Here is a 57,671-nt window from a genome sequence, read left to right on the forward strand (position 1 = left end):
GGTTGGCGATGATCTAACGGCCCAGGTGCTACCCGGCCATCCAACAACCAGGCAGCACCAGGATCACCCAATGAGCAACGGTCGCGCCCCCGACGGACCCGGGACCGCATCTTGACCTTGGCCTTGATCTTGACCTTGGCCTTGATCTTTGTTTTGGTTATCAGCTCTGACTTGCCCTGGTTGCCGGGCGAACTGGGCGGAGGATGTTTTCTGGGCTCATCGAGCCGAGGAGTTTTTCCAGGGCGTATTCGACGTCGGACTTCCACGAGAGCGCGGTCCGCAGTTCGAGGCGTAGGCGCGGGTAGCGCGGATGCGGACGAACGGTCTTAAAGCCGACGGACAGGAAGAAATCAACTGGAGCTAGGCAACCCGGCTCCTCTGGGGCGTCGCCGAACTTCGCGTCGCCGAACGCCTCGATCGCTTTCACGCCGCGTTTTACCAGGTCGCGGGCCACTCCCTGGACGAGCATGCGGCCCAGGCCGCCGCCGGCGAACGCAGCGACCACGTGGGCGTTCATCAGCAGGGCGGCGTCGGCGGAGACCGGGGAGGTCGGGAACGCCATCGAGCGGGGCACGTAGGCCGGCGGGGCGAACATGACGAAGCCGGCCGGCATGCCGTCTACGTAGATCAGCTTGCCGCAGGAGCCCCATTCGAGGAGGGTCTGCGAGACCCAGGCCTCCTTCTCCAGGCCGGGGTCACCGGCGGCGCAGGCGCGCTCGGCGGAGACGGGGTCCAACTCCCAGTAGACGCATTGCCGGCATGGGCGCGGCAGGTCTTCCAGGGTGTCCAGAGTCAGGCTGACCAGACGACGTGACATTGCGGAACCTCGAACCGCTCGCTTGCCAGATCACGGCTTTCGGAGCACGGTGGATGTCGCGTGCGGCCCGCCTTGCCCCCAACCAGCGATCGTACGCCGGAACCGGGCGGTAGGGGAGAGGTCGGACATCGCGCGTCCGGGGGTCTGACCTGCTGGGGGCCTCGGGTTCCGCGATATGGACTGCCCTGCGGTAACCCGAAGGTGCCTCGTCGGTGCGCGGTCTACCATCAACCAACCAGCGCAGCGCCCGAAAGTGAGGTAGGGCATGACCGGGACGACGCTCGACGACTATACCGACCGCTATGCGCGGCGGGTTCGCGGCATGACGGCATCGGAGATCCGAGCTCTGTTCGCCGTCGCCAGCCGTCCCGAGGTCGTCTCGCTCGCTGGTGGCGCTCCCTACATCGCCGCACTGCCGCTCGACGCGGTCGGCGAGATGCTCGGCAGCCTGGCTGCTGATCATGGCACCAGCACCCTGCAGTACGGGATCGGGCAGGGCACCCTCGAGCTTCGCGAGAAGATCTGCGAGGTGATGGCGCTCTCCGGCATCGACGCCTCCTCCGGCGCTTCGCCGGACGATGTCGTCGTCACCGTCGGGGGCCAGCAGGCCCTCGATCTCGTGTCCCGGCTCTTTCTCGACCCCGGCGACGTGGTTTTGGCCGAGGGCCCGACCTATGTCGGTGCGCTCGGGGCGTTCCAGTCGGCGCAGGCCCAGGTTGTGCACGTCGCCATGGACGACGACGGGCTGATTCCCTCCGCTCTGGAGGCGGCGATCGCCGAGGTCGCGCGGTCCGGGCGGCGGGCGAAGTTCCTCTACACGATCCCGACCTATCAGAACCCGGCCGGCGTGACGCTGACCGATTCGCGGCGCGACCAGGTGTTGGACATCTGCGAGCGGGCCGGGCTGCTGGTGGTCGAGGACGACCCCTATGGGCAGCTCTCCTTCGACGGCGAGGCGCCCTTGCCGTTGCGGGCCCGGCGGCGCGAGGGGGTTTTCTACCTTTCGACGTTCTCCAAGACGTTCGCGCCCGGGCTGCGGGTCGGCTGGATCCTGGCTCCGCACGCGGTGCGCGAGAAGCTGGTGATCGCGTCCGAGTCGCAGATCCTGTGCCCCAGCGCGTACGCGCAGGCGGCGGTGACCACGTACCTGTCGACGATGCCGTGGCGTGAGCAGATCAAGACGTACCGCGAGGTCTACCGGGAGCGGCGGGATGCGCTGCTGGAGGCTTTGACGGATCTGATGCCCGAGGGTACGACCTGGACGCGGCCCAGCGGTGGCCTGTTCGTCTGGGCGACGCTGCCGCCGGGGCTCGACTCGAAGGCGATGATGCCGCGGGCCATAGCCGCGCGGGTGGCCTACGTGCCTGGCACGGGCTTCTACGCCGACGGCACGGGCGGGGGCAACATGCGGCTCAACTTCTCGTTCCCGTCGCCGGAGCGGATTCGTGAGGGCGTACGCCGGCTGGCTGGCGTGATGGAGCAGGACCTAACGATGCGGCAGGTGTTCGGCGCGATCAGCGCGGTCGCCAATCGCCGCCGTGGGCAGGCCGGATCCGACGTTCCCGGCCCAGACTTGGCATGATCTGACCCATGGGTACGACCGATCTGCGCGTCCTCGTCCTGGCTGGCGGGCTGTCCTACGAGCGGGATGTCTCGCTCAAGTCCGGCCGGCGGGTGCTCGACGCCCTCCGGGCCGCCGGGATCGACGCGCAGCAGCGCGATGCTGATGTTGCACTGTTGCCGGCGCTGCGGTCGGATCCGCCGGACGCGGTGGTGATCGCGCTGCACGGTGCGACCGGTGAGGACGGGTCGCTGCGAGGGGTGCTCGACCTGTTCGACGTGCCCTATGTGGGTTGCGACGCGCTGGCCTCCCGGTTGGCGTGGGACAAGCCGTCAGCGAAGGCAGTGCTGCGGGAAGCTGGTATCCCCACCCCTGATTGGGTGGCGCTGCCGCACGACCGGTTCTCGGAGCTCGGGGCGGTCGCGGTGCTGGAGCGGATCGCGTCGCGGTTGCAGCTGCCGTTGATGGTCAAGCCAGCCCAGGGCGGCTCTGGCCTGGGGGCGGCGGTGGTGCGTGACGAGAGCGCGCTGCCCGCGGCGATGGTCGGGTGTTTCGCCTATGACTCGACCGCGCTCGTGGAGCGCTATGTGACCGGGATGGACGTCGCGGTCACGGTGATCGACCTGGGCGACGGTCCGCAGGCGCTGCCGGCCGTGGAGATCGTTCCGCGTAACGGGGTCTATGACTACGCGGCGCGTTATACGGCTGGGCTGACTACGTGGCACGCGCCGGCGCGGCTTTCCCCGTCGGTGGCGTCGGAGGTGGCGTCGGTCGCGGTCGCCGCGCACAGCGCTCTGGGGCTGCGTGATCTGTCGCGGGTCGACCTGATCGTCGACGAGTCCGGGGCGCCACACGTGCTCGAGGTCAACGTGGCGCCGGGCATGACGGAGACATCGCTGCTTCCGATGGCGATCCAGGCTGCCGGGTTGGACTTCGGGAAGGTCCTCGCGACGATGGTTTCGCGGGCGGCCGGGCGTTCGGCTCTCAGCTGATCGTCGCTCGGCGCATGCCTACTCGGGGCCAGCGATCGAGGCCGTGGTCGGCTTCTTGCTGGCGCTTGGCTGCTAGCCCTGGTGTGAGCTCGTCGTCCGGGATGATGTGGAAGCCGCAGCGCTCGTAGTACGGCGCGTTCCAGGGGACGTCTCGGAACGTGGTGAGGGTCAGGGCCGGCATGCCGTTTGTTCTTGCTTCGGTGGCTGCGTGCTCGATGAGTTGGCGCCCGAGGCGTTTTCCGGCGTGGGTCGGGTGGACCGAGACCTGCTCGATGTGCAGGTTGCCGTCGATCGGCTCTGCGATGAGGTAGGCAGCCACCTCGTCGTCGACGGTCATGACCCAGGCTGTGCCGGCGTCCAAGTAGGCCGTTAGCTCCTCGACGGTTGGCGGTTCGTCGTCTGCGACCTCTGGCATGCCGAGTTCGCGGAACGCTTCGCCGGCTGCACGCTCGATGTCCTGCAGGTTGGTCAGATCGTCCCGTCGTGCCTGTCGAATCTGCACCCAGCCATTCTGTGGGTGGTTTGGTTTCACGTGAAACATCTTTCTCGCTCGGTGGGGTTGGTTTGCCGCGTGGGGGTGGTGGGGGCAGGGACGCTCGGGTCGTGCGGACAGTTCGCTGGTGTCCGGGGTCCGCTGAGCGTCCGCGGGTGGTGTGCGATCGGCGGGTCGGGGTCATCCCGCTCGCGGTGGTCTACCTGTTCACCCGCTCCAGCGGCGACGTCGACGGGGTGAGTCGGCGCGGCTGGGCATCCGGTCAGAGGTGCGGTCAGGCGTTGCGGGGCCGTGCGAACGGAGCTTGTCGCGCTGGCTCCTGGTGCCGGCCGGAGGCAATGCCCGCCTGATCGTGGTTTCGGCGCTACCGCCGTCCTCGTGCGTTTGCCGTTGGGCCCCAACGAACTTGCGAGCTGACGGGCCGCATAACTAGCTCTCCGATGACGCTCCCAGCGCCGCATGAGCACCGAACCCACCCAGGATCGTGTGGCTACCTGGTGCCACGGGGGCGTTCAGCTCGAACCACGGCCGCGACGCCCCTTCCCGACCTGCAGCGCAGTCACCGCGTTTTGCACGAAACGCCCCTCCCGGGGCTTGAGAGTGGGCGCGATGCTCCGCCGCGGGTGTCCATGGCAGCCGCAGCCGAACCTCGGCAGGCACGCGATGGGCGGCCGGCCGTCGACGGCGAGCGAGCGACGCGGGAGCTAGAGGCGGTAGCGGGCAGCCGTCCACCACGGACGCCCGGTAACCACGCCACGGGCGGCAGGCCGACGACGGAGCGATGCGGTGCTGGAGACCGCAGCAGGCAAACACAGCTCACCACCACGGACGCCCGGCACCCCCCGACAAGCGGCAGCCCGACGACGGCGAACGAGTGACGCGGGGGCTAGAGGCCGCAGCAGGCCACACAGCCCTCCACCACGGACGCCCGGCAGCCGCACCACGGGCGGCAGGCCGACGACGGCGAGCGACCGACGCGGCGCTAGATGTTCTGTCCACGGACGTTGGTGACATGAAAGAGATCTTGAAAGGGTGAGGACCTCCGGGTGGAGTGGAGCTTGCGACAGTTCCCGCCCACCTTGGAGGTCCTCGTGGTCCACGCTAACGCACCGTTGACCGAACGCGGCCGGCTGCGGCTGGCCCAGTGTGTCGTGGATGACGGCTGGGCGTTGCGGCGAGCCGCGGAACGGTTCCAGGTCACGGTCACGACCGCGAAACGGTGGGCCGACCGGTACCGCGAGCTCGGCCCAGCGGGCATGGCCGACCGGTCCAGCCGCCCCCACCACAGCCCGGCCCGGACCTCGGCACCCACCTAACGCAAGGTCCTGCACCTACGCCTGACCCGCCGGTGGGGACCAGCCCGGATCGCCGGCCGCCTCGGCCTGCCCACCTCGACAACCCACAAGATCCTGGCCCGCGCCGGCGTGCCACGCCTGGCCCACCTGGACCGCGGCACCCGTCAACCGGTCCGCCGCTACGAACACCCGAACCCCGGTGACCTGATCCACGTCGACGTCAAGAAACTCACCGACGAATGGGCCTACAGGCAAGGCCTACACCTCCGAGGCCGCCCGCCGAGCAGCACTACCGACCTGGCTCCACTTCTACAATCACCACCGAGCCCACACCGCCCTGGCCGGCAACCCACCCGCCAGCCGCGTCCCCAACCTCAATGGGCAGAACAGCTAGAGGCCGCAGCCGGCAGCCCCTCCACCACGGACGCCCGGCAGCCGCACCCCGGGCGGCAGGCCGACCACGGCGAACGACCGACGCGGCGCTAGAGGCCGCAGCCGGCAGCCCCTCCACCACGGACGCCCGGCAGCCGCACCCCGGCGGCAGGCCGACCACGGCGAACGACCGACGCGGTGCTAGAGGCCGCAGCCGGCAGCCCCTCCACCACGAGGCCCGGCGACCTTCTACTGCCGCAACGTCGGCGCACCCGACAAGTTTCACGGGAAACCTGAGAGGCCTGCGCGGGGGATGCAGCGGGCCGGGTCCTGACCCATGCACAGGTCCCAGCGGGAGAGTGGCAGCCGATATTGGGGAGCGCTGGAGTGCGCCAGGCCGCGCGAACCAGGGATCGTCGCGGCCCAGTTGGAGCATGTCTCGTCCCGGGTCGACGTCTTGTCGCACGCTTACCGCCGGTCTGCATCGCCGAAAGAAGCCCCCTTGGTCAGTCCGAGCTACAGCGGCGGACGTGAACCACCTCAATCTTGGTGAAGCGGGTCAGGTGTCACGGAAACGAAGCATTGCGAGGGAACGCGGTGGCTCGGCCCGTGGCCTGGTCCGCAATTCGCGTCGCGACAAGCGATCCGCTCAGCCGGGTGCCTGCCTCTTCGAACGCTTCCTGGATCTGCGCATCGTGGGGAGGAGTGGTCTCACAGGCGTCCGACCCCCTTGCCACTGCTCGCCCCCGTGCGGGCGGTGCAGGCGGCGCTGACCGCTGCACGGCGTGAGTGGTTAGGCCGGCACGTGCTGGGTGTGCTGGGCGCGGCTGTCGGTTGGACGGTGTGGGCGGTTGGGGGGTCGCCCGTGGCGGCGGGACGGGGCGTTGACGGCGGTGCCGGGCTGCGCGGGCTTGGGCCGCCAGCCGGCGCAGGCCTGACCATCTGACGCTTTAGGGCCTTCCCGTGCTCGGCGTTGGACGGGATCGGCGACGGGCAGCGCTGCGTAACTGGGCGGGCGGCTGCACCGTCCTAGCAGCGGCGAGAACGCCCGCGTCGTGCTCGCAGGTGACCCGTCGCCGGCCGGGTCGCCGCCCGGCTTGCGGGCTAGGTCGTAGTGCGCCTGCTGCCGGGCTGAGCCTTGCGCTGGTTCGGTACTTGGCGGACATTGGCCCGCGGCGGCCCGAGACGTGGTGGGCCGTGCTGGACGGGTCGGCTGCGAGGGCGCGGTGGGATTGACGGCGGATTAAGCCTGTAGTCCGCAGTCGTAACCCGCTCGGGCTTCCAAGCCATCCGCCGGTGGTCAACGGGGGCCAACGGTGGCGACAGGAGGTGGGCAAGGTCGAGGGGGCGTCAGCGGGTAAAGCCCCGTTGGCGTTATGGCTCTTCGCCACGAGGCGCCAACGGCGTTGTGCTAGTTCGATCTTTGGGTTTCCCGTGAAACATGCCGGCGTCGCGTAGAGCGTTGTTCGGACTCCGGTCGTTGCATCTAGGCCTCGGCGCGCCATCGTGGGCTGCCTCCGCTGATGGCCCGCCAGTCCCTGGCCGGACTTGGGGCGCCGCAGTCGCTCGGGTTCAAGGACGACACAGGGGTACGCCGACCTCGGTGCCACAGCGCCGACCGGCTCGGCTTCGATGGGGCCTGCAGACGGGCCTACCCCCGCTGGGCTCCGAGTCGGCTTCGTGGTGCTCCCGGTCCGTGCCACCTCGGCAGCTTCGCTTTGGTCCCGACTCACGCTTCGACGGCTTCGGGAGCTCCCGGCCCTGCGGTGAGCGCTTCGCGTTTGGTTCCCCACGAACCAACGCCTTGGGATGGGCATCAGTTCAACTGCGGGGTGGCCACATTCGTCGCGTCGAAGGGCCTCGGCTTCGAGGGCCAGGACGGACCCTCCGGGTCAACGCTGGATTCCTGCGCGCTCGACCGGCGGCAAAGTCAGGTACTGCGGCGGGATCCGCGGCTTTGGCGTTCACGGAGGTGGTTGTTCCTCTGGCCGCGAACTGGCGCTGACCACTCTGGCGGCCGAGGGTTTCCCGTGAAACGCACTGCGGCTAGAGCGGCAGACTCGAAATGGCGACCGTGCCTCGCGTGGTTCTACGGATCCGATCCAGGTGTTTCACGCGAAACCACGAACCAAGAGCCACCAGTGGCGGTCTGGCGCCAGTGATCGCTCGGCGGGCGGAACATGGGCCCACGCGTTCAGGTCTTCCGCCATCGACGGCTCAGGCCGGCAGCAGCCGCTACCGGCACTAAGGGTGCGGTCGGCCAGCCATCAGTGGCGTTCGGTGCTGTCACGTCGACAAACGCCTCGGTCTTGACGTCTAGGGTTGGGCGCCGGTTTCGTCGTCGTGGTCAGACCTCACCCGTGGCCAATGTTTCACGGGAAACCAGAAGATCACGATGAGCGGGTGCCGGGGTTCGGTGCCGCATCGAGCTTCACTCACCGGCGACGAGCGCGAGGCATGCGCGGACAGCGCTGCGGCCGCGTCACGGCATGGGTTGGCGGTGAGGCGGTCAGGCTACGAGTGGTGGGCCACTGGTGGCGCGCCACGCCCACCCCGCCGGCACGAGCTGCCCGCCTGACGCGCGGACATCCACCACCGCTCACACGCCAACGCCATACGCGCCACCTGACCGGACGCGGTTGCAGCAGCCGACCGTCGCGCGACCCTCAACACGGCGGAAGTCGGGGCCGCTGCGTCCCAGCGAATACCAACAGCGCCAGGTCGCCACGATGCTGGCGCTCCCCGACGCACACCTCGCGAAATCGCCGTCCTTCACACATTGCTGTCGCCCCGTCCCGACGCGGGCGCGGCCACCAGGTCCGGCGAATTGCGCCCGCTGCGACGTTCGAACCCTCGGCCGGCAGCATGACGCGGGTGCACGACCGGACTCAGGGTCGCGTCAGGGTCCACGGCCGCCGTGCGCTCGCCGTCGCCGGGCTCGACGACAGTCTCGGGCTCAGACGCAGCGGAGTCCGCGTAGGAGATCCCCCGTGATACGGGTCGTCCGGGCCACTCTCCTCCGGGTTCCTGGACACCCGTTCGCCAGGCTGCTGGCGCTCGCCGACGAACGTCTCGCGGAATCGCCGTCCTTCACCCCTGCTGTCGCCCGTTCCGAGCACGGGCGCGGCCACCAGGTCGGGGGAACGCGCCCGCCACATGTTCGAACCCGCGGCCAGGTCGGATATGTGGCCCATCCAGCGAACGCCCATCAGTGACATAGGCACTGCCGCTCTCCGGAGGGCAGGCCCGATGTTTCACGGAAACAATGAGCGCACTGGGTCGTGAGGACCCAGTGCGCTCAGGTGTTCGTGTTGCGGGAAGCTACGGCTTCGTGGGCTTCGTCGCGCCGGCTACGACCACCGGGGCCGGTTTCCGCTCGGCCGTCTCGGCCACCGCGACCGCCTCACCACCACCGGCCAATGTGCTCTTCGCGTCGCCGACAAGCGCAGGGCGGGCCGTCCCAGCGGGAGCCCCCTGAGCGTCCGCGGGCGATCCGGCGGCGGGCGCCGACTGGGGCGCGACCGGAGCAGCGGGGGCAGCGGCAGCCTTAGCGCGGTCGAACGACGGGGCGACCTTCGGAGCGTCGGGAGCCGGCGCCACCCCGGCCGTCCCCTCCGGCGCCTCGGCGATCGCGACCGACAGCGGCTCCACGACCGTTTCAGCGGCCGCAGCGACCGCGGTCGGGGTCGTCGCCTGTGGGGTCAGGCTGGACGGCGCCTGCCACTCGATGTGGGGCGGCTCGGCGATCGCGGTGCCGCCGAACTCGGCGAGCCAGGCTGCCACCAGCGCCAGGTTCTCGCGCCATACCGACTCCGCGATGGGCGGCAGGATGTCGTCCCACAGCGAGAGGAACGTCCCGCGGAGCTGAAGCTGCCCGTACGGCCGCGCCAGGAACCACATGTGCAGGTGGGCTGAGCCGTCGCCCCAGCGGTTCACGTGCACCCGGGCCACGCCGTCGAGCGATCGGACCGCGCGCTCGAGGCGGACCGTCATCACTCCGAGCTCGGCCGCGAGAAGGTTCGGGAGGTCGCCGAGGTCGAGGTGGGATCGGGCTTCCAGGATGAGCACCATGGGCAGGCCGGTCGGCCGCTCCATCGCGCGTACCCGCCAGCGTTCACTCACCCAGATGTAGGCGTCGTCCGGGGTGTTGCAGGCGACGCAGTCGGCTGCGTCTTCGCCCTTTCGCCGGGGCTCGGCGTCGACGGGGTCGGCAAGGCTCTTGACGCGCAGATCGCCCTCGAACGGGAATGAAGGCCACTTGGTGTATGCGGGGACCGAGTCGGCGGAGTGAGGCACGAGGGTGACCCTATCGGAGGATGCGGGCCGCCGTCCTTCCCCATTTCGGGCGGTCGAGGCCTTCACTCCACTTGTTCATCCACAGGCCCACAACCCCTCCGACACGGGGTTTCGCTCTTTCGGAGGGGTGCCTGTGGACAACGCCTGTGTAAAACTTCTGGCCCCGCGAATCGGGGTTTCACGTGAAACGGCCGCGAACCCGAGTGGGGTTCGCGGCCGTCGCGCCGAGTGGCGGCTACTCCTCCGAGGGAGGCTCCTCGGTCATGCCAATGATCCCGACGATGCGCTCCAGGTCGTCGACCGTGGCGAACTCGATCGAGATCTTGCCCTTGTTGCGGCCCAGCTCGACCTTGACGCGCGTGTCGAAGCGATCCGACAGCCGGTCAGCCAGATCGGTGAGCGCGGGCGCAACCGCCCGCACGCGCCGCTTCGCCGGCGAAGCCGACTTGGCCGGGCCGTCGGCGAGCGCAAGAGTCACCAGCTCCTCGGTGGCCCGCACCGACAGCCCCTCCGCCACGACACGGTGCGCGAGCTGTTCCTGGGCGTCGGCGTCGTCGAGACCGAGCAACGCACGCGCGTGCCCGGCCGAGAGAACACCGGCAGCAACCCGACGTTGTACGACCGCCGGCAGGTTGAGCAACCGAATCGTGTTCGAGATCTGGGGGCGGCTCCGGCCGATCCGCCGCGCCAGTTCCTCATGCGTCGCGCCGAACTCGTCGAGCAGTTGCTGGTACGCGGCCGCCTCTTCGAGCGGGTTCAGGTTGGCCCGGTGGATGTTCTCCAGCAGGGCGTCCCGCAACATGGCGTCATCCCGCGTGTCGCGCACGATCGCGGGAATGGTCGTACGCCCGACAGCCTGGGCGGCCCGCCACCGGCGCTCGCCCATGACGAGCTCGTACCGGCCGCTCTCGTCCGTCTCGCGCACCACGATCGGCTGCAGGAAGCCGACCTCCTGGATCGAGATCTTGAGCTCGTCGAGCGCCTCGTCGTCGAAAACCGACCGCGGCTGACGCGCGTTGGGCACGATCGCGTCGACGGGCAGTTCGGCGAACCGCGCGCCAGGGACCGGAGCGAGCTCCGACTCGGGATCGGTCTCGGACGGCACCGAAACGACGGCCTCGGCGACCGGCGCGGCCTCAGGAACCTCAGCGGGTACGGGCGCCGCAGGCTCGTCGGCCGGGGGAGCGGACACCTGCGCGGGCGCTGGCGGCGAACTGACGACGGGCGGCGCAGGCGATGCCGCCGGTGCCTCGGGCGCCGCCGGGGGTGGGGCGACCGCCACCGACGACGCCGGTGCCGGCGCGGTGGGGATCAGGGCGCCCAACCCCCGTCCAAGACCGCCCCGCGGACGGTTCTTCATGCCTTGCCTCCCTTGACGCCATGCTCAGCGATCTCCTGGGCCGCCTCGAAATAGCTGGTGGCGCCTCGCGACCCCGGATCGTAGGTCATGACCGACTGGCCATAGCTCGGCGCCTCGGAGACCCGGACGTTGCGGGGGATGACCGCGCGCAGGACCTTGTCGCCGAAGTGGTTACGCACGTCCTGTTCGACGGCGTCGGCGAGACGGGTACGGCGGTCGTACATGGTCAGCAGGATGGTCGAGACGTCGAGCGTCGGGTTGAGGTGCTGGCGTACCAGGTTGATGTTGTTGATCAGCTGGTTGAGCCCTTCCAGCGCGTAGTACTCGCACTGAATCGGGATCAGCACCTCCTGGGCCGCGACGAGCGCATTGACCGTCAACAGGCCGAGGGACGGCGGGCAGTCGATGAAGACGTAGTCGAAGGTGTCCGGGTGCGCGGCGATCGCCCGCGACAGGCGGGACTCACGCGCGACCACTGAGACAAGCTCGATCTCGGCACCGGCAAGATCAATGGTCGCGGGTACGCACCAGAGGTTCGGGATGCCCTCGACCGCCTGGGCGACGTCCGAGAGTGGCACGTTGTCGATCAGGCAGTCGTACACGTCTGGAATGCCCGCGTGGTGCGGCACGTTCAGGCCGGTTGACGCGTTGCCCTGCGGGTCGAGGTCGACGACCAGGACGCGGTTGCCGTGCAGCGCGAGCGCGACGGCGAGGTTGACGGTGGTCGTGGTCTTACCCACGCCACCCTTCTGGTTGGCGACGCACATGATCCTGGTGTGATCCGGGCGCGGCATGGTGACCACGCCGCTCGGGTTCAGGATCTGCACGGCGCGCAGTGCCTCCATGGCCAACGGTGGGTCGTCCTCTTCGCGCGTCGGGGTTTCACGTGAAACGTACGCGTCGGTCACCGCTTCCTCCGGGGTCGCCTCGGGTGCCACGGTGGGTGCGTCCGTCCGAGGCTGGGCAGGCCGGGGCGGGGCAACATCGACCCGATCCGTGCTAGGTGTCGGCTGCGGGCGGGGGGCCGGAGCCGGGTAGCGCTCAGCCACGTCGGGCCGACCTGGAAGCGCGGCGTTGCCACCACTCTCCGGGCTAGAGAATGGTACGGCGAGAGGGACTCGCGTTGCAGACCCGGACCCGTCCGTTGCGCTGGCGACCGGTTCTGACTGTCCATTCGCGACTCGGGGGTCGGGGACCGGGGCCCGCCTACCTACGGCCCAACCATCGGGCCCGGTTTCACGTGAAACATGAGGCGCCGTCGCGCCGGGGTCGTGGTTGCCGTTGTCATGCACGGTGTCGTCCCTGTCCGCTCGGGGTGTATCGGCTTCGCCGAAGCTCGAGGTGATCGCGTATGGCGGCGACATCGCTCCGGCCGGCCCAGACGAGGCACTGTGTTCCTGGTCGGCCGGCGCAGGGGAGTGGGGTCCCTCCACGCGTTCCGCACTATTGCCGCGCGGCCAGCCTACGGCCGAACTCCGCTCGGGGCCACGGCTGTTCGGCCCGTCGATGGTTTCGGTACCCGAGTGTGGAGGGACAAACACCAGGAACCCGTCAACGAGTCGCAGGTAGCCACCCCGACGTGGCGTGGCAACCGGCGGCCAGCCTGTGCCACCTACCGGGACGCGACGGGAACCTGACACGCCACCGCGCCGATTGGTGGTCTTTCCGGCCTCCTCCGGGCCTTCCGCGTCGAGGTCCTTTGCCTCGTCAACGTCCGCATTCGGGGCCGGACGCGGAACCTTGGTGTTTGGCCTGGGCGAGCGACCGCCGAGCTCGCCTGGTGGCTGATTCCTGGGCTTTCTACGCATGTCCGGCGCGGCCGGTTGGTCCCCTCGCGTACCGGGTTGCATAGCTGTCGGCGCCGCATTGGCTCGCCGACCCGTCAGCTCTTCCTGGTTTGCCTCGTTAGCCCGATCCACGTATTCAGCCGCCTTACGACCAGCCCCGCCCGATGTGTGCCGGTAGTCGTTCCGCCCCGGCTCACCGCCCCGCATAACCGAACCAGACACCGCAGAACCTCGACTCGACTCGCGCGATCCTCTGCCCTTACTCGATCCCCTCAGCTCGCCTGCCTCAGGACGAGCCGAGACGCTGTCGGCGCTCGACCGCTCGGCGCGTGCGCCACGCCGCTTGGTGTCGGACGGGGTCGGTTCGCCCGTGTTCACCTCAGTGCGGTCCGCGCGATCTTCGGTCGCGCCCCTTCGACCCTTGCCGCGCCCGGTGGTGCCTGCCGGGCGCCGCGTCGTGCGGGTTGGTTTGCCCTGGCCGGCATCACCCTCGGCCCGAGCGCCCGCGGCCGAACTGTCGCGTTCGGGGTGATCAGCCTCGCCATCGCTGTTGGTAGCGGCGGTCGTGTGGTCATCCGGCGCTGGGGCAGGTGCGGCCTGCGCCAGCGTGGCGGGTGTCGAGGTGGTGCCCTTGCGGCGGGCGCGTGGGACGACGGCTGCTGGAGTTCCAGACCGTTCGGGCGCCTTGCGTACGCGGGGGAGAGGCCCGCGCGCGGCGTCGGAGGTTGACGTGGGCTCCTGCGTCTCTGAACCGCCAGGAGCAGGAAGGTCCAGCGGGAGTTGCGGGTCCATTTGCACCGCCGTTGGCCGGCGGCGCGCCGCGGGCGTTGACTGTGTGGTGGCCTTCGAGCGCGACCGGCTCCGCCCGGTGCCACCCGGGCCGGGGTCGGCGGCCGGAGCTACCGAGACCGCAAGTGGCTCCTGGGTCGCCTTCGAGACCCCGGAAAGACCAGGATTCGAGCGCGCACCGACCGGTCGCGCGGCTCCGGACCGCGCGGGCGTCGATTTCGTCGCCGCCGACTGTGCATCCGCTGATTTGGCCACTTCCGACCTCGCAGCGATCGGTTCCGCCGCCACCGACACTCCAGCCACCGGTTCCGCAGCCACCGACACCCCAGCTAACGGTCCCGCAGCCATGGGTTCCGCGGCCAAGGGTTCCGCAGCCCTTGACTGCGCAACTCCCGATCCTGCAGCCCTCGATCCCGCAGACGGAGACGCGGCGGTTCCCGACCTTACGGCCGCCGGCCGCCTGGGTGCCGGCTGGCCAGCCGTGGAGAGGGCGGTTTCCGACGTCGCAGCCACCGACCGCCGACGACCAGGCGCCGACGGGCCCGGAGCGGCAGGGACTGGCTCGTGAAGGTCCGCTTGCTGCCTCGGCGACGGCGTCGAGGAACGAGGCACCGCCGTGGTTCGCTTCGCTCTGGGAGCCGGGGGCTCGATGCCAGGTGCCGGCGAGCCTGTGCGACGAGTCGCGGCGGCACCAGGACGCGCCTGGGTCTTTGATGTCGCCCGGCCGGTGCTACCCGCCAGGGGCTCCGCGCGACCCGGCAACGCCGACTTGCCCGCCGGCTTGGTGCGGCCATGCACGGTTCCGGCTTCCAACGCGGTTCCAGGACCAACGGGCTTGGCCGAAGCCGGCTTACGACGGCGACCTACCGGCACAGTTGTGGGCGCCGACTCAGCTGGGGTGCGCGAGTTGGGCGCCGCCCCAGACTCGACACCAGGCGCACCAGACTGCCGCTCTGATTCAGCCACGATGCCCGAACCTGAAGGCGGCAAAGACTCCTCAGCCTGCGAGCCGGACGCCGGCGCGGCTTCGCCGCTACGCGAGCTCGACCGCGTCGCTGCCTTGCCAGCGCGCGAACCCGACCGCGGAGCGGCCTCACCCCCACGCGCACTCGACCGCGACGAAGGCGCTGCCGGACCGCGTGAACTCGGCTGGGCCGCCGGCTCAGCCGCGCTACCCGAACTCGACCGGGACACAGCCTTGGCGCCGCGCGAACTCGACCGCGGCGCGGGTTCGGTATCACGCGAACCGGACCGCAGGTCACGCGCAGCAGCGCGCGAGGCCGACCTTGGCGCAAGCTCAGCCGCACCGCGCGCACTCGACCGCGGCACAGACTCACCACCACGCGAACTCGACCGCGGCGCGGGTTCGGTATCACGCGAACCGGACCGCAGGTCACGCTCAACGGGGCGCGAGGCCGACCGCGACGAAGGCTCAGCCGCGCCGCGTGGACTTAACCCGGATGGGGCCTCGGAACCGCGCGCGCTCGACGGCGGCACGGACGAACCGCCGCGCGGACTTAAACGCGGCGTAATTTCGGCACCGGGTGAACCTGAGCGGGGTGCTTTCTCGGCATTCGCCGCGTCGACGACCGCGGCACGCGCACCGCGCGCAGCCCGCACACCCGACCGGGGCGCGCCCTCGGCATCGGCCGCGTCAACGACCACCGCACGCGCACCGCGCGCAGCCCGCACACCCGAGCGGGGCACGGCCTCGGCATCGGCCGCCCTTTTTGCAGCCACGCGCCCACCGCGCGCAGGCGCAACGGAAGGCTTGCTCGAGACCGAAGCGGCCCGACGCCCCCGAACAGACGCGGGCTCCGAAGCCGCAGCGGTCAACTCGTCTCCGCCACTACCGGGCGTCGAGGCGCCACCGCGTCGACGAACCTTCTGCGCCGACGGACCCGATTCAGCCGCGGCGGTCGGGGGCACGCTACGCACGCGACCGGACGACCCAGCAGCGGCCTCCGCCGAACCCCTGCTCACAGACTTACCGCGGCGTGCACGACCCTCCGCCGGCGAGCCCGCGATCGGGGCAGCAGACGCGGACTTACGAGGACGGCCAAGGGGCACCACGGACGCCGGATCGCCTGTTGATGACGGGGAGGCTGACCCCGACCCACGACGGCGGCCAGGCGACGACGCGGTGCGGCCATCGTCCGAAGGCGGCGGGGAAACCGACGCTGAGCCGCGCCGACGAACCGGTGCCGACGCAGCAGGCGAATCGTCCGCAGAACCCGAGGAGACCGACGCCGGCCCGCGACGGCGGGTGGGCGGTGGTGCGGTGGGTGGGTCGGCCGTAGGCGGCGGGGTAGAGGTCTCGAACCCAGGTGCTGGTCCCCGCCGGCCCATCTAACCCCTCCGCGTTCTCCCGCGCCCACCGCCGTCCGGAGCGGAGCGGCGGCGACCCCGGTCCGCCGACGCCGACCGGGGGCGTGCTGGCTCGACTACGCGCTCGCGGACGATTTCCACGACGGTCGTCGGCGGGTCGACCAGGCCGACCCCGCAGTGCCGGACGACCGGCGTGGAACCACCCAGTCGACCGATCGCGGTCTGGTGTTCCGCGATCTCGTCGGAGGCCGACGCGCCCTTGAGGGCGAGCAGCCGTCCGCCGGGTGCGGTGAGGGGGAGACACCAGCCGGCGAGCCGGTCGAGCGGCGCGACCGCCCGAGCGGTGACCACGTCGGCGGGGACAACCGCGTCCCGCGCCTCCTCGGCCCGGCCTCGGACGACTGTCACGGTGTCGTCCAGGCCGAGTTCAGCCACCACCTCCGCCAGGAAAGCGGTCCGTCGTGCCAATGGCTCGACCAGGACCATGGTCAGGTCCGGCCGCGCCACCGCAAGCACGATACCGGGCAAACCCGCCCCAGACCCCACGTCAATCACCGAAGCGCCGGACGGGATCAATTCGGTCATCGTGGCGCAGTTGAGCAGGTGGCGGTCCCAGATCCGGGGGGCCTCGCGCGGGCCGATCAGGCCGCGCACCACGCCGTCGGTCGCCAACAGGTCCGCATAACGCACAGCCAACGGGAGCCGCGAGCCGAAGAGGGCCACGGCCGGCTCATGAAACGGCCCGGGTGGCATACCACCCGGGCCGGAAGAGACATCAACCATCAGGGAGCCGGGCGTACGACGATCCGGCGGTGCGGCTCGACGCCCTCGGACTCGCTCTCCACACCGGCGAGAGCGTTGACGACATCGTGTACGCACTTGCGCTCGAACGCCGACATCGGCTCGAGGCGCACGGACTCGCCATACTCCTTGACCTTCTCGACCGCGTTCTTCGCCACCGCGGCGAGCTCCTTGCGCCGGTTGGCCCGGTAGCCGCCCACGTCGAGCAGCAGTCGGCTCGGCGAGCCCGTCTCGCGGAAGACCGCCAGGCGGGTCAGCTCCTGCAGCGCCTCCAGCGTGGCGCCGCGCTGGCCGACCAGCGGCTGCAGCCGGCCGCCGACGACCTCGACCATCGGGCGACCGCCGGAAACGAGCTCGTCGATGTCGCCGTCGTAGTCGAGGATGTCGAGCAGGCCCTCGACGTAGTCCGCGGCGATCTCGCTCTGCCGGAACAGGTCGCTGTCGCTGGTCTCCTTGGTCTCGGCGACAACCGCACCGGCCTCGTCGGCCGAGTCGTCGTCAGCGTCGTCGGCCTCGTCAGCCTCCGCGGGCGAGTCGGTCAGCTCCGCCTCGTCGGTCACGTCAGCCTCGTCCGCACGCGCAGCAGCCTCGTCGTTCTCCTCGTCGAACGGCTTGTCGGTGCGGGGGATGCTGGTCTCGGTCACGGTGTCATCTCCGTATGTCTCGCGCTGGACCCCTGGGTCCGCTGGTCAGCCCGGGCGGGTGAGCGAGTCACCCGGCCGGGCACGTCTGTGTCGCGAGGCGCGGCCGGTGGAGGAGTCACCGGCCGCAGCGCTCACTTGCGTTTAGCCGGGCGGCGGCCGCCGGCCTTCTTCGGGTTCACCGGTTTAGCGCCCGGCTTGGGCGCCAGGGCCTTTCCATCGGTGGCGGGCTTGGCGTCCGCGGACTGCGCAGCGCCGTTGGACTTGGCGCGCGCGGCCGGCTTGCCGTTGGCCGCACCCTTGCCGACCGCCTTGGGGGTCGCGCCGGGCTGCGGGGCAGCGGCGGACTTGGCCGCGTCGGTGATGCGGCTGAGCAGGCCACCGGACTTCGGCTGCGACTGGGTCTCGCGGGCCGCGGCGGCGGCCCGGGCCTTCTCGCCGGCTTCCGAGTAGCGGTTGACCGTGTTGCTCTTGCTGACCGGCGGCGGCGGGAACTTGCGCAGGACCCACTGCTGCTGAGCGAGCGTGAAGAGGTTGTTCGTGACCCAGTAGATGATCACGCCGATCGGGAAGATCGCACCGGAGATCAGCAGCGAGGCCGGGATGCCGTACAGCATGATCCGCTGAAGCATGCGCTGCTGCGGGTCCTCGGCCCAGCCGGTCTTGAGGATCATCTGGCGGCTGGTCAGGTAGGTCGTCGTGATCATGATGGCGACCAGGATGGCCGCGATGACCTTCACGGTGACGACGCTGGCGTCCAGGGCGGCGAGCTCGGTCGCGCTGGAGCCGAACCGGCCGGAGATGGGTGCGGTGAACAGGGTCGCGTGCGACGCGCTGTCGAACTGCGCGGCCGTCCAGCCGTACAGCTCCTTTGCCTGGTTGTTCGGGTTTACCCGTTTCAGGACGTGGAAGAGGCCCAGGAAGACCGGAATCTGCAGGAACATCGGAAGGCAGCCCATGAGCGGGTTGGCCTTCTCCGTCCGGTACAGCTCCATGATCTCTTTCTGGAGCGTTTCCCGGTCACCCTTGTGTTTCTCCTGCAGCTCCTTGACCTTGGGCTGCAGGGCTTGCATAGCGCGCTGCGACTTGATCTGTTTGACGAAGATCGGGAACAGGATGACGCGGACGGTGACGACCAGGAAGAAGATCGCCAGGATCCACGACCAGGTGGTGCCGAGCACCGCCTTGTCGGGCACGCCGATGGCATCCCACACCCCGTGCCAGCGCAGCAGGATCCACGAAATCGCGTAGTAGATCCAGTCGAGACTGATGTGCACCAAGGGCTCCCGTCACTCGGCCAGGGGTTCCGCCGTGTTGGCGGGGCGACGACGACGCGGTTCCGGCACCGGGTCGTAGCCACCGGGGTGGAAGGGGTGGCAGCGCAGCAGCCGCCAGATCGCCAGGCCGGTTCCACGGATCGCGCCATGCCGCGACACCGCCTCGAGGGCGTAGGCGCTACATGACGGATAGAACCGACAGCGAGCCGGCAGTGCCGGGCTTATCCAACGACGGTACGCGATGATGCAAAAAGCCAGTACGCGGGCGGGGAGACTGATGTTTTTGGGTGTCGAGTTGCTGATGGTTTCCTGAGAACTCACGACCGCTCCCGACCCTTTCGCCGGGGGTCGCGGGCCAACGCGATCGCGTTGTCAAGATCGACACCCAGTCGCTGGTACGAGCGGTCGGCCGCCCTGGGCAGCGCTCGGACCACCAAGGTCGTGCCCGCCGGCAGGCTGTCGAGCCGCTCGCGGGCGAGGTGCCGCAACCGGCGCTTGACCTGGTTGCGGACGACGGCACCGCCCACCGCCTTGGACACGACGAAGCCGACGCGCGCCGGCGGTGTGGCGTTGGCCGCACCAGGGGCGGACGTCGGCTCGTCGAGGTCGTGCGGGTGAGACTCGAGGTCAGGCTGGGACGGGAGGGTCAGATGGACGACCACCGCACCGCGACCGGCGCTGCGGCCGGTGCGGACTGCGGTGGAGAACTCGCTGCGGCGCCGAAGTCGCTGCGCTGCGGCCAGCATCGCTGCCCTACTTCCATCCCGGTGCCGGACTGAGGTCAGGCCGACAGCTCCTTGCGGCCCTTCGACCGGCGGGCGGAGAGGATCGCGCGGCCGGCGCGGGTGCGCATGCGCAGCCGGAAGCCGTGGGTCTTGGCACGCCGGCGGTTGTTCGGCTGGAAGGTGCGCTTGCTCACGTCAGGCTCTCCGTCGTCGGGCGGCCCATGAGGAGGCGGGCCGGGTCGTGTGGTGGTCGATGCGCGAGGCGACAAATGTGCGAGCGCATCAGCCGGCATGCGCGAGAGGCGTTCACACACCTACGCAGCAAACATCCGCCACCCTACCAGAGGGCGACGGAGCGGCCGCTCAAGCCTACGCACGGACGCAATGACCGTCAAACACCGGCAAACAGCGCGTCGCCGCAGGCCGCGGCGGGTACGACGCACCGCACCCCTGCCCTCTTTCGCGTATGCCGGGGAGGCAGTTCTGTGGACAACGGTTGTAGGGGTGTGGACAACGCTGTTAGCGTGCCGGGTTGCTGGTCGGCGATCTGGGGGGCTCACGACTGCCATACGGGGCAAAACCGGGCGAGGTGGTCAATCGTTCGGCACGGTGTAGCCACACCGATGCCGGATCGGCTGAGTCCGGGTCGTCAGTTCGTATGAGTAACGGCACCACGATCGGTCAGCACACAGGCTGTGGACAACTTGTGGACAGCGGTCAGGCCAGCCGCCCGTACGCGGGGGTTATGCCAGGTCAAGGCGGGTCTGGACAGAGCCCACCGTGGCCGAGCACGTGAAGCGAGGGGGGTGGCAACGGGGTGTCCGAGACGATCGATCTCGCCGGCGTCTGGATGGCGGCGACGGACGAGCTCGCGGATGAGATCGTCTCCGCCCAGCAGCGTGCCTACCTCCGCCTGACCCGGCTCCGCGCCATCGTCGAAGACACCGCGCTGCTCTCCGTGCCTGACGCGTTCACCCGCGACGTCATCGAGTCCCGCCTGCGCCCGGCGATCACCGAGGCGCTGTCGCGCCGGATGGGCCGCGCGATCCAGGTGGCCGTCACGGTCCGCCCGCCCGAGGACGGCCAGGGCCGCCCCGCCGGCACCGTCTATACCGGCGCACCGGAGACCCCCGGCGACTTCGCCGGGCCACCCTTCCCACCGCAACAGCGCACGACGGCACCGGACGAGACGTCGACGCCGGACCGGCCGCACCTGGCGCCGGCACCGACGCTGGGCCAGCTCGACTTCCCGCAGCCCCAGAGCCCGGCCGCGCCGCCGGCACCCCGCCCGGCCCTCGCCGCCCAGCCGGCGCCGCAGCCTCCCGCGCAGCGGCCGAGCCCGACGCCGCCGGCCAACAAGACCGAGAGCGCGCCCGAGGAGTCGGTCAGCGCGCTGAACGCACCGACCGCCCTGCACAGCGTCATCCAGCCCAAGCCCAACCCGCCGATCGACCCGGCACCGAACAGCCCGGCAGCCCCGGCCTCGGCACCGGCCCCCGCGCAGGCCCGTCCGGCGGGCACCGGAGCCGTCGGCACGGCGCGCCCGCCGGTCCCGTCGGCCAACCCGCAGCCGCGGGACTCCGACCGCGACCGCCAGGACGCGCTCTTCGCCACCCCGTACCCGCCGGCCCCGCCCTCGGCCTCTGCCGGCTACCAGTCGGGCGGAACGACCTACGGCACGCCGACCCCGTACTCACCGCGCCCGCAGACGCCGGCCACCGACCGCGGTGACAGCCGGCCGGGCGGCGACAACCGCGGTGTCCTGCCCTACGACGAGCCACCGACCCAGCCGTTGCGCCGCGACAGCGGTTCCGACAGCGGGCCCGGTCGTTCGGGCGATCCGCGCCGCGACGACCGCCGGGCCGGTGCCGACGGCGGCGGCAACCGGTTGAACCCGAAGTACATGTTCGAGACGTTCGTCATCGGCTCGTCCAACCGGTTCGCGCACGCCGCGTCGGTCGCGGTCTCCGAGTCGCCGGCGAAGGCCTACAACCCGCTGTTCATCTACGGCAGCTCCGGGTTGGGCAAGACGCACCTGCTGCACGCGATCGGCCACTACGCCACGACGCTGGGCAACGCCCGCTCGGTGCGCTACGTGTCGACCGAAGAGTTCACCAACGACTTCATCAACTCGCTGCGGGACGACAAGACCAGTGCGTTCCAGCGCCGCTACCGCGACGTCGACATCCTGCTGATCGACGACATCCAGTTCCTGGAGAACCGCGAGCGTACGCAGGAAGAGTTCTTCCACACCTTCAATACCCTGCACAACGCGAACAAGCAGATCGTCATCACGTCCGACCGCTCACCGAAGCAGCTGGCCACATTGGAGGATCGGCTGCGCACGCGGTTCGAGTGGGGGCTGCTCGCCGACATCCAACCGCCGGACCTGGAGACGCGGATCGCGATCCTCCAGAAGAAGGCGGCACAGGAACGGCTGTACGCGCCACCGGACGTGCTGGAGTTCATCGCCTCCCGGATCTCCAACTCGATCCGCGAGCTCGAGGGCGCGCTGATCCGGGTGACCGCGTTCGCCTCGCTGACCCGGTCCCCAGTGGAGCTCGCGATCGCCGAAGAGGTGCTCCGCGACTTCATCCCGGACGGCTCGGGCCCGGAGATCACCGCCGACCAGATCATGGTCGGTGCGGCCGACTACTTCGGAGTCTCGCTCGAGGACCTCCGCGGCCACTCCCGCTCGCGCGTGCTCGTCAACGCCCGTCAGGTGGCCATGTACCTCTGTCGTGAGCTGACCGACCTGTCGCTGCCCCGGATCGGGCAGGCGTTCGGCGGCCGCGACCACACCACGGTGATGCACGCGGACCGGAAGATCCGTCAGCAGATGGCCGAACGGCGCTCGCTCTACAACCAGATCGCCGAGCTGACGAACCGGATCAAGCAGTCCTCCTGATAGCACCCGGGTCTTCACAACCCGGTCGCGCTCGATCCACCAATTAGGACCTTATCCACAGGCCGACGTCTATCCACAGACCGGCACTGTTTTCCCCAGCTTGCCCACAGGCGTACCCCCAGCGGTGTCCACACGACGAAAAACCGTCGCTGCCCGCGTTTCCAGTATTGTCCGGATTAGGTTGTTTACTAGGATTAGTCTGGATCACTCTGCGTCCCCAGGTTTCTGCACAGGTAAGGAGCGGTTATCCCCCGAACACACAGGTGACTCGCGTCTATCCACAGTTCCCACATCGAATCCACAGCCGCTGTCCACCGTCGTGGACGGCGTCGTGGTCGTGCCCGTCGATATCCACACAGGCTGTGGACGAAGGCTGGGGACAGTGCTGTGGACGTGGGGCCGAGCATCCACAGCGACGGTGGACATGTGCGCATCGTGTTGAAGGTTCTGGGGAAAGCCAGAAGATGATCTCCAGGGCCTGGGGAGAAACCGTGGGGAAACCCGGTGGACAACCGGTGGACAACTTCGCGTCGCTGTGTGCGAAGGCTCGCCTGTGGAGAAGCGGCCGAGTTACCCGCAGGCTTCTCCACATGTTCGACACCGGTGGATAACGGGTCTGAGCTGCGGAAACTCGGGTTCTCCACAGTTCGCACAGGACCGATGAAGACGACTACTTATCTCTTTAGAGAGAAGAAAACCAATCATCACGTCTGGGGATTTGTGCATGGCCGTAGAACCTCGCCAGAAATCACCGGGGTCGGGCGCACGTCAGGCCGAGCCTCGCCTTAAGGTGCGGTGGGGCATCTTGTATCTGACCCGGCCCCGTCCTAGCCGACCCGGAGGCAACGCATGAAGTTCCGTGTGGAGCGCGACGCGCTCGCCGACGCCGTGGCGTGGACGGCGAAGAGCCTGCCCAGTCGCCCGTCCGTGCCTGTCCTCGCCGGTGTGATGCTGCGTGTCTCCGACGGCAGCCTCGAGGTCTCCGGCTTCGACTACGAGGTCTCCAGTCAGGTGACCGTCGACATCCAGGGTGACGCCGACGGCGCCGCACTGGTCTCCGGCCGCCTGCTCGCCGAGATCACCAAGGCGCTACCCGGCAAGCCGGTCGACATCGCCGCCGTCGGCTCGCACCTCGAGCTCGTCTGCGGCAGCGCCCGGTTCACCCTCCCGACCATGCCGGTCGAGGACTACCCGAGCCTGCCGGCGATGCCCGCCAGCGCCGGCACGATCGACGCCGCGGCCTTCGCCACAGCGGTGGCCCAGGTCGCGATCGCCGCGGGCCGTGACGAGACGCTGCCGATGATGACCGGTGTGCGCCTGGAGCTCTCCGGCAACAACATCGCGCTGCTGGCCACCGACCGCTACCGGCTCGCCATGCGCGAGCTGGAGTGGCGCCCAGAGGACCCCGAGATCAGCCTCAACGCCCTCGTGCCGGCCCGCACGCTCAACGACACGGCAAAGACCCTGGGTCCGCTCGGTGGCGACGTCACGATGTCGCTGGCGCACGGTGGCGCCGGCGAAGGCATGATCGGGTTCTCGGCCGGCACTCGACGCACCACGAGCCGGCTGCTCGACGGAGCCAACTACCCGCCGGTCCGCTCGCTCTTCCCGGCCAGCCACAACGCCGAGGCCCGGGTATCCGTGCCGGCGCTGGTCGAGGTCGTGCGCCGCGTCGCCCTCGTCGCTGAGCGCACCACCCCGGTGCTGCTCAGCTTCGGCCCCGACGGCCTGGTCGTCGAGGCCGGCGCCAGCGAGGAGGCGCGGGCGAGCGAGGCGATGGAGGCCACCTTCAGCGGCGAGCCGCTGACCATCGGCTTCAACCCGCAGTACCTGATCGACGGGCTGCAGAACCTACTCGCGCCGACGGCACTCCTCTCCTTCGTCGACGCGTACAAGCCTGCCGTGATCTCGCCCGCCGGTGACGACGGCGAGATCGTCTCCGGATACCGGTATCTGATCATGCCGATCCGGGTAACCCGCTGATCGGCGGGCACGGCACGAGCAAAGGGCACGTCAACGGGAGGAGAACCCGCTATGCAGCTGGGGCTCATCGGCCTGGGCCGGATGGGTGGCAACATGCGCGAACGTCTGCGCGCCGCCGGTCACGAGGTCGTCGGATTCGACCATAAGCCAGAGATCTCCGACGCCAAGAGCATGGCCGACCTGGCCGCGAAGCTGACCGCTCCGCGCGCCGTGTGGGTGATGGTCCCGGCCGGGGTCACCGACTCCACCATCGACGAACTGGCCACCCATCTCAGCCCCGGCGACATCATCATCGACGGTGGCAACTCCCGCTTCAGCATGGACGGCCCGCGGGCGGAGCGGCTCGACCCGCAGGGCATCGGCTACGTCGACGTCGGCGTCTCGGGCGGTGTCTGGGGCAACGAGCTCGGCTACGCGCTGATGGCCGGCGGCTCCGACGAGCACATCGCGCGGCTCATGCCGATCTTCCAGGCGCTCAAGCCGGCCGGCGAGTTCGGCTTCGTGCACGCCGGCCCCGTCGGCGCCGGGCACTACGCCAAGATGGTCCACAACGGCATCGAATACGGCATCATGCACGCGTACGCCGAGGGCTACGAGCTGCTCGGCGCCTCCGAGCACGTGGTCAACGTCCCCGGCGTGATCAAGTCGTGGCGCGAGGGCACGGTCATCAAGTCCTGGCTGCTCGACCTGCTCGACCGAGCGCTCGACGAGGACCCGGGCCTGGACGCGATCAAGGGCTACGCCGACGACACCGGCGAGGGCCGTTGGACGGTCGAGGAGGCGATCCGGCTCGCGGTGCCGTTGCACGTCATCGCCGCGTCGCTGTTCGCCCGCTTCGAGTCGCGCGAAGACGACTCGCCGGCGATGAAGGCGGTGGCCGCACTGCGCAACCAGTTCGGTGGACACCCCGTCCATAAGAGCTGACGGTGTACGTCCAGCGGCTCGAGCTGGTCGACTTCCGCTCGTACGAGTCGGTCGCGGTCGACCTGTCCGCTGGCACGAGTGTGTTGGTAGGCCCCAACGGGGTCGGCAAGACCAACCTGCTGGAAGCGCTCGGCTACGTGGCGACCCTGGACAGTCACCGGGTCGCCACGGACGCCCCGCTGGTCCGGGCCGGTGCCGCCGCGGCGGTGATCCGGTGCTTGATAGTCCACGATGGACGCGAACTGCTGGTCGAGCTGGAGATCGTCCCCGGCAAGGCCAACCGGGCGCGGCTGGGCCGGTCTCCGGTCCGCCGCGCCCGCGACGTGCTCGGCGCGCTGCGGATGGTGCTGTTCGCGCCGGAAGACCTGGAGCTCGTCCGCGGCGACCCGGCGGAGCGCCGGCGCTATCTCGACGACCTGCTGGTCGCCCGCCAGCCGCGGTACGCGGGCGTGCGGGCCGACTACGACCGGGTTGTCAAGCAGCGCAACGCGCTGTTGCGCACCGCCTACCTGGCCCGCAAGACCGGCGGCACCCGCGGCGGCGACCTGTCCACACTGGACGTCTGGGACACGCACCTGGCCCGGCACGGCGCGGAGCTGCTCGCCGGCCGACTGGAGCTGGTCAACGCGCTCGGGCCGTTCGTGGCCAAGGCCTACGACGCGGTGGCGGCCGGCAAGGGCGCGGCGGGCATCGCCTACCGGTCCGGCGTCGAGGTCGGTGCCGGCGACCGGGCCACGCTGGAGGAGGCGCTGCTGGAGGCGTTGGCCGACGGCCGTTCGTCCGAAGTGGATCGTGGCGTGACGCTGACCGGTCCGCACCGCGACGACCTGACGCTGACGCTGGGCACGCTGCCGGCCAAGGGCTATGCCAGCCACGGCGAGTCCTGGTCGTACGCGCTGGCGTTGCGCCTGGCCGCCTACGACCTGCTGCGGGCCGACGGCATCGAGCCGGTGCTGGCCCTCGACGACGTGTTCGCCGAGTTGGACGCGGGCCGCCGCGAGCGGCTGGCCGAGCTGGTCGGCGGCGCCAAGCAGCTGCTGGTGACGTGCGCCGTTCCGGAGGACGTGCCGGCGTCCCTGCGCGGCGCCCGCTTCGAGGTCTCCGAAGGGACGGTCCGCCGTGCCGACTGACCAACCCGGCCGGGGCGAGCCGAAGAAGACACCTGACGCGCCCGACAAGGGAACGACACCGGCCGCGGCCGCCGGCTCGGCTGACGGGCCGTCCGGACCGCAGCTCGCCCGCGCGGCGCTGGATGCCGCGTTGGCCAAACGTGCCGCGGCCGCGCCTCGGCGCCGATCAGCCGTCAGCGGCGACGGTGGCGGCCGGGGCAAGCGGCTCCGCGGCTACTCGGGGCCGGGTCCCGATCCGCGCGACCCGCAGCTCTTCGGTGTGGTCCTGGAGCGCCTCGTCAAAGCCCGCGGCTGGCAGAAGCCGGCGGCGGAGGCAACCGTGTTCGGCGCGTGGGAGAAAGTCGTCGGCCCGGACATCGCCGCACACTGTCGCCCGATCAAGCTCGCGGACGGCGAGCTCACCGTCGAGGCCGAGTCGACCGCCTGGGCCACCCAACTGCGCCTGCTGGCCGCGAACCTGCTCAAGCGGATCGCCGGCGAAGTCGGCCACAACGTCGTCAAGAAGCTCCACATCCACGGCCCGGCCGCCCCGAGCTGGAACAAGGGCCCCCGCCGCGTCCAGGGCCGCGGCCCCCGCGACACCTACGGTTGACCCGCCCGCCACCCGTTCGGGTTGTGTGCCGCGGACCCGGCAGGGCAGGGCCCACGCAGTGGTGCCCTGCCCGTTGCGCGCGGGAGCAAGCGGTCCGGACCACCGCGGACGCGCGTAAAGCGCCCTTTCGAGACTTTGACTTAGTAGTCGGCGTAGACGGCGAAACCTCGGTCGGCGCAGCGACGGTAGAACCTGGACAGCACAGCTAGCTCGCTGCGGGCGAAGCTCCACTGCGGCGCGTCGCCCGACTCGTCGAGCAGGGCGTCGAGCCGCCCGTCGAGCCAGCGCAACTGTTGGTCGGCGAGGCGCCCGCCGGACAGCGCGGTGTGCAGCACGGCACCGACCGTCTCGAAGGTGACCGACTCGCCGTGGGGCCGGTGACCCTCGACGAAGCGCTCCAGGCCGCCCGCGATCCAGGCGCACCCGTCCGGGTCGATCACCGGGTCCTCGTCTTCCGCCGCGGCCTCTGTGGCGTAGAGCACACCTTCGAGACCGAGGAGGAGGTCGACCAGTTCCGTGTACGCCGTCGCGCGGACCGTGCCCGTCTTGGCGATGTGGCCCGCGAGGGCGGCGGTGGGCGCGGCGACGCGCGGGTCGTCGGCCAGGTCCGCGAAGTCGACGAACTCGGCCGGTGCGACCGGGTCGTAGAAGCGGCCTGTGCGCGGCCACTGGACGGCGACGTTGTCCAGCCCCATCGGGTCACCCTTCTCCGTTCCGCGAGATTCCGAAACCGGCGAGGACGGCCCGGATCGCGCCGCAGAAACTACGGCACGGCCGCAGGTTCGCGCGACCCCCGAAGGGTCACCTTTGGAGTGCGGATCATGGCCCGGATTTCCGATTTGCCCGGACCATCGCTCCCGGCGGCAACACCGGCCACCGAAGCCGGCTCATGATCCACGGCGAAAAGGGGCCGACGGCGGGCTGGCACTCGCGCAGGGGGCATTCGTGTGGGGGGAGTCGCGGATACCGGGGTTCGCGCCGCTGTGGCGCTTCTAGCGCCGTTTTTGGGGTGCGCCGGATGGGTGTTCACGCTTCCGGCCCGGTAACATTGGTGGCAGACGAAGGACGACGCGCGGACGACCGTATCGGGTCCTCCCCGGCCCGGGGCCGCCCGCGTGTCATGTCCAGCCGATCGTGACCGCGGGAAGGCGCGGCGAGCGGTGCGCCCATGACCCCGGTCGCGCCGGTCGTCGCTGGCCATCCCGCCATACCCGCGCACCAGCGTCGCACGACGACGCTGGGGCGGCGCGAGAAAGTGGCCAGAGTGGCAACGCAGAAAAAGCAGGAGTACGGCGCCGAATCGATCCAGGTGCTCGAGGGGCTCGAGGCCGTCCGCAAGCGCCCCGGCATGTACATCGGGTCGACCGGTGAACGTGGCCTGCATCACCTGGTCTGGGAGGTTGTCGACAACGCGGTCGACGAGGCCCTGGCCGGCTACTGCGACACGATCGACGTCGTGCTGCTGGCCGACGGCGGCGTGCGCGTCGTCGACAACGGCCGTGGTTTCCCGGTCGACCTCCACCCGAAGCTCAAGAAGCCGGGTGTCGAGGTCGCGCTGACCGTCCTGCACGCCGGCGGCAAGTTCGACGGCAAGGCGTACGCGGTCTCCGGCGGTCTGCACGGCGTCGGCGTGTCCGTGGTCAACGCGCTGTCCACCCGCATGGAGGTGGTCATCCACAAGTCGGGCAACGTCTACCGGCAGTCGTACGTCAACTCCAAGCCGTCGCCGCTGGAGAAGGGCGAGACCACCAACACCACCGGTTCCTCCGTCTCGTTCTGGCCGGACCCGAAGATCTTCGAGACCATCGAGTTCACGTTCGAGACGATCTACCGGCGCCTCCAGGAGTACGCGTTCCTGAACCGCGGCCTGACCATCCACTTCCGCGACGAGCGTCCGACCAGCGAAGAGGACGGCAAGGCGCGCGAGGTCACCTTCCTCTACAAGGGCGGCATCGCCGACTTCGTCCGGCACCTCAACAACACCAAGTCGCCGATCCACAAGTCGGTGATCGAGTTCGGTGGCGAGGAGGAGGGCATGGCGGTCGAGATCGCCATGCAGTGGAACGAGTCGTACGGCGAGTCGGTCTACACGTTCGCCAACACGATCAACACCCACGAGGGCGGCACCCACGAAGAGGGCTTCCGCGCGGCGCTGACCGGTGTGGTCAACAAGTACGGCGCCGAGAAGAAGATCCTCAAGGGCGACGAGAAGCTGACCGGTGAGGACATCCGCGAAGGCCTCGCGGCGATCGTCTCCGTCAAGCTGGCCAACCCGCAGTTCGAGGGCCAGACCAAGACCAAGCTGGGCAACACCCCGGTGAAGAGCTTCGTGCAGCGGGTCTGCAACGAGTGGCTCAACGACTGGCTGGAGCGCAACCCCAGCGAGGCCAAGACGATCATCACGAAGGCGACCCAGGCGTCCCGCGCCCGGATCGCCGCCCAGCAGGCCCGCAAGCTGGCCCGCCGCAAGTCGCTGCTGGAGTCCGGCTCGATGCCGGGCAAGCTGGCCGACTGCCAGTCGACCGACCCGCGCGAGTCCGAGGTGTTCATCGTCGAGGGCGACTCGGCCGGCGGCTCGGCCAAGCAGGGTCGTGACCCGCGGGTGCAGGCGATCCTGCCGATCCGCGGCAAGATCCTCAACGTGGAGAAGGCCCGGATCGACCGGGTGCTGAAGAACAACGAGGTCCAGGCGCTGATCACGGCGCTGGGCACCGGCATCCACGACGACTTCGACATGGAGAAGCTGCGCTACCACAAGGTGGTGCTGATGGCCGACGCCGACGTCGACGGCCAGCACATCCAGACGCTGCTGCTCACGCTGCTGTTCCGCTTCATGCGGCCGCTGGTCGAGCTCGGCCACGTCTACCTGGCGTCGCCGCCGCTCTACAAGATCAAGTGGAACAAGAAGGGCGACGACGCGCAGTACGCGTACTCGGACCGTGAGCGCGACGGGCTGATCCGGCTCCGCCAGGAGAGCAAGCCCAACGCCAAGCCCGACGACATCCAGCGGTTCAAGGGTCTGGGCGAGATGAACTACCCGGAGCTGTGGGAGACCACGATGAACCCGGCGACCCGCACCCTGCGCCAGGTGACGCTCGACGACGCGGCGACCGCCGACGAGCTCTTCAGCGTGCTGATGGGCGAGGACGTCGAGGCCCGGCGCTCGTTCATCCAGCGCAACGCGAAGGACGTGCGGTTCCTCGACATCTGACGCAACCGTCCGGGGCTCGGCTCGCGTGTATGAGTCGGCCCCGGACCGAGCGAGCGCTGAAGTTATCCACAGACAGGTCGGTTTCCACAGCCGTTATCCACAGGACAAAGACGGCATTTAGGGCGAAAAAGGATTAATTGTGACGGATATCCCCGAGGCCAACGAGCCGGATCTCGAGGCGGCGGCGGCCGCGGTAGGCAGTCGCGACCGCGTCGAGCCGGTCGGGCTCGAGGTCGAGATGCAGCGTTCGTACCTCGACTACGCGATGAGCGTCATCGTCGGGCGTGCGCTTCCGGACGTCCGCGACGGTCTCAAGCCGGTTCACCGCAAGATCCTTTACGCGATGTACGACTCGGGCTACCGGCCCGACCGCGGCTACGTGAAGTGTTCCCGCGTCGTCGGCGACGTGATGGGTCAGTTCCACCCGCACGGCGACTCCGCGATCTACGACGCGCTGGTCCGGATGGCGCAGACCTGGTCGCTGCGCTACCCGCTGGTCGACGGCAACGGCAACTTCGGCTCGCCGGGCAACGACCCGGCCGCGGCCATGCGATACACCGAGTGCAAGCTCGACCCGCTGGCCATGGAGATGCTCCGGGACATCGACGAGGACACCGTCGACTTCCAGGACAACTACGACGGCCGGGCCAAGGAGCCGGTGATCCTGCCGTCGCGGATCCCCAACCTGCTGGTCAACGGCGCTGAGGGCATCGCGGTCGGCATGGCCACCAAGATCCCGCCGCACAACCTCCGCGAGATCGCCGACGCGGTCAAGTGGTGCCTGGACAACCCGGAGGCCGACGAGCCGACCACGCTCGAGGCGCTCCTGGAGATCGTCAAGGGCCCCGACTTCCCGACCCACGGCCTGATCGTCGGCACCCAGGCGATCCAGGACGCGTACCGCACCGGTCGTGGCTCCATCCGGATGCGCGCGGTGGTCGAGGTCGAAGAGGACAAGAAGGGCCGCGCCTGCCTGGTCGTCAGCGAGCTGCCGTACCAGGTGAACCCCGACAACCTGGCCGAGCGGATCGCGGAGCTGATCCGCGAGGGCAAGATCGCCGGCATCGCGGACATCCGCGACGAGTCGTCGGGCCGCACCGGCATGCGGATCGTGATCGTGCTCCGGCGCGACGCGGTCGCCAAGGTCGTGCTCAACAACCTGTACAAGCACACCCAGCTCCAGGAGACCTTCGGCGCCAACATGCTGGCGCTGGTCGACGGCGTGCCGCGCACGCTCAACCTGGCGCAGTTCATCCGCTACTACGTCGAGCACCAGATCGACGTCATCCAGCGTCGTACGGCTTACCGCCTGCGCAAGGCCGAGGAGCGCGCGCACATCCTGCGCGGTCTGGTCAAGGCGCTGGACGCCCTCGACGAGGTGATCGCCCTGATCCGGCGCTCGCCCACCGTCGAAGACGCCCGCGGTGGGCTGCGGACCCTGCTCGACATCGACGACATCCAGGCCACCGCGATCCTCGACATGCAGCTCCGCCGCCTCGCGGCCCTGGAGCGGCAGAAGATCATCGACGAGTTGGCGAAGATCGAGATCGACATCGCCGACCTGCGCGACATCCTCGCCAAGCCGGAGCGGCAGCGGAAGATCATCGCCGACGAGCTCAGCGAGATTGTGGCCAAGTGGGGCGACGAGCGGCGCACCAAGATCGTCCCGTTCGACGGCGAGGTCTCGATGGAAGACCTCATCGCGCGCGAGGACGTGGTCGTCACGATCACCCGCACCGGGTACGCGAAGCGCACCAAGGTCGACCTCTACCGCTCGCAGCGGCGGGGCGGCAAGGGCGTCAGCGGCGCCGGGCTGCGGCAGGACGACATCGTCAGCCACTTCTTCGTCTGCTCGACGCACGACTGGATCCTGTTCTTCACGAACAAGGGCCGGGTCTACCGCGCCAAGGCGTACGAGCTGCCGGAGGCGAGCCGCACCGCCCGCGGCCAGCACGTGGCCAACCTGCTGGCCTTCCAGCCGGACGAGCACATCGCCCAGGTGATCGAGATCGCCGACTACGGTGTGGCGCCCTACCTGGTGCTGGCGACCCGCAACGGCCTGGTCAAGAAGACCAAGCTGGAGGAGTTCGACTCCAACCGGTCGGGCGGCATCATCGCGATCAACCTGCGTGACGAGGACGAGCTCGTCGGCGCCGCGCTCGCCGGCACCGGCGACGACCTACTGCTGGTCTCGAAGATGGCGCAGGCGATCCGGTTCAACGCGACCGACGAGGCGCTGCGCCCGATGGGCCGCGCCACGTCCGGCGTCATCGGCATGCGGTTCTCCGACGACGACGAACTGCTGGCCATGGAGGTCGTCGGCGACGGCATGGAGCACCTGGACGTGCTGGTGGCCACCAACGGTGGTTACGCGAAGCGCACGCCGATCTCCGAATATCCGGTCCAGGGGCGCGGCGGGAAGGGTGTCCTCACCGCTAAGCTCACCGAGCGTCGGGGCGGTCTCGTAGGAGCGGTGGTGATCAGTCCCGACGATGAGCTGTTTGCTATAACGAGCAATGGTGGTGTTATCCGGACTCCGGTGAAGCCTGTACGCCGAACGCGCGATCGGAACACAATGGGGGTCAAGCTCATGGACCTTCCGGACGGCGTAACCATCGTGGCCATCGCTCGCAATGCCGACGAGCCCGACGAACAGGACTAGTTGATGACGGAGACAACGGCGAAGTCGGGGACTGCGGGGGCCTCGACCACCCCGGCCGAGGGCGAGGCCGCCGACAGCGGCGCGTCCGCGACCGGCCGCGCGGCAGTAGGCCGGGCGGTAGTCCCCGCCGACGCACCGTCGCCCAAGTTCACCCGTGCACCTGGCATGCCGGCGCCGCCGGACAAGCCCGGTGAGAGCGGCAACGCGTCCGACGGGGGTGCCTCGTCGTCGTCCTCGTCCGGTGGGTCCGGCTCGGGCGCCGGCTCCGCTTCTGGCTCGGGTTCCGGCTCGGGCTCGGGCTCCGGTTCCGGTTCGGGTTCGGCAGGCTCCGGTCCCAAGTCGCCGGTCTCCGTCGGCACGTCGGTCGGTGGTGGCCTGTCCGGTGGCGGGTCCGTGCCTCCGAGCATCACGCGCCCGGGCGCGTCGCGTCCGGGCGAGCGTCCTGGTGAGGCCGGCTCGGGCCTCGGGCTTGGTTTCGGCGGGGCTGGTGCCGGCCCGGGCGTGACCCAGGCGAATGCGACCTCGGCGCCGACCCGGCCCGGTGCGGCCGGTGCCGCCGGCGCGGCGGGCCCGGCTTCGGCGGTGGGTGCGGCCCGGGTGACCGAGGCGGTGCGCACGGCGCGCTCGACGGTGGCCGGCGGGGCCGCGCGTGGTCCGCGGCGGGCCCGGCTCAACGTCAAGCGGATCGACCCGTGGTCGGTGTTCAAGTTCTCGTTCGCCGTGTCTCTGGTGCTCTTCATCGTCGTGATCGTGGCGACCTCGGTGCTCTACCTCGCGCTCGACGCGATGGGCGTCTTCGAGAAGGTCAACACCAGCCTGGGCGACCTGATCAGCGCCAGCGGCGGCAGCGACGGCAGCACATTCAAGATCACGGCCAAGGGCGTGATCGGCACGTCGGCCCTGATCGGCGTGGTCAACGTGGTGCTCTTCACCGCGCTGGCCACCCTGGGCGCGTTCATCTACAACGTCTGCGCCGACCTGGTCGGTGGGGTCGAGCTCACCCTGGCCGAGCGGGACTAGTTTTCGTCAAGGAGGCGTGACGCTTCGGCGTCGCGCCTCCTTGTCTGTCCGCCCCCCAGGCGCGCCGGGTATCCAAGTTGGGGGAAGCCGGGGCGGTACGGTAACCTTGCCCGGTCGCACGGGGCTATAGCTCAGTCGGTTAGAGCGCAGAGCTGATAACTCTGAGGTCGCTGGTTCGATTCCAGCTAGCCCCACTTCAGACGGTTGCGAGCGTGAGGGGATTCCCCCAATGTTGAAGAAGCTCCTGATCATCGTCGGAGTCGTGGGCGTCGCCGCCCTGGTGGTCAAGAAGGTCAAGGCCTCCAGCGACGAGCGGGCCCTGTGGCACGAGGCGACCACCGCCCCCGACCTGCGATAGTTTTCCGATCTGGCGGCTCCACCCGCCGTCGGGGCCGTAGCTCAACTGGCAGAGCACTGCCTTTGCAAGGCAGGGGTTAGGGGTTCAAGTCCCCTCGGCTCCACGAATGCCTGCCTAGAGCACGTCCGCATACGCGGCCACGATCTAGGCAGGCATTCGTCTTTCCTGGCTCCGGGGGCGACCCCCGGACATCCCACGGTCTGGTGCGCGCGGTCCGCGGGTATGCGAGCGGCCGGACCCAACGTCACTCGTGAGCCTGCCTTTCTCGGCCGGCGCTGTGGCCGCGGCGGCTCGCTCGTCGCGCTCCCGGGCACGCCGCTGGTTGCGGCGGTGGCCAACCCAGGCCGCTTCCGCGTGAACGCTCGAGGTGACGACTGGTCGGACGGGGCCTAATAGCTGAACGTCCGAGGTGGTGACGACCTACGCAGGCCGTGATCGGACGAGGCGCGCGAGTGGACGCTCAAGGTGGCGACCCACGCAGGCCCAGATCGGGTGAGGCTCGAGAATGGCGGTCGGGCCAGGTCCAGCTTCGGTGGCTCCAGTCCCATTGACGGGCCGGTCAGGTCTGGACTGGCCGCGAAGAGACGATCGCGGATCCGTCTAACGGCCACGAAGGCCACCTGTTCACGCAAATCCCCGCTTGAGCGCACGCCGGTACGCTGCGCGCGTGAGCTATGACCTCATGTTTCTGCGCCGCCAGCCGGACCAGAGCTGGGACGAGGCGCTGGAAGCCGCCGAGGACTACCAGGATTTCGGTGCTGGCCCTGACGACGAGGTCTGGCAGCGGGTGCTCACCCGGGCCAGGCTCCTGCTGGGCGAGGTCACAGCCGGCCTGACCGACGACGGCGGCGAGATCAGCCACGATCGCACGGGCATCCAGCTCTCCCTGTACGCGGACTCCGCCGAGATGAGCGTCCCCTACGGCGAGACCGGGGAGGGCGCGACCGCCGTACTGCGGACGATGTTCCTGCTCGGCCAGGTGGTGGAGGAGGAGACGGGCCTGGAGGGCTACGACCCACAACTGGAGCAGCCCATCCGCGCGGCCGCCGCCAACCTGGACCTGGGCGCGGCCTCGTTCGACATGGTCGCCCGCATGCTCAGCAGACCGGCCGGCTAGGCCCCTGTCTCGTCCAAGAGATCGCCCGATCGCCCAATTGGCCGGCGAACGTACGCCGCGCGGCTTCCATGGGGCTTTGGCCGCGCGGTCTCCGTCGGCCGTGGACGCCGGGTGCGGTGGGCTCTCAGCGTTGGGGCTGGTGTCGGCCTTTGGCCTCCCGGCTGGCCATCGGGCTCTGACCGCTGGGCTGCGTCGGCTTTGGGGCCTGGCGGTGTATTGGTCTTGGCCTCGGGGAGTGCGTTGGGCTCTGACCGCTGGGCCGCGTCGGCCTTGGTCGTTGGGGGTGGTGTCGGCCTTTGGCTGTCCGGGGGTGCGTTGGGCTTTGACCGTTGGGGTGCGTCGGTCTTGGCGTCCGGGAGTGCGTTTGGCTTGGCCGTTTGGGTGCGATGGCCCAGGCCGCTGGGCTGCGTCGGCCCTGGCCGTTGCGGGTTTGTCGGTCTTGGCGTCCGGGAGTGCGTTTGGCTTGGCCGCTTGGGTGCGATGGCCCAGGCTGCTGGGCTGTGCCGGCCTTGGCCGTTGCGGGGATTGTCGGTCTTGGCCTCCGGAATTGCCTTTGGCTTGGCCGATTGGGGGTGCGGTGGCCCTGGCCGCTGGGCTGCCCGGCTATGGCTGCTGAAAGGTGTCGGCCCTGGCCGCCTAGCCGCGTTCGGCATTGACCGCTCGGCGGCATGCGCGCCGGCCGTTTGGGGGTGCGTATCCCCGGGGCGTTGACGGGCTTCGTCCTGCCGGGTTGTTCGTGTCGTCTGCTGCCAGTTTGCTTCGCTGGTTATGGCGTGGTGATGTTCCAGCGCTCCGCGAGCTGGCGGCGGCCTTCGTCTGTGATCCGGAGGGCGCGGTGGCCCGGTGCGCGACGGACGAACCAGCCGTCCGCGAGTGTCTGGGCGCACAGCGCCGCGCCGAGGGCGCCGGCCAGGTGGGGGCGGCGTTCGGTGAAGTCGAGGCACGAGCGGGCGAAGGCCCGTCGGCTGGTTCGCGCACCCGCCACGTCCACGCCCGCCTTGGCCAGCGTCTCGGCGCCCGCCGGAGTCAGGGTGAAGCCGTCGCCGCCGGCTGCCAGGATGTCGTCCGCCACGAAGGCGTCGACCAGGGAGACGGCCACGACGCCGGCCAGGTGGTCGTAGCAGGTGCGGGCGAGTGTCATCGCCTCGTCGGTGCGGGACTGGCGCAGCGAGCGGATCGGACGTGGTGGGCTGATCGCACCCAACGCCTCGAGGGCGTGCGCCACGTCGGCGGAAGCCAGGCGGAAGTAGCGGTGCCGACCGCTGTGGGTGACCTCGACCAGGCCGCCCTCGACGAGCTGGGACAGGTGGCCGCTGGCTGTCGACGCCCGCACGCCGCCGGCCCGGGCGAGCTCGCCCGCGGCCAGCGCCTGGCCGGAAAGAAGCGCGTCGAGCATGGCCGCCCGGGCCGGCTCGGCGATGAGCCGCGCGGCCGCGGCCAGGTCGACGTCTGTGGTCATCGCCCAACGGTAGGCCGCCGACAGTTCGGCGCCGACCGAACTGTTAGGCACCTACCTTCGGCCTCATGATCGTTGAACTCATTCCGGCGGCGGTGGACGAGGTGCTGGGCCGCGCCGAGAGCTGGCTCGGGTGGGACGGCCGTCCTGTCCATCGGGACGGCAACGCTTGGACACCCCACAAGGCGATCCGCCGGGTCTCCGACCACCTGGTCGACCACCTCGCCGAGATCGACTGCCGGCTGGCCGGCCTGCCGACCATCCCCGACGAGTGGCACGGCCGAACGGTGACCACCCACGCCGACTTCGCCTGGTTCACGGAGGTCGACCTCGACGAGGCCCGCAGCCGGCTGACCCGACTCGCGGCCTGCTACCGGGCCAGACTCAGCGCGCTAGACACCGAAACCTTGGACCACGAACCCGAAGACGGCGCGTGGCCCATCCGCAAGATCGTCGAACACGTCGCGAACGTCACCTACTACGCCCGCATGCTCGACCCGAATCCGCTGCCGTAGCCGGCCAGTCCCCTTGAGTGCTGCGTCGGCTGGCCGAGCAGCTCCACCGCGCTGTTCGCCTTTGCCGGCCCGCCCTGCCGTGCCGAACGGCGGCTTGATCGATGGCAAGCCATCGTGTGTGCTTGGTCGGGTAGATCAGGCGCCTGCCGAGTGATCATGTGCACGCCTTCCGGTCGACACGCCGTGCGAGAACTCGACCAGATGCACCCGATCATGCGGTCCGGGTCGGCGAGGCTTGATGTGCCACACCCGATCATCACCGGCCCTCTCCGGCGGCGTCCGATCCCAGCCGGGTCGGCCCTGGCCGGGCGGATTGACCGCACCGGCCTTGGGCGGCGCGAGCCTTGGTGGGGCCGGCCACGCGGGTGAGGCGGTGCAGGCTTGATGGGGCTGGGTCGTGCGGGTTGACGGCGCCGGCTTTTGCGCGGGCTGCGCGGGCCTTCGGTGGGACGGGGCGCGTGGGCCTCGGTGGGGCCGGCCATGCGGGTGGGGGCGGTGCTGGCTTTTCAGGGGGGCTGGGTCGTGCGGTTTGACCGCACCGGCTTTGCGGGCGGGCGCCCGGCCTTCGGTGGGACGGGGCGCGCGGGCGTCGGCGGGCCGGGTGGGGCGATGCCGGCTTCCTGGGGGCGGGGCCGTGCGGGTTGACGGCGTCGGCCTTAGGCGGTCGCGCTGCGCGGCCCTCTCGACACGGGGCGCGGACCTCGGTAGGGCCGGGCGGTGCCGGCCATCCTGGCCGGGCAAGTGCCGATCTCTTAAACGGGCAGGGCCGTGCGGGACGAACGCGCTGCCCACGGGCGGGGTGGGGCCCCGCGCGGGCCGTGGCGGGTCCGGGCGGGGTGGGCCTTGACGGGAGGGTGGTGCCGGCCCTCACGGTGCCTGGCCGTGCGGGTTGACCAGCGCTTTCCCCGGCGGGCCTTCACCGCGTCGCCTCTTGAGCATCGCGAGTGCGGATTGCCAGCTCTTCGTCTCCGCTCATGGTGATCCGCAAGACGGCGCAAGGGTCTGTCTCGAAGTGTTGACCGGGCTGCGGTGAAATCCAGACGCCGCCCGGAACCACGCCGGGCACGGCCCTGCCCTGCCCTGCCCGGCGCGGCCCCCGCTGACCCCTTGGGGCTTGCCGCGCTCCGGCCCTCAGGTCGAGGCGGGCGCTAGTTGCTCGGGGCCTCGGTGGGGTCGGGCGGAGCCAAGGTCGGTGACGGTGGGTCGGACGGGCTTTCCGGTGGTGGTGCCGGCGTTGTCGTGGGCGGCGGGGTCGGTGTGGTTGGCCGCTCTGACGGCGTCGACGAGCGGGTGGGCGGTGTCGATGGTGTCGGGGTCGCGTGGGTTTCGCGGGGCGTCGGTGTGGTCGACGGTGATGGCGGGCTGTCGCGTTGCTGCGAGTTCGAGCCGGGCCGCTCGCCGCCCGTTGCGTTCGGCTGTCCCGGGCGCAGCAGGAGGTAGCTGACGAAGGCGAGTACGAAGATCAGTAGGAGCACCACTGTGGAGAGCCGGATCTTGCCCAGCTTCAGGCCGCTCATGAGGCGGCCATTGGCTCGGCGGTGTCCAGTGCCGTGGCTACCCGGACGCCCTCGTGTTGGAAGGCGATGGCTACCCGGGAACGTAGCTCGCGGCCCACGTCGAACTGTTTGCCCGGCAGGGTGCGGGCGACGATGCGCAGGTGCACCGAATCCACTTCGAGGCTCTGCACGCCCAGCACCGTCGGGGCGTCCAGCAGCAGCTGGCCCAGGTTCGGGTCTTCGACCGCGGCCGCGGTGACCTCCTGCAGGATCTCTCGTGCGCGCGTCAGGTCGACGCTCGTCGGCACCGGGACGTCGATGACGGCCCGCGCCCAGTCACGCGACATGTTGATGACCTGCACGATCTGGCCGTTGGGGATCATCACCACCTCGCCCTGGAGCGTGCGCAGCCGGGTGATCCGGAGGGTCACCTCTTCGACGGTGCCCGTCACGCCGCTCTCCGAGCCGAGCGTGCCGATCCGGATCGTGTCACCGAAGCCGTACTGGCGCTCGAAGATGATGAACGTGCCCGCCAGGATGTCCTGCACGATCCGCTGCGCGCCGAAGCCGAGCGCGACACCGAGCACCGCCGCGGGTGCGACCAGGCCGGTCACCGGGACGTTCAGTTGCTGCAGGATGAGCACGGCGGCGATCGAGTAGATCGCCACGATGATGAGCCAGGTCAAGCCCTGGGTCACGACGTGGCGGTGTTTGGCTCCCTCGTCGGCGATCTGCCCGGTGCTGGTCGGATGCGCGTCGATCCGCTGGTAGATGCGTCCGCTGATCCACCGCGTCAGTCGGGACAGCAGGATCGCCCCGACCACGAACAGGACGACCAACAGCCCACTGCCGCGGAGCCAGTCGGTCAGATCGTTCGTCGAAGCCATCGCCACCACCATGGCAACCCATCCTGACATGGCCCATCAGCGCCCGCACCAGCTGACCGGGTCGTCAGGCCGCTTGGAGAGCGGTAAGAATCACCTCCCCGAGCTGAACCGGGCGGGTGAACTGCGGCCAGTGCCCCGTCGGCAGGTCGATGTAAGAGACATCACGCAGGCGGGCGAGCTCGGCCGTGTAGGGCGAACCCTGGTCGATCAGCGAGCGCAGCTCCGCGCTGGGGAACTCGCACGCGATCACCGTCGCCGGCACGTCGTGGCGCCGGGGGTCCGATAGTCGGATCGGCCCGGCGGCGACCTGAGCGGGTGACGGGATCGCCCTGGCCCGGAAGGTCGCGCGCAGTGAGTCATCGAGGTCGACCAGGTCCTCGTCGTCGAACAAAGACCAGTCGGGCAGCGGCACCTCGCCGCCAAGAGACGGCAGGCTGTCGTTGATGCAGTCGCCGTCGGAGGCCGGCACCGCGTCGACATAGACGACCCGGTCAACCAGCGCGGGCCGGGCGTCGGCCACGGCGTGCGCGATCGCCCCGCCGCCGGAGTGGCCGACCAGCACGACACCGTCGGGCGGGTCCAGGTCGTCGACCACCGCGACCACCGCCGCGATGTGGTCAGCGACGGTGATCGAGGCGCGGGAGGCACCGACCACCATGCCCGGCAGCGTCAGCGCGTGCGCCCTGTGCCCGGCCTTCTCGATCACCGGCACGACCTCGTCCCACGACGAGCCGTCGAGCCACAGGCCGGGAATCAGCACGATGTCCATGCGGGGAGGCTAGGACAGGCCACCGACAATTTTGACGTGTGGCCGCCGGCGCAGCCGGACCCCGAACGCGACCGCGACCAGCACGAGCAGCAGGAGCGCCGTGACCGCCGCGTGCAGCAGCCCACGGTCGAAGTAGCCGACCGAGGTGTGGTCGATCGCGTACGTGCCGATCTCCCGGCTGAACCAGAACGGCAACAGCCGGGCCGCGTTGCCCGCCGGGTCGAGGATCATCTGCAGGCCGACCACGGTCATCAGCACCAGCATGCCCTCGAGGTCACGGGGCAGCAGCGCGCTGAGCGCGAGCCCGAGCAGCGGCGCGACCAGCACGCCGAGCAGCATGATCACCGCGATCGCCCCGTACCGGACGTTGTGTTGATCGAAGCGGATCAGCAGGAAGTACGGCGCCGACAGCAGCAGGCCGAGCGTCCAGAGGGCCAGCAGCCGGCCGAGGAAGAGCTGGTGGGTGCGGTAGCCCGACAGCCGCAGCCGAGGTTCGAGCGACCGCGCGGAAGAGCCCACGAACAGCGCCGCCGCGCTCAGCACCCAGGCCAGCCCCAGGCAGACGAACCGGATCGACTGACCGAGGTGATCGCCGCGCCGGCCGAGATAGAACGCCAACGGCAGGACCAACAGCAGCACGAGTACGCCGCGCCGGCGTACCGTCTCGCGCAGCGTCATCTCGGCGATCGTCATGGTCTGGTTCATGCCGCCACCCCCGCCCCGCCGGCCGACAGGTCGAGCACGATGTCGACCCGGTCGAGCTGGTTGAGCAGGTGGGTGACCACCACGACGGCCCGCCCCGCGTCGCGCCAGCGCCACACCTCGTGCCAGAAGTCGAGATAGGTGCCCCGGTCGAAGCCCTGGTACGGCTCGTCGAGCAGCAGCACCTCGGGATCGCCGAGTCCGGCGAGCACCAGGTTGAGCTTCTGCCGCGTGCCACCGGACAGGTGCCGGGCCTGGGCGTCACCAGGCACCCAGTCGAGCGCGGCCGCCCGCCGGGCGCCCTCCCGCGCGGCCGCCGAGCGCGGCACCCCGCGACCTGCGCCGATCAACGCGAAGTGCTCCTCGGCCAGGAGGAAGTCGGCCGTGCCGCCGGCCTGTGGGCAGTAGCCGACCGTGCCGTGCAGCTCGACGTGGCCACCGTCGGCACCGACGAGCCCCGCGCAGATCCGCAGGAACGTCGACTTGCCGGACCCGTTGGCGCCGACCACCGCCGCGACCTGGCCGGCGTGCACCGTCAACGAAACCCCGGAGAGCACGGTGCGCCGCCCGTACCGCTTGGAAATGTCGACGGCCCGCAGCCGCACCGGGCCGACCGACGAGCGGGTGGAAAGGGCCGGACCACCGACGCTGTCCGCGACGGCCGCCGCATAAGCCGACGGTGGACCGAACGCCCGCAGCGGCGGCTCGCCACTGTCGCGCAGGTGCCCGGCCGCCTCGGCCACCACGTGCGCGGCCAGGTCTGGGCCGACGCCGTGCCGCCGGAGCTCGTCGGTGAGTGCGGCCAGCCAGATCTCGTGTCTCACCGGGCCGTCCTTTCCTGGATTATCGCGCCGACCCCGCCGGCGAACGCCGCCCACTGGCCGGCGGCCTCGCCCAGGACCGCGAGGCCCGCAGCGCTGATCGTGTAGTACTTGCGGGCCGGACCGCCGCCGCCCTCGCGCCAGTAGACGGTCACCAGGCCGGAACGCTGCAACCGCAACAGCACGGGGTAGAGCGTGCCGCCCTGGATCGTGCCGAGGCCTGCGGACTGCAGGGACTGGGCCAGCTCGTAGCCGTAGGAGTCGCCGCGCGCGAGCAGCCCGAGCACGCACAGGTCGAGCACACCCCGCAACCACTGCGCCCGGCGATCCTGATCCACAGTCGAGCACGCTAGCACGGCCATCTAGATAGTGAAACCACCTAGTTAGGGAGCGGCCAGCGCCGCGGTCGGCGCCAGCCGGGCCGCCCGCACCGCGGGATAGAGCCCGGCCACGGCCCCGATCAGCAGGGTCGCCGCCAGCGCGCCGAGCGAGGCCCAGGCCGGCACGACGGCAGGCCAACCCTGGGTCAGCGCGTACGCGGACGTCACCCCGATGCCCAACAGCACGCCACCGACCCCGCCGAGCCCGCACAGCAGCAACGACTCCGCGAGAAACTGAGCCCGGATCTGCCCCCGCGTCGCACCGAGCGACCGGCGCAGCCCAATCTCGCCCCGCCGTTCCAGCACCGAGATGACCATCGTGTTGGCCACCCCGACCCCGCCGACCAGCAGCGCGACCGCGCCGAGCCCGAGCAGCAGCCCGGTGAACGCGTCGTCGGCGGCCCGGCCCGCCGCCAGGGCGTCGGACGGCCGCGACACCTCCACCTCGGAAGGCGCGGCCGGGTTGGCGGTGTTGGCCAGCACGGCAGCCACCGCCTCGACCGAATCCTCGTCGGCGCGGGTGTAGATGGTCGTCGGATACCCGTCGAACCCCAGCTCAGCGGTGGCAGCCGGCCACCCGACCAGGGCCGACGAGTCGAGCTCCGGCGCCAGCGGCACCGGCGCGAGCACCCCGACCACGGTGAACCAGGTGTCGCCCAGCCAGACCGGCTGCCCGATCACCGCGCCCAGCCGGTCGGCCGCCACCGCGCCCAGCACCACCGCCGGATAGCGGGCGGTCGCCTCGTTGAGCCAGACCCCGCGGGCGACCACGGCACCCACCGTGGCTGGCAGGTCCAGGTAGCTGGCCACCACCGCGATGCTGCCGTTCTGCGCGGCCGGGATCCGATCTGTCCGATAGACCTTCGCGGACACCCGCCCGGTCGCGCTGACCGAGGTCACCGGGCCGATCCGGCCGACCATCGCCGGCGCCTCGACGGGCAGCGTCGCCGGCTCGTCCGCGAACAGCTTGCTGCCCGGGCCGACGGTGAGCAGGTTGGTGCCCAACCGGTCGAGCGTGCGGTGCAACTCCGCGCGGCTCGACGCGGAGACGCCGACGACCGCGGTCATCGCCGCGATGCCGATCGCGATGCCGAGCGCGGCGAGCACGGCCCGCGACGGCCGGGAGCGCAGCCCGGCGGCACCGAGTCGGAGGAGGTCGGAGAAGCTCATGCGAGCCGCCCGTCGCGGATCTCGACCCGCCGGGGCAGGCGCCCGGCGATCTCCCGATCGTGGGTGATCACGATGATCGTGGTGCCGCCCGCGTGCAGCCTGTGCAGCAGATCGAGGACGGCCCCGCCCGACGCCGAGTCGAGGTTGCCGGTCGGCTCGTCCGCGAGCAGCAACGCCGGTGCTCCGACCACCGCGCGGGCGATCGCGACCCGCTGCTTCTCACCACCGGAGAGCTCGTGGGGCCGATGCCGCAGCCGGTGCGCGAGCCCGACCGTGTCCAGCGCCGCGCGGGCCCGATCGAGCCGAACCGAACGCCGTACCCCGGCGTAGAGCAACCCGTCCGCGACCGCGTCCAGCGCCGGAACCCCCGGCGCCAGGTGGAACTGCTGGAACACGAAGCCGATCCGGGTCGCCCGCAGCGCGGAGAGGCGACGGTCGGACAACGCGGCGATGTCGGACCCGGCGAACTCCACGGTCCCCGAGGTCGGCCGGTCGAGCGTGCCGACCAGGTGCAGGACCGTCGACTTGCCCGAGCCCGACGGCCCGACGACGGCGACCAGCTCGCCCTCGTCGACGGAGAGCGAGATGCCGTCGACGGCGACGACCCCGCCCGGGTACTCCTTGCGGACGTCCCGCAACGCCACCAGTGTCATGACGGCATCCCCACGGTCAGCCCCTCCACCAGCCCGGCACCACTGATTTCGACCCGGCCGCCCGCGAACAGCCCGGTCTCGACCGCCAGGAACCGGCTCGTGCCGCCGTCGACGACCTGCACCCCGTAGCCGCCCTCGGCCAGCGCGACCAGGGCAGCGACCGGCACGGTCAGCACGTCGGCCCGGCTGCCGGCGGTCAGTGCCACGTCGACCGGCCCTTCGCGCAGGTCGCCCAGCGCACGCTGGTCGGCGACCGACACGGTGACCTCGACCGTCGGTGGCCCGCCGTCCGGCCCGGCCGTCGCGACCGCGCCGACCGTGGCCACCGTGCCCTGGGCCGTCTCACCGGACGGCAGTTCGACGGTCGCGGCCGCACCGGGCACCGCCAGGTCGCGGTCGCCGACCGGCAGGTCGATCGTCACCAGCCGGGTGGTGCCGGTGTAGCTGACCACGGTGCCGCCCGCCGGCGCACCGACCGGGGACCCGTGTGCGGCGATCCGGATCGGGCCCGGCGCGTACGCGACCAGGCCGGCCGTGACGACGCCGGTCGAGGACACGCCAAGGTCGTCCTGCCACTGCCGGACCGCGCCCGCGGTCGCGCCCGTGTAGTCGTCGTCGACGGTGAACCCGTCGTAGCCCAGTGCGGCCAGGTTCTGCTCGAACTGCCGGACGTCCGGCCCGTCGACACCCGGCGACAGCGGCCGGTAGACCGGCAGGGGCCCGTAGAGCAGCACGACCGGTTCGCCGGAAGACCGGAAGACCGGCTTGCCGCGGGTCACCGTCGAGCCCTCGGCCGCGAGCCAGGTGACCATCCCGCCGGTGCCACGCAGCGCCACGGGCTCCCCGTACCCCAGGCGTCCTTCGACTTCCGAGGTGTCGACCAACGTCTCTCGGGTCACCGTCGCGGTCTTCGGCGGCAGGTCGGCGGCGTGCGCCGTGCCCCCGTCTCCGCCGCCCCCGAAGAGACCGACCGCGGCGGCGACCGCCGCACCGGCCGCGACCACCGCGACGCCGGCCACCAGCACCACCCGCCTCACCGGCGGACACCGCCGCTGGGCGTGGGCACGACGTCGCGGCACGTCTCCAGCGCGGCAAGCACGTCGGCATCGTGCTTGTCCAGGATGTACTCGCGGACAGCCGCGCCGCCGTCGGGATCCGGGTCGGGGAAGTCCGGCACTCCGTTGGCCCGCATGCACTCCGCCAACGCCCGCTGGCGTTCGAGTTGGTCGGGGTTGAGCTTGACGTCCTTGCCACCGCCGGGCATCAGGTCCCGGCACGCGTCGACGGCGTCGAGCACCTTGTCCTTGTCGAGCTTGTCCAGCTCGATGCCGAGCTTGCTGCCCGGCTGCGGGTCGGGCATGTCCACGCCGTGCTCGCGCATGCAGGCGGCGAACGCCCGTCCCCGCTCTTCGTCGCCGGAGGGGGCGGCGGCGCTCGCGCTCGGTGCGCCACCGCCGGCGGAGGCAACGCCGGGCGTCGCGCCAGCGCTGTCACAGGCCGCCAGACCAAGGCCGAGAACCAGCAGGGGTACGGCCAACGTACGTCTCATGACTGCTCCTTTCGGTGTTCGTCGCGAAGCAGTCCAGCGATGGCCGGATAAGGCCGGCGTCAAGGCGGTCCAACCGCTTATGGCGGCCTTATCCGCTGGTGGGCGACCATGGCGGGGTGCGGGTGCTGGTGGTGGAGGACGAGCGGTTGCTGGCGGACGCGGTCGGCGAAGGGCTGCGCCGCGAGGCGCTCGCCGTCGACGTCGTCTACGACGGGGACGCGGCGTTGGAACGGCTCGGGGTCAACGACTACGACGTGCTGGTGCTCGACCGGGACCTGCCGGTCGTGCACGGCGACGACGTCTGCCGGGCCGTGGTCGCGTCGGGAGCGGAGACCCGGGTACTGATGCTGACCGCGGCCGTCGACGTCGCCGACCGGGTCGCCGGCCTGGGCCTGGGTGCCGACGACTACCTGCCGAAGCCGTTCGCGTTCGCGGAGCTCGTCGCCCGGGTGCGGGCGCTCGGCCGGCGGGCCCGGCCGGCCGCGCCGCCGCTGCTGTGCCGGGCCGGCCTGGAGCTCGACCCCGGCCGGCGCACCGTGATCCGGGACGGCCGACCGCTCGCGCTGTCCCGCAAGGAGTTCGCGGTGCTGGAGGAGCTGCTGCGGGCCGACGGTGCCGTGGTCAGCGCCGAGCAACTGTTGGAGCGGGCCTGGGACGAGCACATCGACCCGTTCACCAACGTGCTGCGGGTGACCGTCATGACGCTGCGGCGCAAGCTCGGCGAACCGCAGGTGGTGCTGACCGTGCCGGGAGTGGGGTACCAGATCCGATGAGACGCCTGACTGTGCGGGTCCGGCTGACCGCCGCGTACGGGCTGGTGTTCCTGATCGCGGGCGTCGCGCTGCTGAGCGTCACGTACGTGCTGATGGACGCCACCCTCGACCGCCAGAAGATCGACGCGTCGGCGCTCCTCGCCAAGGTCAACGGCGAGAAGCTGCCGGAGGGCGCGAAGGACCTGCTCGGCGGCATCGCGATCGACAAGAAGCTGATCAACAAGGCGATCGAGGCCCGGCCGCTGACGGATGCCGAGCGGCAGAAGGTCATCGAGAACGTCGAGCTGGCCGAGCAGCTCCAGGAGGACATCAACCAGCGCACGCTCAACTCGCTGGTCACCCGGGGCGGCGTCGCCGTCGGGATCGTCACGGTGGTCGGACTCTGGGTGGGCTGGCTGCTGGCCGGCCGCACGCTGCGCCCGCTGACCCAGATCACCGCGACCGCCCGGCGGGTCGCCGACCGCAACCTGCACGAGCGGATCGGGCTGTCCGGGCCGCGCGACGAGCTGCGCGAGCTCGCGGACACTTTCGACGACATGCTGGCCCGGCTGGACGCGGCGTTCGACGGCCAGCGGCGGTTCGTGGCGAACGCGTCGCACGAGCTGCGTACGCCGCTGGCCGTGAACCGGACTCTCCTGGAGGTGGCGATGGGCCGCCCGGGCGCACCGACCGAGCTGGTCCGGTTGGGCGAGACGCTGCTGGAGGTGAACGCCCGGCACGAGCGCCTGATCGACGGCCTGCTGACGCTGGCCCGTTCGGAGCAGGCGGTGTCCGACCCGGTGCCCGTCGACCTGGCCGAGGTGGCGACGCGGGTGCACGACCAGTTCGCCGGCGAGGCCCGCGCGGCGGAGCTGTCGTTCGACCGGTCCGGGTCGCCGGCGCCGACCACGGGCGACCCGGTGCTGCTCGAACGCCTCGCGCAGAACCTGGTGGAGAACGCGATCCGGCACAACGTCGGCGCGGGCCGGGTCACGGTGACCACGGGCTCGTCGGCCGACCGCGCGCTGCTGACGGTGACCAACACCGGCCCGATCATCCCGGCGTACGAGGTGGCGGGCCTCTTCGAACCGTTCCGCCGCCTGACCGACCGCGTCGGTTCGGCCCGCGGCACCGGCCTCGGCCTGTCGATCGTCCGCTCGGTCACCCACGCCCACGGCGGCGAGGTAACAGCCCACCCGCGTCCAGGTGGCGGGCTGGTCGTCGACGTCGCCCTCCCGCTCAGTCGGGGGTGAGGCGGAAAACCGGCCAGCCGATCTCCGTGCGCCAGGCGTTGGGTGCGTCGGTGTCGCGTGGGCCGACCAGGTACGTCTCGTAGACCGGGCCGTCGACGGCCAGGGCGTGTTCGACCACCCAGGAGCCGAGCCGGCCGTACGTGACGTCGATGTCGTCGTGTGGGCCCTCGTGCACGGTGACGGCGAGGTCGATCGCCGGCAGGTCGAGGGCCTCGATCCGGCCCGATCGGTGTGGCTCGCGGACCGGGCGGAAGACCGTCACCGCGCCCGTGCCCTCGGCGAACAGCTCGTTGGCGTAGCGGCCGCCGGGTGGGCCGGTGCGGTCGGCCGCCGGGAAGACCGCGTCCAGTTCGGCCATCGCGGCCGCGTACCAGGGGAGCACGTCCGCAAGGGCGACCCGGTCGTCGCTGACGGCGGCGACGGTCCGGGCCGGCACGGAGCGGAGCTCGACCGCCAGGTCTGCCGGGTCTGGCCGGAGCAGTTGGCGGAGGGACACCACCGCGGACCGGGTGCGGTCCAACTGGTCCTCCAGGCGCTGGAGGTGGCCGGAGATCAGCTCGGTCCGTCGCCGCGGGTCGTCCGTGGCCAGGATCGACTTGACCTCGGCCAGAGGCACGTCCAGCTCACGGAGGCGGTGGATGACCTGCGCGGGCGGGATCTGGTCGGCGGAGTAGTACCGGTAGCCGGTGAACTTGTCGACCTGGGCCGGCTCCAGCAGGCCGGCCTCGTGATAGCGGCGCAGCGTGCGCACGCTCAGGTGGGTGAGCGCGGCGAACTCGCCGATCGTCAATCCTGGGCGCATTGGCCCAGTTTGCTCCCTCTCCCTGGGGGAGAGTCCACGAGTTGACCCTCTCCCGGCGGGAGGGGTCACGGTGGGTTCATGAACCTGCCAGACACGATTACCGCATATCTGAAAGCTCACCAGGCCCGCGATGTCGAGACCGCGCTCGCGGTCTTCACCTCGGACGCGGTCGTGCGTGACGACGGCCACACCCATCGGGGTACGGCCGAGATCCGGGACTGGCTCGGCGGAGCGGCCGTCGAGTACACCTTCACCACCGAGCTGACCGGGGCCAGCCGGGTCGACGCCGAGCACTACGACGTGCGGCAGCGGCTCGAAGGCGACTTCCCCGGCGGCGTGGTCGACCTGCACTTCCGTTTCACCCTGCGCGGCGGGGCCGTGTCCGAGTTGGTGATCGAGCCGTGAGGACGTGGTTCATCACCGGCGGCACTCCCGGTGGCTTCGGGTTGGCCTATGCCGACGCCGCTCTCGAGCTCGGTGACCAGGTGGTGCTCACCGCCCGGCGCACCGAGGCGCTGCGGGACTGGGAGCGGGAGCACGGCGACCGGGCGCTCGTCGTGCCGCTGGACGTCACCGACCCCGCCGCGGTGGCGGCAGCCGTGAAAGCGGCCGAGGACCGCTTCGGCGGCATCGACGTGCTGGTCAACAACGCCGGGCGAGGCTGGTACGGGTCGATCGAGGGCTCCTCCGACGCGGCCGTCCGGCAGCAGCTCGAACTCAACTTCTTCGCCGTGCTCACCGTGCTGCGGGCCGTCCTGCCCGGCATGCGTGCGCGGCGCAGTGGCTGGGTGGTCAACATGTCGTCCGTGGCCGGCGTGCGCGGGGTGACCGGGTTCGGCTACTACAGCGCGGCCAAGCACGCGGTCGAGGCGATCACCGAGGTGCTCCGCGCCGAGGTCGCCCCGCTGGGCATCAAGGTGCTGGCGGTCGAGCCGGGCGCGTTCCGCACCCGCGCCTACGCCGGGTTCGCCGACGAGCCGATCGAGGAGGAGCTCACGGACTACCGGCCGATGCTCGACGGGGTACGCGCCGCGATGGTCGACCAGGACGGCAACCAGCCCGGCGACCCCCGGCGCGGCGTCCGGGCAGTGCTGGCCGCCATGGCCCAGGACCCGCCACCGCACCGGCTGGTGCTCGGCAGCGCCGCCTTCGACGCCGTGACCATGACGTTCGAGGATGCGCTGACGGACGTCCGAGCCTCCGAAGCCGCCGCCCGGGCCTCCGACTTCCCAACGGGCGGATAGGCCCGCGCGGGGCCGGCCACCCCGGCCACGAGCGTGCGAGGATCGGCGCTGTGATGGGAACGCTGAAGACTGAGCCGGCGCTCGGCCGGACCGACCTGTTGGCGAAGCCGGTTGTCGAGGCGCTCGAGCGCTGGCCGAGCGACGCCGCCGTGCCGGTCGAGGACATCCTGGTCGCGCCGATCGATGCCGACCTCGCGGACACCGCGGCGTTCTGCGAGGCGTACGAGGTCGGGCTGGACGTCTCGGCCAACTGTGTGATCGTGGCCGGCAAGCGTGGTGGCGAGGTGCGCTACGCCGCGTGCATGGTGCTCGCGACCACCCGCGCTGACGTCAACGGTGTCGTGCGGAAGCTGCTCGACGCCCGGAAGGCCAGTTTCGCGCCCATGGACGAAGCCGTGACCTTGACCGGCATGGAGTACGGGGGCATCACGCCGATCGGGTTGCCGGCCGACTGGCCGATCCTGGTCGACGCCCGCGTCGCCGGCACGACGCGGGTGATCATCGGGTCGGGCGTGCGGCACAGCAAGATCGAGCTGCCGGGTGCCGCACTCGCGTTGCTGCCCAACGCGCAGGTGGTCGACGACCTGGCGCGGTGATGGTCATGTTCCACGTGGAACATGAAGATCAACTAGCCGAGGCCGCCTCGCGCTTCTCGACCTCGGCCAGCACCTGGAGCAGGGTGCCCACCTCTTGCGCGCCGCTCACGCCGTACTTGCCCGCGAAGATGAACATGGGCACCGCGGTGATGCCGAGCTCGCGCGCCTCGGCCAGCGCGGCCCGCACCTCCGCCTCGCCTCCGCCCGACGACAGGTGCGAAGCCGCCTCCGACTCGGACAGCCCGATCGAGCCGGCCAGCTTGGCGAGCTCCTTGTGCGAGCCGACGTCGACCCCGTTGACGAAGTGCGCCTCGTAGAGGGCCTCGACCATCTCACCCGACTTGCCGACCTGGTCGGCGAGCTGGACCAGGCGGTGCGCGTCGAACGTGTTCGCCGCCAGCGACCGGGCGAAGTCGATGTCCAGCCCGTCGCGGGCCGCGGTCTTCGCGGTGTGCTCCGTGATCTGGCGGGCGCGCTCGGGACCACCGAACTTCTGCGCGAGCGCCTCGATGGTCGGGATCGGCTGCGGCACGGGGGACGGGTCGAGCTGGAACGGCCGGTACCGGATGGTCACCTCGCCGGGGTACGCGTCGAGCGCCTTCTCCAACCGCCGCTTGCCGATGTAGCACCACGGGCACACGACATCGGCGTAGATTTCGATCTCCACGCCAGCCCCAACCCGCGACTCAGGCGATCTGTTCCCGCACCTGCCGCTTGAGTCGCGCCAGGATCGCACCGCCGCCGCGGACCCGCAGCGGGCTGATCGCCTGGGCCAGGCCCATCTGCTGGTAGAGATCGTCGGGCACGGAGAGCACGTCGTCGGCGCTGGCGCCGGAGAGCCCCTCGGCCAGGATTCCGGCGAAGGCGCGGGTCGTCGGCGCCTCCGGCGGGCAGTCGAACCAGGTCGTCACGGTCTTGTCCGCGGCCACCTCGGCCTTGAGGAAGAACGGCGTCTGACACTCGGGTACGGGCTCCATGCCGGCGTGCCCCGCCATCTCGGGCGGCAACGCCGGCACGGCGTCCGAGTATTCGAGCAGCATCTCCAGCACCACGTCGCGCGGTGCGGAGCGGAACTCGTCGACGATCTCGGCCAACTTCGGCGGCATGCCCCTAATCTAGTTCCGCTGCGCGGTGGCTGCCGTCTCGTGGATGAGGGCCAGGTCACCCAGGGCGATGATGCCGACGAGCTGGCGCTCGGTGTCGGCGACCAGGATCCGGCGGACCGACCGTTGCCGCATCAGCTCGGCCGCCTCGCGCAGGGTGGCCGACTGCTCGATGATCACGATCTCGCGGACCGCGACCTCGCCGAGCGTCACCGACGACGGCTTGCGGTTGGTCGCGACCGAGCGGGTGACGATGTCGCGGTCGGTGACCATCCCCGCCAGGTTGGCTCCGTCGGTCACCACCACGTCACCGATGTCGGTTTCGGCCATCGCCCGGGCGGCCTCGTCGAGCGGTGTCTCCACCGGCAGGTACACGATCCGCTTGGTCATGACGTCCGCAACTCGCACAGTGGCCACGGCCCCTCCCCGCTCCCCGTCGTGCCGCTGGCACCTTTCAGCCTTCGCTCAGCTAAGCCGACGGTACGCCGGAAATCGCCGTGCGAGTCGCGATCGCGTCAGCCACCTCGTCGACGGTCAGGTCTGTCCGTTCACCGGTGGCCCGGTCGCGCAGCTCCACGTATCCCTCGGCGAACCGGCGGCCGACCACCACGGCGACCGGGACGCCGATCAGCTCGGCGTCGGTGAACTTGACCCCCGGTGACACGTTCGCGCGGTCGTCGACCAGCACCCGCAGGCCAAGCCGGTGCAACCGCTCGCCCAGGGCGAGTGCGCCGGCGATCTGGTCGCCCTTGCCCGCGGCGACCACGTGCACGTCGACCGGCGACACGGCGGCGGGCCAGACCAGGCCGCGCTCGTCGTGGTGCTGCTCGGCGATCGCCGCGACGGCCCGGGAGATGCCGATGCCGTACGAGCCCATCGTCGGTCGGACCGGCTTGCCGTCGGCACCCAGCGCGTCGACCGCGAACGCGTCGGTGAACCGGCGGCCGAGCTGGAAGACATGGCCGATCTCGATGCCCCGGCGCATGGTCAGGGTGCCCTCGCCGCAGGCCGGGCAGGGGTCGCCGGCCCGCACCTCGGCTGCCTCGATCGTGCCGTCGGCGACGAAGTCGCGCCCGTGCGTCACGTCGATCGCGTGCCGGCCGGCCTCGTTGGCGCCGGTCAGCCAGGCGGTGCCGACCGCGACCCGGGGGTCGACCAGGTAGCGGATGCCGAGCCCGGCCAGCACCTGCGGCCCGATGTAACCGCGGACCAGCGACGGATGCGCGGCCCAGTCGTCGAACATGGCGACGGTGGCGGGCTCGAGGGCGGCGCCCAGGCGCTTGAGGTCGACCTCCCGGTCGCCGGGCACCCCGACCACCAGCGGCGCGCCCTTCCCGCCGGGCGGGGTCACCGTGACCACCACGTTCTTGAGGGTGTCGGCGGCGGTCCAGTCGGTGCGGCCGCCCAGCTCACGGGCGTTGGCCAGCGCGACCAGCGACTCGATGGTCGGTGTCTCCGGGGTGTCGTGCGTGGTCGCCGCGGGCCGGGCGGCCGGGTCCGTCGCCTGCACGGGCGGGGTCACGACGGCCTCGGTGTTGGCGGCGTACGCGCAACGAGCGCAACCCACGTAGGTGTCCTCGCCGGCCGGTGCCGTCGCCAGGAACTCCTCGGACGCCGAGCCGCCCATCAGCCCGGACATCGCCTTGACGATCGTGTAGTCCATCCCGAGCCGGTCGAAGATCCGCTGGTACGCCGCGCGCATGGTCGCGTAGGAGTCGGCCAGCCCGGCGTCGTCGAGGTCGAACGAGTAGGCGTCCTTCATCAGGAACTCACGGCCGCGCAGCAGCCCGGCCCGCGGCCGCGCCTCGTCGCGGAACTTGGTCTGCACCTGGTAGAGCAGCACGGGATAGTCGCGATAGGAGCTGAACAGGTCGCGCACCAGCAGCGCGAACATCTCCTCGTGGGTGGGCGCCAGCAGGTATTCGGCGCCGCGCCGGTCGGCCAGCGTGAAGATGCCGTCGCCGTACTCCAGCCAGCGGCCACTCGTCTCGTACGGCTCGCGCGGCAGCAGCGCCGGGAACTGCACCTCCTGCGCGCCGACCTCGGCCAGTTCCGCGCGGACCACCTCGGTGACCCGGTCGAGCACCAGCTTGCCCAGCGGCAGCATGGTGAACCCGCCCGGCGCGGCCCGCCGGATGTATCCGGCCCGCAGCAGCAGGCGGTGGCTGGCGACCTCGGCATCGGCCGGGTCCTCGCGCAGCGTGCGCAGGAACAACGTGGCCATACGGAGCAGCATTCGCGCAGCTTAGGGCGACTGGCGAAAGAGAGTCGACCTACTTTCGCGGGACCGACAACCATTGACGGGTGTTCCTTCGTCTGGGGTGACGACGCGAGGAGGCACCAGAGTGGACGAGTTCGACGACTTCGTCCGGGCGCGGACGCCCGCCCTGCTCCGGTCCGCCTACCTGCTGACCGGCGACCAGCACCTGGCCGAAGACCTCGTCCAGTCCGCGCTGGCCCGGACCCATCGGTCCTGGCGCCGGCTGGCCGCGCCCGAGAACGCCGAGGCGTACACCCGCCGCACCATGTACCACCTCCAGATCTCCTGGTGGCGCCGGCGCGGCCGCAGACCCGAATGGCTGACCGGCGACCTGCCCGAGCCGCGGCCCAGGGCGGCCGGCCCCGACCACGCACACCAGGCCGCGGTCCGGATCACCTTGCGCAACGCGCTGATGCGGCTGACGGACCGCCAGCGGGCGGTGCTCGTCCTGCGCTTCTTCGAGGACCACACCGAGGCCGAGGCGGCGGACCTGCTCGGCGTCTCGATCGGCACCGTCAAGAGCCAGACCGCGCGGGCGCTGGCCAGGCTGCGGGCTGGCCCTGCACCGCGCGCCGGACGGGTCGGTCGCCACGTTGGGCCAGGTCGTGACGGATCAGGGAGGGATCGGCGGCGGGTTCATAGCCGAGACCCTGATCGGCTCGCCGGGACAGGTAGAGGTGATCTGGCGCGACGGGACGGTCGCGACCGCCGAGCGGCAACGACGGGCGTACCAGTGGACTGGCATCGGGTTCATACAGACCAGCGGTTCGACGTCGTTCCCACCCGCGGCGTACGACGTGCGGATCTCGGCCGAGCCGGTCCGGCTGGTCACCAATGTCGCCGGAGACCGGGTGGGCGACCTGGAGTTCACCGTCGAGAACCGGGCGACCGTACGACGGTGACGATGCGCCTGGTCTACCCGAAGGGCACGCGGCCGACCGGCGGGATCTTGTCGATGGGCGCCACCGGCGACACCACACCGGGCGACAACCACGTCTCCTTCGTGGCGCAGTGATGTTCCTGACCCGAGTGGGGGTTCTTCCCGGCAGTCAGTGCCAGAATGCGCAATGTGCGTTGGGGGAGTTACGTAGCTGTTGGCGACAGTTTCACCGAGGGGATGGACGATCCCTACCCGGACGGCACCTACCGCGGGTGGGCCGACCTGGTCGCGGCGCGGTTGGCGGCCGACCGGCCGGACTTCCGCTACGCCAACCTGGCGATCCGTGGGCGGCTGTTCCCGAACGTGGTCGCCGAGCAGGTGCCGGCCGCGGTGGCGATGAAGCCGGATCTGATCAGCTTCGCGGCCGGCGGCAACGACGTGCTGCGGCGCTCGTTCGACCCGGAGACCCTGATGGGCCGGTTCGACTCGGTGATCCGTGAGCTCCGGTCGACCGGAGCCGACGTGGTCGTGTTCCGGTTCGCGGACGTCACCTCGCGGCTGCCGGGCCAGCGGATCATCGGCCCGCGGGCGGCCATTCTGAACCAGGCCGTCGGCGCGACCGCGGAACGCTACGGCGCGCACCTGATCGACCTGTTCGCCGACGACGAGTTCCGGAACCCGGTGATGTGGGGCCAGGACCGGCTGCACCTGTCGGCCGCCGGGCACCGCCGGGTCGCCGGGCACGTGTTGACCGCGCTGGGCGTACAGGCGGATCCCGAATGGTTGGTCCCGCAGGCGTGGTTGCCGTCGGCGCGCTGGCTCAAGGCCCGCGCGGCCGACGCGATGTGGGCGGGCCGCCACCTCGCGCCATGGGTCAAGCGCCGGCTGACCGGCCGTTCCTCGGGCGACCTGGTCACGGCGAAACGCCCGGAGTTGTCGCCGTTCGGCGAGCTCGGTTGACCCACGTGTGACCTCGACGGTGTTCACTGTCCCGCATGGCACAGCTGAGCCGCCGAGGTCTGCTGGGCGCGACAGCCGCCGTCGGCCTCGTGGGCGTCGCGGCGTGCGAGGGCGAGGGTGCACCCCCGAAAACCCCGCCGCTCGACCCGCGCGACTGGGCGAGCGTCCGGGCCCAGTTCGCCCTCGACCCGGCCGTGGCGCACCTGTCCACCTTCGTCTTCGCGCCACACCCGGCCGGCGTGCGGGCCGCGATCGAGCAGCACCGCGCCGGGTTCGACCGCGACCCGATCGGCTATCTGCACGCGCACGAGGCGCAGGCCGACCGCCGGGTGGCCAGCGCGGTCATGAACTACCTCGGCAGCGGCGTCGACAGGGTGGCGTTCACCGACTCCACGACACTCGGCCTCGGGCTGCTCTACGGCGGGCTGCGACTCGGCGCCGGCGACGAGGTGCTGACCACCAACCACGACTTCTACGCGACGCACGACGCGCTGCGGTTGCGCACCGAGCGGGACGGGGTCGCGGTTCGGCAGGTCGAGCTCTACTCCGACCCGGCCACCACGTCCGTCGACGAGATCGTCGGCCGGCTGACGGCCGCGGTCGGGCCGCGTACCCGCGTGGTCGCGGTGACCTGGGTGCACTCCAGCACCGGCGTGCGGCTGCCGATCCGGGCGATCGCCGATGCCCTGGCCGGCCGCGACGTGCTGCTCTGCGTCGACGGGGTGCACGGGTTCGGCGCCGTCGACGCGACACCCGAGAGCCTGGGCTGCGACTTCCTCGTCTCCGGCTGCCACAAATGGCTGCACGGCCCGCGCGGCACGGGCCTGGTCTGGGGCTCCGACCGCGGCTGGTCGAGGTTCACACCGAGCGTGCCGTCCTTCGACGGGCGCAGCCTGGCCGCCTGGCTGACGGCCGGCAAGGCGCTGACCCCGCCGGGCCCGGCCGCGACGCCCGGCGGCTACCACAGCTTCGAGCACCGCTGGGCCCTCGCCGAGGCGTTCCACCTGCACGAGAACATCGGCCGCGGCCGGGTCGCCGGCCGGGTCCGCGAGCTGGCCACCCGGCTCAAGGACGGGCTGGCCGCCATCGCCGGCGTCGAGGTGGTGACGCCGCGCGACCCCGACCTGTCCGCCGGGGTCGTCTGCTGCCGCATCGGCAACATCCAGGTCGACGAGGCGGTGGGCCGGCTCGCCGCGGCCAAGGTGGTGGCCACTGCGACGCCCTATCGCACCACGTACGTGCGGTTCGGTCCGAGCATCGCCAACAGCGAGGAGCACATCGACGCGGCGCTGCACGCTGTTCGTGGCCTGGTGGGGTAGTTACAGGTATAGCGTTGGTCTTATGCCCGTTTCGAAGGACCCGGACCCGCGGCTGCAGGCGTACGCCGACCCGCAGTCCCTGGTCACCACGGAGTGGCTGGCGGAGCACCTGGGCAGCGACGGCCTGGTGGTCGTCGAGTCCGACGAAGACGTGCTGCTCTACGAGTCCGGCCACCTCCCCGGCGCGGTCAAGGTCGACTGGCACACCGACCTCAACGACGAGGTCAGCCGCGACTACGTCGACGCGGAAAGCTTCGCCGCGCTGTGCGCGAGCAAGGGGATCAGCCGCGACGACACCGTGGTCTTCTACGGCGACAATTTCAACTGGTGGGCGGCGTACGCCCTCTGGGTGTTCTCGCTTTTCGGCCATCAGGACGTGCGGCTGCTCGACGGCGGCCGGCAGAAGTGGGTCGCCGAGGGCCGCGAGCTGACCCGGGACCGGACCCATCGGCCGCCGACGCCGTACCCGGTGCCGCGCCGCGACGACGCCCGGATCCGGGCCTTCCGCGAGCAGGTGCTGGCCCACGTGCAGGCCGGCCGCCCGCTGGTCGACGTGCGCTCGCCGGACGAGTACACGGGCAAGCTGCTGGCCATGGAGGCCTATCCGCAGGAGGGCGCGCTGCGCGGTGGGCATATCCCGGGCGCGCTCAGCAAGCCGTGGAAGT

The 57,671-nt window shown here is 70.6% G+C and carries 49 protein-coding genes, 2 tRNA genes and 2 pseudogenes (1 of these 53 running past the window's edge); 25 read left to right on the top strand and 28 right to left on the bottom strand.

All coding sequences use genetic code 11. The features are described 5' to 3' along the window. Positions 1-160 precede the first annotated feature (160 nt). Positions 161-817, bottom strand: coding sequence for a GNAT family N-acetyltransferase (locus CHC05_RS37515; RefSeq protein ID WP_089255413.1), 657 nt, complete (start codon positions 815-817; stop codon positions 161-163). Between the two features lie 265 nt (positions 818-1,082). On the opposite strand from CHC05_RS37515, the gene CHC05_RS37520 reads away from it, so the two are divergent. Beyond that, positions 1,083-2,399: an aminotransferase-like domain-containing protein gene (locus CHC05_RS37520; protein ID WP_089255414.1), complete on the top strand. Its 1,317-nt coding sequence runs from the start codon at positions 1,083-1,085 to the stop codon at positions 2,397-2,399. An 8-nt stretch (positions 2,400-2,407) separates the two neighbouring features. Next, positions 2,408-3,370 carry a D-alanine--D-alanine ligase family protein gene (locus CHC05_RS37525; RefSeq protein WP_089255415.1) on the top strand — a complete coding sequence of 321 codons (963 nt, stop codon included), beginning with the start codon at positions 2,408-2,410 and terminating at the stop codon, positions 3,368-3,370. Here the strand turns inward: CHC05_RS37525 and CHC05_RS37530 are convergent. Continuing rightward, positions 3,363-3,872: a GNAT family N-acetyltransferase gene (locus tag CHC05_RS37530; protein ID WP_218824803.1), complete on the bottom strand. Its 510-nt coding sequence runs from the start codon at positions 3,870-3,872 to the stop codon at positions 3,363-3,365. The two genes, CHC05_RS37525 and CHC05_RS37530, sit on opposite strands and share 8 nt — an antisense overlap. Positions 3,873-4,954: 1,082 nt before the next feature. On the opposite strand from CHC05_RS37530, the pseudogene CHC05_RS37535 reads away from it, so the two are divergent. Next, positions 4,955-5,552, top strand: a pseudogene (locus tag CHC05_RS37535) (leucine zipper domain-containing protein). Positions 5,553-8,851: 3,299 nt separating this feature from the next. Here CHC05_RS37535 and CHC05_RS42910 read toward each other — a convergent pair. The 9 genes from CHC05_RS42910 to rpmH all read right to left on the bottom strand — a co-directional run bounded on the left by CHC05_RS42910 (position 8,852) and on the right by rpmH (position 19,728). Further along, the gene (locus tag CHC05_RS42910) at positions 8,852-9,826 is read right to left on the bottom strand and encodes a hypothetical protein (protein ID WP_245871421.1); all 975 of its coding nucleotides are present in this window, start codon (positions 9,824-9,826) and stop codon (positions 8,852-8,854) included. A 235-nt stretch (positions 9,827-10,061) separates the two neighbouring features. After that, positions 10,062-11,186 (bottom strand): ParB/RepB/Spo0J family partition protein, encoded by a 1,125-nt coding sequence (locus CHC05_RS37545; RefSeq protein ID WP_089255417.1) that lies wholly within the window; start codon positions 11,184-11,186, stop codon positions 10,062-10,064. Beyond that, positions 11,183-12,478 (bottom strand): ParA family protein, encoded by a 1,296-nt coding sequence (locus CHC05_RS37550; RefSeq protein WP_425426907.1) that lies wholly within the window; start codon positions 12,476-12,478, stop codon positions 11,183-11,185. The genes CHC05_RS37545 and CHC05_RS37550 overlap by 4 nt, the downstream gene beginning before the upstream one ends. Before the next feature lie 3,633 nt (positions 12,479-16,111). Then, entirely contained in the window at positions 16,112-16,873 is a 762-nt protein-coding gene (rsmG, locus tag CHC05_RS37555) for a 16S rRNA (guanine(527)-N(7))-methyltransferase RsmG (RefSeq protein ID WP_425426904.1), read from the bottom strand. Continuing rightward, positions 16,873-17,433 carry a Jag family protein gene (locus CHC05_RS37560; RefSeq protein WP_425426908.1) on the bottom strand — a complete coding sequence of 187 codons (561 nt, stop codon included), beginning with the start codon at positions 17,431-17,433 and terminating at the stop codon, positions 16,873-16,875. Before CHC05_RS37560 ends, rsmG begins: the two co-directional genes overlap by 1 nt. A 233-nt stretch (positions 17,434-17,666) precedes the next feature. Continuing rightward, a complete protein-coding gene (gene yidC / locus CHC05_RS37565; protein WP_089255458.1) occupies positions 17,667-18,803 on the bottom strand; it encodes a membrane protein insertase YidC in 1,137 nt (378 codons plus the stop codon). An 18-nt stretch (positions 18,804-18,821) separates the two neighbouring features. Beyond that, positions 18,822-19,088: a membrane protein insertion efficiency factor YidD gene (gene yidD, locus CHC05_RS37570; RefSeq protein WP_218824805.1), complete on the bottom strand. Its 267-nt coding sequence runs from the start codon at positions 19,086-19,088 to the stop codon at positions 18,822-18,824. 38 nt (positions 19,089-19,126) lie between these two features. Further along, positions 19,127-19,555: a ribonuclease P protein component gene (gene rnpA / locus CHC05_RS37575; RefSeq protein WP_089255421.1), complete on the bottom strand. Its 429-nt coding sequence runs from the start codon at positions 19,553-19,555 to the stop codon at positions 19,127-19,129. Positions 19,556-19,590: 35 nt separating this feature from the next. Further along, positions 19,591-19,728, bottom strand: a complete 138-nt coding sequence (rpmH, locus tag CHC05_RS37580) for a 50S ribosomal protein L34 (RefSeq protein WP_089255422.1) — start codon at positions 19,726-19,728, stop codon at positions 19,591-19,593. 656 nt (positions 19,729-20,384) lie between these two features. On the opposite strand from rpmH, the gene dnaA reads away from it, so the two are divergent. The 5 genes from dnaA (at position 20,385) to CHC05_RS43215 (ending at position 27,071) form a co-directional block, all read left to right on the top strand. Next, positions 20,385-22,442 carry a chromosomal replication initiator protein DnaA gene (dnaA, locus tag CHC05_RS37585; protein WP_245871422.1) on the top strand — a complete coding sequence of 686 codons (2,058 nt, stop codon included), beginning with the start codon at positions 20,385-20,387 and terminating at the stop codon, positions 22,440-22,442. Between the two features lie 849 nt (positions 22,443-23,291). Beyond that, on the top strand, positions 23,292-24,425 hold the full coding sequence (gene dnaN / locus CHC05_RS37590) for a DNA polymerase III subunit beta (protein WP_089255424.1): 1,134 nt from the start codon (positions 23,292-23,294) through the stop codon (positions 24,423-24,425). A 51-nt stretch (positions 24,426-24,476) separates the two neighbouring features. Next, positions 24,477-25,349, top strand: coding sequence for a phosphogluconate dehydrogenase (NAD(+)-dependent, decarboxylating) (gnd, locus tag CHC05_RS37595; protein ID WP_089255425.1), 873 nt, complete (start codon positions 24,477-24,479; stop codon positions 25,347-25,349). A gap of 2 nt (positions 25,350-25,351) precedes the next feature. Beyond that, a complete protein-coding gene (gene recF, locus CHC05_RS37600; RefSeq protein WP_089255426.1) occupies positions 25,352-26,479 on the top strand; it encodes a DNA replication/repair protein RecF in 1,128 nt (375 codons plus the stop codon). Continuing rightward, on the top strand, positions 26,469-27,071 hold the full coding sequence (locus CHC05_RS43215; protein ID WP_089255427.1) for a DciA family protein: 603 nt from the start codon (positions 26,469-26,471) through the stop codon (positions 27,069-27,071). Before recF ends, CHC05_RS43215 begins: the two co-directional genes overlap by 11 nt. 140 nt (positions 27,072-27,211) lie before the next feature. Here the strand turns inward: CHC05_RS43215 and CHC05_RS37610 are convergent, their stop codons facing one another. Next, positions 27,212-27,766, bottom strand: coding sequence for a hypothetical protein (locus tag CHC05_RS37610; RefSeq protein ID WP_089255428.1), 555 nt, complete (start codon positions 27,764-27,766; stop codon positions 27,212-27,214). A gap of 569 nt (positions 27,767-28,335) precedes the next feature. Here CHC05_RS37610 and gyrB point away from each other — a divergent pair. From gyrB to CHC05_RS37640, 7 genes are all read left to right on the top strand, one after another. Then, positions 28,336-30,282 carry a DNA topoisomerase (ATP-hydrolyzing) subunit B gene (gene gyrB, locus CHC05_RS37615; protein WP_089255460.1) on the top strand — a complete coding sequence of 649 codons (1,947 nt, stop codon included), beginning with the start codon at positions 28,336-28,338 and terminating at the stop codon, positions 30,280-30,282. 139 nt (positions 30,283-30,421) lie between these two features. Then, positions 30,422-32,944, top strand: coding sequence for a DNA gyrase subunit A (gene gyrA, locus CHC05_RS37620; protein ID WP_089255429.1), 2,523 nt, complete (start codon positions 30,422-30,424; stop codon positions 32,942-32,944). A 3-nt stretch (positions 32,945-32,947) separates the two neighbouring features. After that, on the top strand, positions 32,948-33,964 hold the full coding sequence (locus CHC05_RS37625; RefSeq protein WP_089255461.1) for a DUF3566 domain-containing protein: 1,017 nt from the start codon (positions 32,948-32,950) through the stop codon (positions 33,962-33,964). 120 nt (positions 33,965-34,084) lie between these two features. Continuing rightward, positions 34,085-34,158, top strand: a tRNA-Ile gene (locus CHC05_RS37630). A gap of 35 nt (positions 34,159-34,193) precedes the next feature. Next, complete coding sequence (locus CHC05_RS42205; RefSeq protein ID WP_218137071.1) at positions 34,194-34,322, top strand: DLW-39 family protein; 129 nt, start codon at positions 34,194-34,196, stop codon at positions 34,320-34,322. 30 nt (positions 34,323-34,352) lie between these two features. Then, positions 34,353-34,425 (top strand) — tRNA-Ala (locus CHC05_RS37635). 564 nt (positions 34,426-34,989) lie between these two features. After that, a complete protein-coding gene (locus CHC05_RS37640; RefSeq protein WP_089255430.1) occupies positions 34,990-35,439 on the top strand; it encodes a hypothetical protein in 450 nt (149 codons plus the stop codon). Positions 35,440-36,205: 766 nt separating this feature from the next. Here the strand turns inward: CHC05_RS37640 and CHC05_RS37645 are convergent. After that, positions 36,206-36,898, bottom strand: coding sequence for an ArsR/SmtB family transcription factor (locus tag CHC05_RS37645; protein ID WP_089255462.1), 693 nt, complete (start codon positions 36,896-36,898; stop codon positions 36,206-36,208). Positions 36,899-36,963: 65 nt separating this feature from the next. On the opposite strand from CHC05_RS37645, the gene CHC05_RS37650 reads away from it, so the two are divergent. Then, the gene (locus CHC05_RS37650; RefSeq protein WP_089255431.1) at positions 36,964-37,410 is read left to right on the top strand and encodes a DinB family protein; all 447 of its coding nucleotides are present in this window, start codon (positions 36,964-36,966) and stop codon (positions 37,408-37,410) included. 1,148 nt (positions 37,411-38,558) lie between these two features. Here CHC05_RS37650 and CHC05_RS41105 read toward each other — a convergent pair. The 10 genes from CHC05_RS41105 to CHC05_RS37695 form a co-directional block, all read right to left on the bottom strand. Continuing rightward, on the bottom strand, positions 38,559-38,927 hold the full coding sequence (locus CHC05_RS41105) for an Rv3103c transmembrane domain-containing protein (RefSeq protein ID WP_144022954.1): 369 nt from the start codon (positions 38,925-38,927) through the stop codon (positions 38,559-38,561). Beyond that, complete coding sequence (locus CHC05_RS37655; protein WP_218824804.1) at positions 38,924-39,793, bottom strand: mechanosensitive ion channel family protein; 870 nt, start codon at positions 39,791-39,793, stop codon at positions 38,924-38,926. The genes CHC05_RS41105 and CHC05_RS37655 overlap by 4 nt, the downstream gene beginning before the upstream one ends. 64 nt (positions 39,794-39,857) lie before the next feature. Then, a complete protein-coding gene (locus CHC05_RS37660) occupies positions 39,858-40,562 on the bottom strand; it encodes an alpha/beta fold hydrolase (protein ID WP_089255433.1) in 705 nt (234 codons plus the stop codon). 9 nt (positions 40,563-40,571) lie between these two features. Next, positions 40,572-41,267, bottom strand: coding sequence for a hypothetical protein (locus tag CHC05_RS37665; RefSeq protein WP_089255434.1), 696 nt, complete (start codon positions 41,265-41,267; stop codon positions 40,572-40,574). Then, positions 41,264-42,088 (bottom strand): ATP-binding cassette domain-containing protein, encoded by an 825-nt coding sequence (locus CHC05_RS37670; RefSeq protein WP_089255435.1) that lies wholly within the window; start codon positions 42,086-42,088, stop codon positions 41,264-41,266. Before CHC05_RS37670 ends, CHC05_RS37665 begins: the two co-directional genes overlap by 4 nt. Further along, entirely contained in the window at positions 42,085-42,423 is a 339-nt protein-coding gene (locus tag CHC05_RS37675; protein WP_089255463.1) for a PadR family transcriptional regulator, read from the bottom strand. Before CHC05_RS37675 ends, CHC05_RS37670 begins: the two co-directional genes overlap by 4 nt. Before the next feature lie 45 nt (positions 42,424-42,468). Continuing rightward, a complete protein-coding gene (locus CHC05_RS37680) occupies positions 42,469-43,635 on the bottom strand; it encodes an ABC transporter permease (protein ID WP_089255436.1) in 1,167 nt (388 codons plus the stop codon). Continuing rightward, on the bottom strand, positions 43,632-44,288 hold the full coding sequence (locus CHC05_RS37685; protein WP_089255437.1) for an ABC transporter ATP-binding protein: 657 nt from the start codon (positions 44,286-44,288) through the stop codon (positions 43,632-43,634). The genes CHC05_RS37680 and CHC05_RS37685 overlap by 4 nt, the downstream gene beginning before the upstream one ends. Beyond that, on the bottom strand, positions 44,285-45,325 hold the full coding sequence (locus CHC05_RS37690) for a peptidoglycan-binding domain-containing protein (protein WP_089255438.1): 1,041 nt from the start codon (positions 45,323-45,325) through the stop codon (positions 44,285-44,287). Before CHC05_RS37690 ends, CHC05_RS37685 begins: the two co-directional genes overlap by 4 nt. Further along, entirely contained in the window at positions 45,322-45,837 is a 516-nt protein-coding gene (locus CHC05_RS37695; RefSeq protein ID WP_144022955.1) for a hypothetical protein, read from the bottom strand. Before CHC05_RS37695 ends, CHC05_RS37690 begins: the two co-directional genes overlap by 4 nt. 116 nt (positions 45,838-45,953) lie before the next feature. Between CHC05_RS37695 and CHC05_RS37700 the strand changes: the two genes are divergently transcribed. Together CHC05_RS37700 and CHC05_RS37705 are read left to right on the top strand one after the other, a co-directional pair. Beyond that, the gene (locus CHC05_RS37700; RefSeq protein WP_089255464.1) at positions 45,954-46,610 is read left to right on the top strand and encodes a response regulator transcription factor; all 657 of its coding nucleotides are present in this window, start codon (positions 45,954-45,956) and stop codon (positions 46,608-46,610) included. Beyond that, complete coding sequence (locus CHC05_RS37705) at positions 46,607-47,842, top strand: sensor histidine kinase (RefSeq protein ID WP_089255440.1); 1,236 nt, start codon at positions 46,607-46,609, stop codon at positions 47,840-47,842. The genes CHC05_RS37700 and CHC05_RS37705 overlap by 4 nt, the downstream gene beginning before the upstream one ends. Here CHC05_RS37705 and CHC05_RS37710 read toward each other — a convergent pair. Further along, on the bottom strand, positions 47,829-48,644 hold the full coding sequence (locus CHC05_RS37710; RefSeq protein ID WP_089255441.1) for a MerR family transcriptional regulator: 816 nt from the start codon (positions 48,642-48,644) through the stop codon (positions 47,829-47,831). The two genes, CHC05_RS37705 and CHC05_RS37710, sit on opposite strands and share 14 nt — an antisense overlap. Before the next feature lie 78 nt (positions 48,645-48,722). On the opposite strand from CHC05_RS37710, the gene CHC05_RS37715 reads away from it, so the two are divergent. From CHC05_RS37715 to CHC05_RS37725, 3 genes are read left to right on the top strand one after another with little or no spacing between them, the layout of a single operon-like run. Then, positions 48,723-49,049, top strand: coding sequence for a nuclear transport factor 2 family protein (locus CHC05_RS37715; protein WP_089255442.1), 327 nt, complete (start codon positions 48,723-48,725; stop codon positions 49,047-49,049). Continuing rightward, positions 49,046-49,888, top strand: coding sequence for an SDR family NAD(P)-dependent oxidoreductase (locus tag CHC05_RS37720; protein WP_089255443.1), 843 nt, complete (start codon positions 49,046-49,048; stop codon positions 49,886-49,888). The genes CHC05_RS37715 and CHC05_RS37720 overlap by 4 nt, the downstream gene beginning before the upstream one ends. 53 nt (positions 49,889-49,941) lie before the next feature. After that, the gene (locus CHC05_RS37725) at positions 49,942-50,484 is read left to right on the top strand and encodes a YbaK/EbsC family protein (RefSeq protein ID WP_089255444.1); all 543 of its coding nucleotides are present in this window, start codon (positions 49,942-49,944) and stop codon (positions 50,482-50,484) included. A gap of 28 nt (positions 50,485-50,512) precedes the next feature. Here CHC05_RS37725 and CHC05_RS37730 read toward each other — a convergent pair whose 3' ends face one another. From CHC05_RS37730 to CHC05_RS37745, 4 genes are read right to left on the bottom strand one after another with little or no spacing between them, the layout of a single operon-like run. Beyond that, positions 50,513-51,151: a DsbA family oxidoreductase gene (locus CHC05_RS37730; RefSeq protein ID WP_089255445.1), complete on the bottom strand. Its 639-nt coding sequence runs from the start codon at positions 51,149-51,151 to the stop codon at positions 50,513-50,515. A gap of 19 nt (positions 51,152-51,170) precedes the next feature. Next, positions 51,171-51,590 (bottom strand): SufE family protein, encoded by a 420-nt coding sequence (locus CHC05_RS37735; protein WP_425426906.1) that lies wholly within the window; start codon positions 51,588-51,590, stop codon positions 51,171-51,173. A gap of 9 nt (positions 51,591-51,599) precedes the next feature. Further along, complete coding sequence (locus CHC05_RS37740; protein WP_089255447.1) at positions 51,600-52,004, bottom strand: CBS domain-containing protein; 405 nt, start codon at positions 52,002-52,004, stop codon at positions 51,600-51,602. Positions 52,005-52,056: 52 nt separating this feature from the next. Further along, on the bottom strand, positions 52,057-53,823 hold the full coding sequence (locus CHC05_RS37745) for a proline--tRNA ligase (RefSeq protein ID WP_089255448.1): 1,767 nt from the start codon (positions 53,821-53,823) through the stop codon (positions 52,057-52,059). An 85-nt stretch (positions 53,824-53,908) separates the two neighbouring features. Between CHC05_RS37745 and CHC05_RS42915 the strand changes: the two are divergent. The 4 genes and pseudogenes from CHC05_RS42915 to CHC05_RS37765 all read left to right on the top strand — a co-directional run. Next, positions 53,909-54,403 (top strand): annotated as a pseudogene (locus tag CHC05_RS42915) (SigE family RNA polymerase sigma factor); the annotation flags it as partial. A gap of 513 nt (positions 54,404-54,916) precedes the next feature. Beyond that, positions 54,917-55,687 (top strand): SGNH/GDSL hydrolase family protein, encoded by a 771-nt coding sequence (locus CHC05_RS37755; RefSeq protein WP_089255465.1) that lies wholly within the window; start codon positions 54,917-54,919, stop codon positions 55,685-55,687. A gap of 35 nt (positions 55,688-55,722) precedes the next feature. Then, positions 55,723-57,006: an aminotransferase class V-fold PLP-dependent enzyme gene (locus CHC05_RS37760; RefSeq protein ID WP_089255450.1), complete on the top strand. Its 1,284-nt coding sequence runs from the start codon at positions 55,723-55,725 to the stop codon at positions 57,004-57,006. A gap of 22 nt (positions 57,007-57,028) precedes the next feature. Beyond that, positions 57,029-57,671: the 5' portion of a sulfurtransferase gene (locus tag CHC05_RS37765; RefSeq protein ID WP_089255451.1), read on the top strand. Its footprint extends 260 nt past the window's final position; 643 of the gene's 903 nt are visible here — the first part of the coding sequence; its start codon is at positions 57,029-57,031; its stop codon lies off the right edge, out of view.

Source organism: Asanoa hainanensis (assembly GCF_900188485.1).
Lineage (GTDB): Bacteria > Actinomycetota > Actinomycetes > Mycobacteriales > Micromonosporaceae > Asanoa > Asanoa hainanensis.

What these genes read in the sequence shown, in the direction of transcription:
- CHC05_RS37745 (WP_089255448.1), bottom strand. Translation starts at nt 53,823, where the DNA reads ATGCTGCTCCGTATGGCCACGTTGTTCCTGCGCACGCTGCGCGAGGAC.
- CHC05_RS37760 (WP_089255450.1), top strand. Translation starts at nt 55,723, where the DNA reads ATGGCACAGCTGAGCCGCCGAGGTCTGCTGGGCGCGACAGCCGCCGTC.
- CHC05_RS37625 (WP_089255461.1), top strand. Translation starts at nt 32,948, where the DNA reads ATGACGGAGACAACGGCGAAGTCGGGGACTGCGGGGGCCTCGACCACC.
- CHC05_RS37525 (WP_089255415.1), top strand. Translation starts at nt 2,408, where the DNA reads ATGGGTACGACCGATCTGCGCGTCCTCGTCCTGGCTGGCGGGCTGTCC.
- CHC05_RS37680 (WP_089255436.1), bottom strand. Translation starts at nt 43,635, where the DNA reads ATGAGCTTCTCCGACCTCCTCCGACTCGGTGCCGCCGGGCTGCGCTCC.
- gnd (WP_089255425.1), top strand. Translation starts at nt 24,477, where the DNA reads ATGCAGCTGGGGCTCATCGGCCTGGGCCGGATGGGTGGCAACATGCGC.
- CHC05_RS37655 (WP_218824804.1), bottom strand. Translation starts at nt 39,793, where the DNA reads ATGGCTTCGACGAACGATCTGACCGACTGGCTCCGCGGCAGTGGGCTG.
- CHC05_RS37725 (WP_089255444.1), top strand. Translation starts at nt 49,942, where the DNA reads ATGGGAACGCTGAAGACTGAGCCGGCGCTCGGCCGGACCGACCTGTTG.
- CHC05_RS37660 (WP_089255433.1), bottom strand. Translation starts at nt 40,562, where the DNA reads ATGGACATCGTGCTGATTCCCGGCCTGTGGCTCGACGGCTCGTCGTGG.
- dnaA (WP_245871422.1), top strand. Translation starts at nt 20,385, where the DNA reads ATGGCGGCGACGGACGAGCTCGCGGATGAGATCGTCTCCGCCCAGCAG.
- CHC05_RS37665 (WP_089255434.1), bottom strand. Translation starts at nt 41,267, where the DNA reads ATGAACCAGACCATGACGATCGCCGAGATGACGCTGCGCGAGACGGTA.
- CHC05_RS37515 (WP_089255413.1), bottom strand. Translation starts at nt 817, where the DNA reads ATGTCACGTCGTCTGGTCAGCCTGACTCTGGACACCCTGGAAGACCTG.
- CHC05_RS37545 (WP_089255417.1), bottom strand. Translation starts at nt 11,186, where the DNA reads ATGAAGAACCGTCCGCGGGGCGGTCTTGGACGGGGGTTGGGCGCCCTG.
- rsmG (WP_425426904.1), bottom strand. Translation starts at nt 16,873, where the DNA reads ATGGTTGATGTCTCTTCCGGCCCGGGTGGTATGCCACCCGGGCCGTTT.
- dnaN (WP_089255424.1), top strand. Translation starts at nt 23,292, where the DNA reads ATGAAGTTCCGTGTGGAGCGCGACGCGCTCGCCGACGCCGTGGCGTGG.
- CHC05_RS37735 (WP_425426906.1), bottom strand. Translation starts at nt 51,590, where the DNA reads ATGCCGCCGAAGTTGGCCGAGATCGTCGACGAGTTCCGCTCCGCACCG.
- CHC05_RS41105 (WP_144022954.1), bottom strand. Translation starts at nt 38,927, where the DNA reads ATGAGCGGCCTGAAGCTGGGCAAGATCCGGCTCTCCACAGTGGTGCTC.
- rnpA (WP_089255421.1), bottom strand. Translation starts at nt 19,555, where the DNA reads ATGCTGGCCGCAGCGCAGCGACTTCGGCGCCGCAGCGAGTTCTCCACC.
- CHC05_RS37520 (WP_089255414.1), top strand. Translation starts at nt 1,083, where the DNA reads ATGACCGGGACGACGCTCGACGACTATACCGACCGCTATGCGCGGCGG.
- CHC05_RS37705 (WP_089255440.1), top strand. Translation starts at nt 46,607, where the DNA reads ATGAGACGCCTGACTGTGCGGGTCCGGCTGACCGCCGCGTACGGGCTG.
- CHC05_RS37710 (WP_089255441.1), bottom strand. Translation starts at nt 48,644, where the DNA reads ATGCGCCCAGGATTGACGATCGGCGAGTTCGCCGCGCTCACCCACCTG.
- CHC05_RS37645 (WP_089255462.1), bottom strand. Translation starts at nt 36,898, where the DNA reads ATGACCACAGACGTCGACCTGGCCGCGGCCGCGCGGCTCATCGCCGAG.
- CHC05_RS37685 (WP_089255437.1), bottom strand. Translation starts at nt 44,288, where the DNA reads ATGACACTGGTGGCGTTGCGGGACGTCCGCAAGGAGTACCCGGGCGGG.
- CHC05_RS37650 (WP_089255431.1), top strand. Translation starts at nt 36,964, where the DNA reads ATGATCGTTGAACTCATTCCGGCGGCGGTGGACGAGGTGCTGGGCCGC.
- CHC05_RS37610 (WP_089255428.1), bottom strand. Translation starts at nt 27,766, where the DNA reads ATGGGGCTGGACAACGTCGCCGTCCAGTGGCCGCGCACAGGCCGCTTC.
- CHC05_RS37695 (WP_144022955.1), bottom strand. Translation starts at nt 45,837, where the DNA reads ATGAGACGTACGTTGGCCGTACCCCTGCTGGTTCTCGGCCTTGGTCTG.
- CHC05_RS37715 (WP_089255442.1), top strand. Translation starts at nt 48,723, where the DNA reads ATGAACCTGCCAGACACGATTACCGCATATCTGAAAGCTCACCAGGCC.
- CHC05_RS42205 (WP_218137071.1), top strand. Translation starts at nt 34,194, where the DNA reads ATGTTGAAGAAGCTCCTGATCATCGTCGGAGTCGTGGGCGTCGCCGCC.